The sequence below is a fragment of the Methanococcus maripaludis genome (assembly GCF_013760955.1).
Taxonomy (GTDB): domain Archaea; phylum AGJL01; class Methanococci; order Methanococcales; family Methanococcaceae; genus Methanococcus; species Methanococcus maripaludis_A.
Genome location: NZ_JACDUL010000002.1, coordinates 173,014 through 229,927, shown reverse-complemented (window position 1 = coordinate 229,927; position 56,914 = coordinate 173,014). Strand labels below are relative to the sequence as shown.

Below are 56,914 nucleotides of genomic sequence, written 5' to 3'. Positions count from 1 at the left end.
TTTCACAGTCTAATTTTTGAGTTAATAGCTTTTTTCATAACATATATATCGGGTTTCATCCCAGTCCATATTTCAAATGAAACTGCTCCTTGGTAAACAAGCATTCCAAGACCGTTTATTGTTTTAGCACCATATTTTATAGCTTCTTTTAAAAATACTGGTTCAATGGGATTGTATATCAAATCCATTACAACAGCATCTTTTTTGATATTTTTCAAAGGAATTACTGGATCTACATTCGTGTTTGGATGCATTCCAACAGGGGTTGTGTTTAGAATTATGTCAAAATTTTTTATATCGAGATCTAAATCCCCGTAATTTATTGGCTTTTGTTTTTTTAGTTTTTTGGAAAATTCTTCTGAAAGAATTTTTGCTTTTTCAATATTTCTGTTTATGATTGTCAAATTATTATCCTTTGCAAGTTCGAAACAAACGGCCCTTGAGGCACCTCCTGAACCTATAATTAAAATGTTTTTATCAATCAAAATTCCAGCTTTTTCTTCAAGTGTCCTCTTTGCACCAATTCCGTCAGTGTTATATCCAATAGCTTTCCCGTTTTCAATTTTTACGGTATTCACTGCACCAATTGCTTTTGCATCTTCATCAATTTCGTCTAAATACTTCATAATATTTATTTTATGCGGGATTGTAACGTTAAAACCAGTAATTTGAAGTGCTTTTGCACCAGATACTACATTTTTTAGATTTTCTTCTGAAACATCAAATGCAAGGTACACGTAATTAATACCAAGGTCTTCAATTGCAGTATTGTGCATTATCGGTGAAAATGAATGATCTACTGGATGCCCGATAAGCCCGAGTAATTTTGTTTTCGTGTCCATCATAATAATCACTTTAAACCATATTCTTTTTTCAAAATTTCAATAACCGTATCAAATGCTTTATTTATTCCATTTTCCTGTCTTTTTAATATATTTTCCCCTTTTATTAAATCCCCGTAAACTTCGGATGTAAAATTGTATTCTTTTTTATCCGTTAAAATACATATGGCACCGTTTCCAATTCCTGCAGTACTCGAAATTGCAATATCGCAATTTAATTTATTTTTAAGTGCATTTGCAACTATTTTGGCTACCAAAATATCGTTTTCTTGAGTGTATGCTTTTGAGTATTTAAAAACGTAGTCAGGTTCTGGAAGTTTAACATCTAGAAGTGATTCAATTCCTTTTTTTGAAGGTAAGAACATTGAGGCCATTACAAAAACATTTCCATTTATTATGCTGTAATTCGGATCTTTTTCAACTTCTTTGTATCCGCAGGCCATTTTATGAATTTTAACTCCGATTTTTCCATGTGTGAAACATTCTGCAGTAGCAACTGAAATCATTTTATCCTTTTTACCGAGTGTTATTTATGAATATTTAAAAAAACTAGTATAATAAAGTATTTTTAATAAAATAATTACGCTTAATTGAAATAAGGGGCAATTGTATTTTAAATTTTAATTATTCTGTAATCAAATATCCTCTTTAATTTTTTTAATTTTGTGGTAGGCATGTCCAAAACTAAAAGTTTTAAATTCATAAAAACCAATAGACTACTAACTTTAATTTACAGAAGGTGTTATGGTGGCCAAGTCTAAACTGGTAGCAACGTTTAATGGTAAAGGTATTATTGCAACCCCCTATACATTAAGGGATCCGTTCACAAAATGGAGAAACTTAAAAATAGAGTTGTATGAAGATTCTTTAGAGTTTATTTTTGAAAACAAGAAAATTGAGGCAAGTTTTGATCAGATTGACGATATCGGATTTGAACTTCCAAGAAAAGCACTCGAAATTGCAAAAAACAATTTAGATGATATTTCAATTTATGGTTCTTTTAGATTAAGTCCTCCTGATGAAGATAAATTTAGCATCGGCTATGCACCAGAAGCTTCAATTTATGGTGAACCCACAATAAATGCATTCTTAAAAAAATTATTCCAGCAGTTATTGAATAAAAAAGAAATGAAATTACAGTATGCAAGAATTGTTGGCGGTTCTGTTGATGTAGATGCACAGTGGGAAGATGGATACCTTGTTTTTGCTAAAAAACCTGTTAAAAGAGGAGTATCTGTTATCGAAGAAATGGTTCTCGCAGCTGCGGTAACTTCGGGCGACAAACCGAAAGTTTATGATTTATTTAATAATATTGAATCAATTTCACTTGAAAAAAAGAAAATTGATGATGAAGACAAAGATGTACTTGAAATAAAACAGTTGCGGGGCGGAGAAACAGTAAATTCCTATATACACATCCCTTCAACCAAAATGCTTTATGTTTTAAGGTATATTTCAAAATTAACAAAATATCACAATACGGTTAAAAGTTTACTCCCAAAATCCGAAGACGACCTAGATTCTGAAATTGCTGTCGAAAGCTGGAGTGGGGATAAATTGAAAAACGAGGTTGACCAGTTAACTCCTGAAGAGCAAGAAGTGCTGGCTGCAATATATACTGGAATTACGTCACTTGAACTTCCCGGAATGATGGGTATGGATATTGACGAAGTTGAAAGAATTCTTGAAAAATTGATCGACAGGGGATTTTTAGACCTCATAAGGATTAGGAAAGAAGCAGATTTAACTGAAAAAGGAAGGGCGGTCACAAACTTCATTATTACGAACTTTTAAGTCACAAACTACCTACATAAAAAATTCAAATACTAGTATTCTAAAAATAGATTTAACTTATTTTTATTTATCGAGGTGTACTAATGGCAAGTATAGTAAAAACAATGATTGTGGATGATTCTGCATTCATGAGAAACATTTTAAAGAGGATTTTGACAACCACAAACAAATACGTGGTTATCGGTGAAGCTTCTAACGGTGCAGAAGCAATTAAAATGGCAGAAGAATTACAGCCAGATTTAATCAGTATGGATATTGTAATGCCCGAAACTGATGGTATAACTGCTACAAAAGCAATAAAAGAAAAAACTCCTGAAATCAAAATCGTAATGTGTACGTCAGTAGATCAGGAGCAAAAAATGATCGACGCTGTAAATGCGGGTGCAGATGGTTACATCGTAAAACCATTTCAGGCACCAAAAATCTTAGAGCAGTTTAACAAATTGTTTCCATAATTGGGGGGTTTTACCATGAAGTTTTCCGAAAACGAATGGAAAGAACTTCTTGAAATTATTGTCGACGAAGAAGCGAGTGTGGAAACAATGGTTGTTAAAAATAACTATGATTTAAAAGATGTCGCAGCTTTTGAAAATATTGGAAAAACTGCTGCAGAAAAAGCTGCAAGTTTTGTCCAAGAAATGAGTGGAGACTGTGTCGAAGTCAAAGTTTTTAAAATAGAACTTAATTCTGCACAGGATTTTAAAAATATGGCAGATATCTCTGAAAGCAATGTTTTTACAAAAATCGATTTTAGTGGGGACATCTGTGGAACTGGAGTTTTAATTTTTTCTGAAGAATCTGCAAAAAGTATGGCTGACTCAATGCTCGTTGGAATGGGCATGGAAGGAGATTCTGAAGAAGTGTTCTGCGAAATGAGAGTTTCTGCAATAAATGAAACCTGTAATCTTTTAATTTCCGCATTCGTTGATACAATTGCAAATTTTATGAATACCTCCCTTAACATGACCCCGCCAGAATTTTCTACTGGAAATTTGGGCGATTTTATTGAAGCTGAATTAAAAAATTATGAAATAAACTCTGAAGATACACTATTTACTTTTACCTCAGAACTCTTTTCTAAAGGAATCGGCTCTGGTTTTGAAGTATATATTGTAATGAACCCCGAATCTACCGATAAATTATTTGAAAAATTAAATTAAGAAACTTTACGGTGTTACTGTGGGAGTAATTGAAACGATAAATAAAATAGTTGATATCGGAAAAGATGCGGCAGAAAACACTGCCAATGCATTTACGGGACTCACTGGTGAAGATACGGATATTCATTTTACTGGACTTAGATTTGTACCTGTTGAATACATTCCAGAACAGTTTAGTGATGAAACTTGTAAGGTAGTCCGGATAAATTTTGATGGAATTCTTTCAGGAACTTCTGTTTTGATGGTAAACGAAGAAGATTCAATAAAACTTGAAAAACTTCTGTTACTAGATCTTGTTTGGGATGGTCTCGTTAATAAAACAGAACTGCCCGATTATGCGGAAATTGAAGAATCCGTGTTAAATGAGGTTGCCAATGTAGTTTTGGCTTCATTTTTAAATGTGTTTGCAAATGCACTCAAAAGCGAAATAAACATTACAACTCCGGAGTTTACAAAAGATAGTGGATTTAATATTGTTGAATCCCTGGTTTTAGAAATGGCTGACAAAGGAATTGAAAACGCACTCGTTTTTGACAATAAAATAGACATTGTTGGAAGATTCCCCATAAAAAGCAATATCTTTATATTAATAGATCCTGAAAAGCTTGAAAACCTCGATAAATTATAATTTTTTATATTTTTATAACTTAGGCAAATTTTTATTTTTTTTATTCTTTATGCTGGTGATTTAATGGAAGATATGTATTTTAAAAGAATTAAACGTGACATCGGTACCAAATTGAAAATACAGGTGGACCAGTACAAAGATACTTACATTTTAAGGCGTGTTTCAGTTAGGATGAGACTCTGTAAGTGCAAAGATTTTAAAGAATACTATGAATTCTTAACAAAAAACCCTTCAGAATACGAAAAACTCGAAAATACGCTTACTGTAAATGTAACTGAGTTTTGGAGAGATAGAACAGTTTACAACGAACTTAGAAACGTTTTTGAAAAAATGGTAACTGATAGGAAGGTTCGAACAATACGAATATGGAGTGCAGGATGTTCTTCAGGAGAAGAACCGTACGGTTTGGCAGTTATGATAAAGGAATTAATGGAAAAACATAATCAAAAATTTTTAAGAGTATCAATTACTGCAACTGATCTCGACAAAGAAATTTTGGAACGAGCAAAAGAAGGAAAATACATATTAAAACAATTTAAGAATATGGACGCGGATGTTATCGAGAAATATTTTGATAAATTAAATGATAATGAACTCCAAATTAAAAAAGAAATAAAAAGAATGGTTCAATTTAAAAAACACGATTTAATCAAAGAAGGGCCGATGAACGATATGAACATGGTTCTTTGTAGGAACGTTATAATTTATTTTGATAAAGAGATTCAGGAAAAATTATTTATGAAATTCCACGAAGCATTAATTGATGACGGGTATTTAGTTTTAGGAAAAACAGAAATGCTTCACGGGGATTCAAGAAACGCATTCAAACCTGCAAATCACAGGGAAAGAATTTATCAAAAATTAAAAATAAATTAAAAAATTATTTTTTTAAATTTAGTTATTGTGTTTTAAATTTACTTACATCGTTAGAAATTTTTTCAGATGCTGAGGTTATCTCTTCTATTGCATCATCGATTTCATTCATGATTCTACTCTGTTCTTCAGCTGACGCAGTTAATTCTTCTGCAGTTGCCGCAAATTCTTCAGAAATTGATGCAATATCTTGTGCATTTCTAAGAGCACTTTCTACATTGCTTGCTGATTTTTCAGCATTAATTTTTATCGAATTTATTTTTTCAGAGGTAGTTTCTACACTTTCTCTGATTTTTAAGAAAGCACCGTTAACTTCATCAATTGCAATAACTCCCTTATCAACTTCATCTCTTCCGGAAATTCCAAGGTCTATTGTAGCTTCAACTTTTTTGTTTACGCCGTTAATTGTTCTGTTGATATCTTCAACGGATTTTTTAATTTCTTCTGCGAGTGACTTGATTTCACTTGCAACAACTGCGAACCCTTTTCCCGCATCTCCAGCACGTGCTGCTTCAATTGATGCATTTAAAGCAAGTAATCCAGTCTGTTCTGCAACATCTTTAATTAAAACTGTAACTTCGTTAATTTTTTTGGATTCGTCACCGAGTTCTTGAATTGCTTTTCCAAGGTTTTCAATAACATTTGTGATACCTTGCATTGTTTCAATTGCATTTTCAACTTTTTTAACTCCGATTTCAGAGTTTTCTTCAATTTCAGATGCTGCAACAACAGTATCTTCAGCTGCACTGGTTACTGCAGTTGTAATTTCAGATGTTGCTTCGAGCTGGTCAGATACGTCCTGCAATTTTGCAGACTGGTCTGCTGCTGCGGTTGCAACCTGGCTTGCTGCATCTGCGACCTGTTCTGAAGTTTCCTCAGCTCTTACAAGGTCTTCTTTTGCTTTTAAAAGTTCAGAATTTAAGTATGCGACCTGTTTTTTAAGGTCGTTTACCATTGTAGCAACGTTTACAATTGCATTGTTGGTTGTTACCTGCAATGCATTATGTTTTCGGTTAGTATCAGCTCTTATTGTGAAATCTCCGTTTTCTAAACTTTTAAATATTGTGTGGAGTTCTCCAAAGGTATTTGTAACTTCTTTTTTGTAAATTTTTAAAAAATCTTCGTCTTTTTTTATCTTTTCAAAGTCTGATATTACTGTATTAAACATTTCTTCATCGCAATGATCATAATCTTTTCCAATTATTTTTGAAGAAGATGCTAAAAACTTATCCACTTTGTCGAGACATGTTTTTTTAAGAATTGTATATCCAACCACTGTTGAAATCACTGCCGAAACAATAAACAATACAAATAATATTTTTAAATCAAACATTGATGTCATCATCAAGACGTATGCACTAACGAAAATAATTGCAGACGATAAAATCGCTGTAACAAGTATTGGGATATATGGTTTTTGTGTTTTCATGCTCATCACCGTATCTTTATATGACTTTGAGTTCGGCACCTTTTCTAACCAAAACACTGCCATCTTTAAGTGACAATGTTATAGTTCGGCCTGTGTCACCACCAAGGTCTTCAGATGCTATTCTTAAGCCTACTTTTCGAACTTCTTCTTTCGAAGCTTCGATATTTTTTTTACCTACATCTATCGTATTTGAATTGCATTTAAACATTGCAGCACCACCTGCAAGTTTAGCAGTTAATTTATCTTTTCTAGCGCCTAGTTTAGTAAGTCTATCTATTAATTCTGGAATTGCAGTATTTGCATATTTTCCAGGGGTTCTTTCTGCAGTATTTCTTGATTTGGGGAGCATCACATGGGCAACACCACCAACTTTTTTACCTCGGTCATAAAGTATAATAGCTACACAAGATCCTAATAGGGTTTCAATTGATTCGGGGCTTTTAGCAACCCCGATATCACCCATTTTTACCTTCAAAACCATGATAATCGTCCTAGATGTTGTTCAAGTCTAATATTAACGCTACACGGCCGTCCCCCAATATAGTGGCTCCTGCAAGTCCATTAATGTTTTTGAGTATTCCTGTGAGTGGTTTTACAACGATTTCATCTCTTCCGATAACCTCATCAAGAATGACCCCCACTTTTCCTTTATTTTTCTCAACAACTACCACATACAAGTTTTCAGGTTCGGAAACTTCATATGTGTTCAGTGCATCTTTTAACCATATTACTGGAAGGATGTGGTTTCTGTATATTATTGCTTCCTGACCTTCCAAATTTTTGATCTGATCTTTTTCAACTGAAATTACATCCAAAACACTTGTGAGTGGGAGTGCATAGATCTGTTCTTTTAGCCTTACTAAAAGCGTTTGTATGATTGCCATTGTTAGTGGAAGATGGAGTGTTATTTCAGTTCCTTTTCCAACTTCGGAATGTACTGATACACTGCCTCCAAGAGATTCGATTTTTGATCTTACTACATCCATTCCAACGCCCCTTCCAGAAACATCGGATACAACTTCAGCAGTACTAAATCCTGGTAGGAATATAACATTTATGGCTTCATTGTCAGTTAATTTTTCAGCCTATTCTTTTGAATAGAGTCCTTTTTTAACTACTTTTTTACGCATAGCTTCTGGATCTATTCCTTTACCATCGTCTTTAATGACAATATTTACCCTATCTCTTTCTCTTGTAGCAATTAGTTTTAAAATTCCTTTTTCAGGTTTTCCCAATTTTATTCTCTCGTCTGAGTGTTCTATACCGTGATCAAGAGAATTTCTAATGAGGTGCGTTAATGGTTCTGCAAGTTCGTCGAGAACTGTTCTATCAAGTTCAATTTCGGAACCTTCGATTTCAAAGTCGATTTCTTTACTGAGTGCTTTTGCAGTATCTCTAACAGTTCTTGGAAATCTATTGAATACGAATGCAACAGGGATCATTCTCATGCCCATTACTTCTTCCTGAAGTTCTGTTGCAAGCATGTTGAGTCTTCCAACAGCATTGTGGAGTTCTTTTAAATCGTATTTTGTAGCAATCTGTGTAAAGTTTGCCCTGTTTATTACAACTTCACCAACCAAGTTCATCAGTTTGTCAAGTTTTTCAATATTCACCCTAACAGTCTGTGATTTTTTGGATGCAGAATTATCGGCCTGTTTTTTTGAACCATTACCCTCAGCAGATTTAGCTTTTTCGGGTTGTTCTGAAATTTCAATATCTTGGTGTATCGGTTCGATTGAAAATCCGGTTATTTCGGGAGTTTTTAAAATTATTTCTTTAATGTCATCTTCAGACTCGTCAGTATCGTAATATATTGTAACTGTGTTTCCACCAAGATTCCCTTCCTGAATTTTACTTTCGGAAGGTTCAGTTTCCAAAATATTACCTTTTTCTTTTAAGTCTTTAAGTACCATGTATGCACGAACTGCTTTTAAGAGACATTCTTCATCGATTTTAATGTCGATTTTGTACTGCCCGGGACTACTGTAGCATTTAGCTTGAGTTTTTGGTTTTGCTATATTAGGTACTTCTTTTGACGAAGTATTTTTAAATTTAAGTTCAAGTCCTGCCGATAAAACATATTCCATTTCACAAACTGAATTTGAAATATCTATTTCGTCCAAATCTGTTGAAACCAAAACATCTAGTTCTCCAGAACCGCTTGATAAAAGTTCAGCTTCTGAGGGAATTGATAAAATCACTTCCCCGATTTCTTTTAATTTGGAAAGAACCATTGTTAACCGAACTGCTTTTAATAAACAATCATCCACAACTTTTGCTTTTACGTGGTAAATTTTTTTATTTTCATTTATTTCAGAAATTAATTTATCTGAAACTTCCTCTAAATCAAATACTGTATGATCCAAAATGATTTCTTTATCCTCTACTGATTCGCCAACAGTTTCAGATAATGTGGATGAAATTTTTTCATTTAATTCTGAATAATCGTTTTTCGGATCGGATCCAGTTTCAATTACTTTTGCAATCTGTTCCATTGCCAAAAGTGCTGATTTGAGCACTGCAAGTGAATTTTCGGTTACTGCAACGGTTTCATTTAGCAGCCCTGTTGCGAGTTCATCGATATTTTTTAAAGTATCTTTTAATTCAGTGTATTCGAGGGCATCAAGGATTGTCAAAAGTGCAGAAGCTGATTCGTGCATTTGATTTAAAACACTGTCCAAATTTTCCGGTTTTTCAGCTGAAGCGCTGGAGTTTTCTTTGATAAATACAGTGGTCGATTCATTTGCTAATTTTATGGAACTTGAATTTGATGAAATATTTTTAACGGATTCTTCTTCGACTAATTCTTCAGTAATTTCAATATCCTCTGAAAAATCTTCTTCTGAATATTCACCTGAAAGATACTTATTTTTGACAGATTTTATTATTTCAACGAGGGAATCTACATCAACACTTGTTGTATCTTCACCATCGCCAACTTCTGAAACCATGGTTTCAAGGGCATCAAGACATTTAAAGAGTAAGTCAACTATTTCAGGATTTACTTTAATTCTTCCATCTCTGATGTAGTCTAAAATATCTTCCATATGGTGAGTTAGTGAGGAGATATGTTCAAATCCAAGTGTTCTTGCTGACCCTTTCAATGTGTGTGCAGATCTAAAGATCATATTGATGATTCTTTCAGAGTCTTCAGGGCAGTTTTCAAGTTCGACCATATTTTGATTTAATGATTGCAAATGCTCTTCAGCTTCAGTCATGAATAGTTCCTTATATTGTTCCATGTCGTCCATATTATCGACCCCCGATTTTTTTGGCGAATTTTATGATTTCGTCGGGTATATTTGTTGGATCCATCACCTTATCAACCACATTCATTTCGATTGCAGTTTTAGGCATGCCATAAATCACACAGGTCTCCTGGTTTTGTGCAATTGTGTATCCTCCTTTATTTTTGACCATTTTCATTCCGTTTGCACCATCTCTACCAATGCCCGTTAGAATTACGCCAATTGTATTTTTACCGTAGTATTTTGTAACGTATTCTGCAGTTACGTCTACAGTGGGTTTTGTTCCGTGGATTTTTGGCATATCTTCATCAATTAAAATGTATATATTTCCGCCTCTTTTTTGAAGAATCATTTGTGAGTCTCCTGGTGCGACGTAAGCATGATCGGGTTTTACAAGTTCACCGTGTTCTGCTTCTTTAACTGTAATTGATGAATTATTATTCATTCTTTCAGCAAAAACACGAGTAAATCCCCTTGGCATGTGCTGTACTATAAATATTGGAGGCATATTTTTTGGAATATTTGAAATTATTTCTGAAACTACTGGCGGGCCACCTGTTGAGGAGCCTATCATTATGGCCATGTTGTTTAATTTTTCAGGAGAAAGTCCCGAAATCTTTTCAATCGTTTTTTCAAGTGCATTATTGTCGGATTTTTCTTCTTTTTTGATAGTTTCGAAAATTCTTGATGATTTAATTCTTGCAGTAGATTTTGAAGCGGCTTTTACTTTTTTTATTATATTTTCCCCAATAGTTCTGATGTCAAGTGAAACAGAACCTGAAGGCTTTTCTATAAAATCAACCGCACCATTATCAAGTGCTTTTAACGTAGCTTCTGACCCTTGTTTAGTTATTGCGGAAAGCATGAGTATTGGGGTAGGTTTATGTTCCATGATCTGTTTTGTAGCATCAATTCCATTCATAATTGGCATTTCGACATCCATGGTGATTACATTTGGTTCTAATTTTTTTGCAAGTTCTATTGCTTCTTTTCCATCTCTTGCAGTAGCAACGACTTCGATTTCGTCATCTGCTTTTAGGATGTCTTCTAGAACCTTTCTCATAAATGCCGAATCATCTACAACTAGAACTTTTATTTTACTCATGATTTCACTTGTTTTTGGTAATTATGGGGATTTTTTAATTATTTAGAATTCTTGTGGGTCAATTAAATTTTTAATGTCAAGAATAATGATTAATCTATTTCCAATTTTTGCAATACCTTCAATATATTCTCCGCTTGCATTTTTCTTGATTCCTTCAATGTCTTCAATCTGTTCGGATGAAATTTGCATTACGTCACTTACAGAATCAACTAAAATTCCAATTGGTACACCATCGATTTCTACAACCATTACGAGCTTTTCACTGTCTTCATCAGCAACATCCTCAAAAAGATTTAATTTCTTCCTAAGATCGATGATTGGCATGATTTCGCCACGAATGTTCGTAACTCCGACAATATAGCTTGGAGTATTTGGAATAGATGTAATATCTTGTAATTTTAAAACTTCTCTTACTCCTGTTACTCTTAAACAGTATTCATTGCTTGCTAATTTGAAAACTACTACTTTTGGAACGTCATCCATAAAAAACACCTCATTTTAACCTATCTAATATATTATGAACAAGAATTATGCAGTGATCAGCATGCAATTCTAGGGGTGACAGCGATATTTTTTCTGCACCAATTTCTTCTAAAAATTCTTCGTCTTCATCGCCAATTCCAATATGGTCACCAAGTACGAATAAAAAATCTTCATCATCTTTAAATTCAAAATCTTCTAGTGGCTTTCCGTTTAAATGGAGGTAAAAAATTCGTTTTCCTTCGTTTTTCTTTTCTAAAATAATATCTCTAAATTCACGCTTAGATGAATATATTCCAGAAGTACTTTCTTTCCAGAGTTCAGTCGCATCCTTTTCGAGTGCTTTTTTGATAAAAAGTGCAATACTTCGTTCATCAGGACTGACTCTTTTTAATTCACTTCCAACGAATTTCAGTGTAACTGGCGGATTTGGATCGCCATAGTTGACACTGTAAAAAATAGTATCTCTTCGCATGTCGTGAGAAAGGAAAAATGCGCTGTTTACACAGCGGCATAATAAATCCAATCTTCCAGAACTTCCAGGAAGGTCTTTTAGGTTAATTTCACCATTTGTTACAGCTTTGTTAGCTTTAATTATGAATTCTTTCAAAATTTCACCTAATTAAGGTCTAAAACATCAAAAGTATTGTAAATACCTTCTTTTTTATCAGCAACGAATTGAATTGCACGAATTGCTCCGGAAACAAGGGACTGTCTACTGGTTACCCTATGTGAAAGTTCAAGTCTCTCCCCATCTGTTGTGAATATTACAGTGTGGTCTCCAACTATGTCTCCACCCCTTAAGGCATGGATGCAGATTTCTTCTTTTGTTCTTTCACCAGTAATTCCTTCTCTTCCGTAGATTATGTTGGAATCTCTGTTTAGGTTGTTTTGAATAATTTCAGCAGCCCTTAATGCAGTTCCACTTGGTGCATCTTTTTTGAATTTGTGGTGCATTTCAAGAATTTCGATATCGTAATCTCCAAGTTTTTGCGCGAGAAGTTCAAGTGTTTTAAAGAATATGTTTACTCCAACTGCATAGTTTTGTGAGATGGTTGCTGCAACTTTGTTCTCAGAAATTGCATTTTCCATTTCAGCTCTTTGTTCGGGTGTAAATCCGGTAGTTCCGATAACCAAATTTACTCCAAGTTTAGCTGCTGTTTTTGCAGTATTAACGCATGGGGCAGCTGCTGTAAAATCAACCAATACTTCTGCACCAGATTCTTTTAAAATAGCTTCAAGTTCGTCTGAAGTGCTCAATGATACACCAATTTTTCCAAGGCCCGTTAATTCCCCAATATCTTGGCCTTTTTTAGGGTGGTTTGGAATATCAATTGCTGCAACTACATCTAATCCATCAGTTTCAGTAATTGTTTTTATAATTCCACTTCCCATTCTACCGAGTGCTCCCGTAACTGCTACTTTAACCATACTTCCACCTAAACTTCCGCTTTTTCATTAATGTTGTCCATATAATTGTCAATTTTACATTTTAAATTATCTACAACACCAGAAGCCCGGTCTATATTTTCAGGCGTGAATTCTTTTAAGAGATATTTTATATCTTGTACGCCTTCGTAAATTTCCTGAAGAAGGTTCAAAAGTCCTGAAATTTTGACATTTTGGGCATCTAGTGCATCGATTATTTTTTCAGAATTGTTGTCGATAGTTGATAATACATTATCGATTTCTGAAGTTATTACATCTAATTTAGATGTTTGTTCATTATTTGAAGCTATTAATATATCCAGTTTATTATTTATTGATTCGAGTAAATTATTGTTTCCTTCAGAGCCAGTTTCAATTTTTTTAATCTGAATTGCTGGTTTATCCATTGCAAGTTTGATTTTAGTAAAAATATTGTCCATAGAATTTTTTAAATTATAGGCAAGGGATTCAAAGTCATCATTCTCAATACATATGTTTTCAGATTCCTGAAAATCAGCTTCAACAGTTTCGAATTCTTCATTTTCAGATGAATTTTTTAAATCTTCAATGATATTTTCAGTATCATTTTGGGTTTGATGGTTTTCTTTTAATTTTTCGAATCGCTCAATACTACTATCAAAAACTTCCATGATATCGGCTCCATATAACTTGAAAGATTTTTTGCCGATTATATACTATATTGTTTTTGTGTAGGTAATTATGTGTATATTTAAACAACCATTAAAAAGTTAATAATTTTTCATTTTTTTTCTGTTTTAATGGGTATTCTTGTAATGGAATTGCATTCAAGACATGTAATTACAACATGAGGGTAATTTTTTGCCTTCGTTCTAACCCTTGAATTTTTACCATAAATTAAAAAAGAACCACAATTTTTGCAAATTCTTCTTTTCCATTCTTTTGGATAGGGCATTCTCATTCGCATTGCTATTTTTTTACCCAAAACAACATAATTTTTTGAACGATCAGTTTTTCCGTCTTTTGATTCTTTTTCAGCCAAATTCATCAGTATATCAATTCTTTCTTCAGCAATTTTTTTTGACTTTTCCAAAAATTTCTTTTTTAGTTTCATGTTTTTCCCTTGAAATATTGTAACAAAATCAAATAGAAATCTGATAAAATTATATAAAAAGGAATGTAAGGAATAGATTTCTTACTAAAATTTATATTGTATGAAACCGAATATGATTTGCTAAAGAATTTGTTAAAGATTTTTTATATCTATGGTGAAACAGTGAGTAAAGTTAAGGACATGGGTCTTGCTCCAAGCGGACACCTAAAAATGGAATGGGCTAAAAAACACATGCCTGTTCTTTGTCGTATAAGGGAAGATTTTAAAAAAGATAAGCCTTTTAACGGAATTACAATTGGAATGGCACTTCATTTAGAAGCTAAAACTGCGATTTTAGCAGAAACACTCATGGAAGGCGGCGCAAAAATTGTAATTACTGGCTGTAATCCACTTTCAACACAGGACGACGTTGCAGCAGCATGCGTTGAAAAAGGAATGGAAGTTTACGCATGGCGTGGAGAAACCAACGAGGAATACTATGAAAATTTAAATTTGGTTCTCGATTCAAATCCCGATATCATAATTGATGATGGTGCAGATTTAATATTCTTAATTCATACCCAAAGAACTGAATTAATCGGAAAAATAATGGGCGGTTGTGAAGAAACTACAACTGGAATTATTAGATTAAAAGCAATGGCCGAAGAAGGTGCATTAAAATTCCCTGTTGTAAATGTAAACGATGCTTACACAAAACACATGTTTGACAACAGGTATGGAACGGGCCAAAGTGCAATGGATGGAATTATCAGAACTACAAATTTACTTATTGCTGGAAAAAACGTTGTAGTCGGCGGATACGGTTGGTGTGGAAGAGGTGTAGCTTCAAGAGCTGCAGGCCACGGTGCAAACGTAATCATTACAGAAGTAAATCCAATTCGAGCATTAGAAGCTAAAATGGATGGATTTACGGTATTAAAAATGGAAGAAGCTGCAAAAGTTGGGGACATTTTTGTAACTACGACGGGCTGTAAAGACATTTTAAGAATGGAACACTTTTTATTAATGAAAGATGGTGCTGTTTTATCAAATGCAGGACACTTCGACAATGAAATTAATAAAAATGATCTAAAAGAACTCTCAAAATCTGTAAGGGAAGTTAGATTTAATATTGAAGAATACGACCTTGGAAACAAAAAAATATTCGTGCTCGGAGAGGGAAGACTCGTAAACCTTGCATGTGCTGACGGACACCCTTGCGAAGTAATGGATATGAGTTTTGCAAACCAGGCTTTAAGTGCGAAATTCATCAAGGATAACAATGGAAAACTTGAAAACGAAGTATACGAAATCCCATACGAACAGGATTTAAAAATTGCACTTTTAAAATTACATTCAATGGGCGCAGATATCGATGAACTCTCACCTGAACAGAGAAAGTACTTAAGCGACTGGAAAGAAGGAACTTAAATTTTTAATTTAACTTTTTTAGTGATTATCATGGAAAAACCAGTTATGTGTAAAATAATTGATATATTGGATGAAAGTCCAACAGTGAAAACTTTTTTACTCGATAAAGAGTTTGATTTTAAACCCGGGCAATTTGCAATGGTGTGGATTCCCGGAATTGATGAAAAACCTTTTGGGTTTTCGAGTAAAAATTCCATTAGTGTTGCAAAAGTTGGCAGATTTACTGAAAAAATTCATTCCTTAAAAAAAGGAGACCTTTTGGGAATAAGGGGCCCTTATGGAAATAATTTTGAATGTATTGGAAATAAAATTCTTGCAGTTGCAGGTGGAATTGGAAGTGCTCCGATTATTTCCGCAGTCGAAGAGTTTTCTAAAATGAATGTTGAAGTTACTTCGATTATTGGCGGAAGAACTAAAGACGAACTTTTATTTTTAGATAGATTTGAAAAATGTGGAAGGATTTTTGCATGTACTGATGACTGTAGCTATGGATTTGGTGGATTTACTACTGAAAAAATGTTAGAATTACTTTCAAAAGAAAAATTTGACATGGTAATTACATGCGGCCCTGAAATAATGATGAAAAAAGTTGTAGAAATTGCAGAAAACAACGATATGCCCATTCAAGTTTCACTTGAAAGATATATGAAATGTGGAATTGGAATATGTGGCCAGTGTGCTGTTGACGATGAAGGACTATGCGTTTGTAAAGATGGGCCAGTATTCTGGAACGATAAACTTAAATTTGTAAGTGAATTTGGGAAATACAAAAGAGATGCAAGCGGCGCTATTTTATAACTAAACGACTTATTTATTTAAACTATATATATTAAGAAATACTGATATAATTAAAAATTACTTTTTTTAAAGAATAATAAATGTGAGTAAAATATGTGTTCAATAAGTGGAATAGTTGCAAAGGATGAAGAGGGCTCGGGGAGCCGTAGTCTGCTGGATAATATCCAAAAACATGTTATAAACATGATGAAAATACTAAAGCATCGGGGTCCGGATTATTCTGGAATGATGTTTGATGATGAAGTTCTCTATTTTGAAAATTTTGACGATGTTGTTGAAAACACCGAAACAATTTCGCGAATGGCAATGGGCCACAACAGGCTTGCTATCGTTGGTACCGCAGTTCAACCAATACCAAATGACGATGAATCTATATGGATCATCTGTAATGGTGAAATTTATAACCACATTGAATTAAGGGATGAACTCTCTGTAGAACATGAATTTAAAACAGATACAGATTCTGAAGCAATTATTCACGCTTACGAAGATGAACTTATCGATGTTTTAGATGGAGATTACGCTTACGCAATTTACGATAAGGAAAAAAATATCATTGAACTAAGAAGGGATTTAATTGGTGTAAAACCACTCTATTTCATAGACACGGATGAATATTTTGCATTCGCATCTGAAAAAAAGGCTCTTTACTATTTATTAATGGAAATCAATGGTATGGACTACAAAAATGCTTTTAATTATGATATATGCCGACTTGATCCAAATTCAAGGCTTACTTATGAACTGGATGAAAATTCCTGGTACATTGAAGAAGAATTGGAAAAAATAAATTCAAATTATTTCGAAGAAGAGAATTATGAATTGTGCAAAAATGAACTTGAAACTACAATTTTAGATTCAGTTTTAAAACGAGTAAAAGGGCTTGAAAAAGTTGGAATTATATACTCGGGTGGCGTTGACAGCACCCTTATCTCAAAACTTGCATCCGAATCATGCGAAGTTATACTTTATTCAGTAGGTTCCGAAAATTCTGAAGATTTGGTATATGCAGAACGGGCTGCAAAAGATATGGGGCTTAACTTTAGAAAAAAAATAATTTCAGAAGATGAATTTGAAGATTATGTGGTAAACGTCGCAAGAGCAATAGATGAACTCGATGTAATGAAGTTGAGCGTTGGAATTCCAATATTTGCAGCATCAGAAATGGCAAGAGAAGACGGGATAAAAGTAGTACTTTCCGGCCAAGGTGCAGATGAATTATTTGCAGGATACAATAGATATCAAAGGATATTAAATGAAAAAGGAGAAGATGGCCTTAAAGAATCAATAATTTCAGATGTCTTTGATATTCATAAAATCAATCTTGAAAGGGATGACCACTGTACAATGGCAAATGGTGTTGAATTAAGAGTTCCTTTCTTAGACAAGTTTGTAATCGATGTTGGCTTATCAATTCCAGTTGGATACAAAATTGAAGAACCAAGAAAAAAGATATTGCGAGATATCGCTTCAAAATATGTTCCAGATTATATTGCAGAACGGCCAAAAAAAGCCGCGCAATACGGTAGTGGAAGCGAAAAAATGGTCTATGCCGTTGCAAAAAAACACGGGTACTCTAAAAAAGAAATAAATAAATTTTTCGAAGAATATTTACTTGAAAAAATAAAATTTTAAGTTTTTTTTTATTTACTTTTAATTAAATATCAATTTCTCCTTCAAAGACGGTTGTTGCTGGACCGGTCATGTAGATGTGATTGTCACTCTCATTCCATTCAATTGTTAAATCTCCACCGAGAAGTTTGACTGTTGCTTTTCTACCAACATATCCTTTTAAAACGGAAGCAACTAAAACTGCGCAAGCTCCAGTTCCGCAAGCAAGCGTTTCCCCAGCACCTCTTTCCCAAACTCTCATTTTAATAGTAGAATCATCGATTAATTCAACGAACTCGACATTTGTTTTTCTTGGGAATTTTTCGTGAAATTCAAATAATGGGCCGATTTTTTCAAGAGGGAATTCGCTTACATTTTCAATATATGTTATTGCATGCGGGTTCCCCATTGAAACGCAGGTGAAATTGTAGCAGTAATCTTTTGCAGTTATTTCTTCATCGATTACAGGGTGTTTTTCACTTAAAACAGGAATTGTTTCTGCTTTTAAGATTGGTTCTCCCATATCGACTTTTACCAAAACTACCTTGTCATTTTCGACAGTCATTTCAAGAACCTTTATTCCTGCAAGTGTTTCAATCGTAATTGTTGATTTATCGGTCATTTTTTTATCATAAACGAACTTTCCAACGCAACGAATTGCATTACCACACATTTCAGCTTCTGAACCATCTGAATTAAACATTCTCATTTTAAAGTCAGCTATTTCTGAAGGAAGAATTAATACAAGACCATCTGACCCGATTCCAAAGTGCCTGTCACTCACAAATCTTGAAATTTCGTTTGGATTTTCAATTTTTTGTGAGGTAGCATCTACGTAGATATAATCGTTGCCTAAACCATGCATTTTTGTAAATTTCATTAAAACCACCATACAAAATGGGTAATTATTAAAAAATAGTAAAAGAAGTAATTAAGCTTTAGCATTTATCTTTGTTTCATCAATAACAACAACGTCCCTGATTGCAGTTACTGTTCTGTATGGAACAAAAGAATAGTTTTCTGATGAGGGGGAAATTGGACTTTGTTCTGAAGGTTCAATATTTAATGAAATTATTCTGCCTGTTTTTTCATCAATTACGATATCATCAACAGTACCGATGATACTACCTAAGCTGCCTACAATAGATCTACCATTTAATGATTTGAAGGATAATTTCATTCAACCACCTTATTAATTAGGGTTTCGACCAGTTTTTTATCGGAAAGGGTATTGACATTTACAATAATATCTTTAACAACATGGAGAGTTTCGATCTGTTCCCCATATTTTGGAGTTAATATATTGATACCTAACGGTATGTATCCACCCATATCAAATGAGGGCGTTCCAACATAGTCCTCATGTTTTGTGACTACACAAAAGGACTCTATGCGATTACAAGAATTGTTAACAATTAGATACTCATTTATTATACTATTAATAACTTTCGTCTTAATTGTGGGGATATCACTCGATAAAATTAAAAATGGTTCTTTAAAAAATTCTATACATTCATTTAGGTCATCCACATAATCTGTTCCAGATGTACAAATTATATTTACCTTTTGATTATAATTTTGGTTTGCACAATATTTTTTTTCTAAATATTCTTTTGTTTTTGGAGTATGATTTGATACTGCAACATATATTTTTTTGATTTCTGATTTTAAAAGTGAGTCAATAACATAATCGATCATAGGTTTTCCACAAATGTTTAGAATCGGTTTTTCCACATTTTCTTCCAACCGCGTTCCTTTTCCGCCCGCCATAATTAGTGCATCCATTTTTTCACGCAAACATGATTAGTATGATTTATATAACTCCAAAAACATATTTAAATGTGTCATTATCAATTCGGGGGATAATTATGGAATATGTTTCTAAAAAAGAAATAATGTATAAAGAACCTCTCGTAATTACTGGTTTTCCAGGTATCGGCCTTGTTGGAAGCATTGCTTCGTACCATATTTTAAAAAACTTAAAACTGGAATATATTGGCTATATTGAAGACCCAAAGCTTCCAGAAATAATGATTGTCGAAGAAGGAATTGCATATCCTCCTGTTAGAGTATACGCTCGCGATGATTTGATAGTATTTTTTTCAGACGTAATGATCCCTCCTGAATTAGTATATTCCATGTCAACCATGATTTCTGAACATTTAAAGAAAATAAATCCAAAAATGGTTGTAACACTGGAAGGATTTGCATCGATGAATCCCGAAAAATCATTCTGGGTTTCATCGTCTGAAGACGTTTTAAATTCAATTGTGGATGAAGATACCCCTGCATTACAGCTTGGAATGGTTGGGGGAATTCCGGGAGCGCTTATGAACTGCTGCAATGAAGAGGATATTCGGGCTGCATGTTTAATTACTGAAACGGTTGGGTTAAGGCCTGACCCACGAGGAGCGTCTAAAATAATTGAAAACTTAAATAAAAAATACAATTTAGATGCTGACACTGAAGAACTGATAAAAGAAGCTGAAAATATAGAGGAAAAAATGAAAAGCCTCGCAAAAGAACATGCAAAATTAATGTCAAAGCCAAAAACTGAAAATCCAATGTATATGTAAAATTAAAAAAGTGATATCATGAAAGCACTAGCTTTGACGGGAGTGGGACCTTATGCAATTTCTGAAATTGTAAAAAACCACATAAAAACATTAAATTTGAAGAATATTTGTAATTTATTGGTATTAGAATCTTCAAAGGTTGGAGATTTTTTATTTGTTACAAATGTTTCAAAAGAAGACGTAATTTCTGGAACTGAGGGGTTAATCGTTCAAATAAAGAAGATATCAATTAATAACCAAAGCGGATATTCAAAAAGCTGTGACGAAACAGAATCCGTAGTTGGCAAAGTTCAAGTAGAACTTTTAGGCTATGCATCCTGTTCAAATGTGGTCGAAACCGGATTAATGGATCCTTCAGTTGTAATTTTGAAAGCAAGATCTGTATATGATCTTTAATTATTAATATTTAAGAATGAAATCTGGTGAAAAAAATGCCTGTAATTACAATAGAAGCTGGATCTGTGAGTAAAGAACAGAAAGAAAAATTAATTAAGGAATTTACGAAATCTGCAAGCGAGATAATTGGACTTCCAGAAGAAAAATTTATCGTATTTATAAAAGAAAATACTGATGAAAATGTCGGTGTCGGTGGAATTTCCCTTTTAGAACTTAAATCCAAAAGATAACCGATAAGCATTTATTCTATTTTTACATTAAACTTCTTTGATTTTTAACAAGATTTTTTTGAAGAGGCGATTTTTTTGAAGATACTTGGAATAAGCGGTTCACCAAGAAAAAACGGAAATACAAGCAATCTAGTAAAAGAAGCACTAAAAGCTGCCGAAAAGGAAGGTTTTGAAACAGAATTTATTTCACTCTCAGGTCTTGAGTTAAACCCGTGTATTGCATGTGATATGTGCAAAAAAGAAGAAGGATGTATTATTGTAGATGATATGGAAGAAATTTTGGAAAAAATTGAAGAAGCGGATGGAATAATAGTTGGATCTCCTGTTTACTTTGGAGGAGTTTCTGCACAGACAAAAATGTTAATTGATAGATCAAGACCGCTAAGGGCAGGTTTTAAATTAAAATATAAAGTTGGTGCAGCAATTTCAGTCGGTGCTTCAAGAAACGGCGGTCAGGAAACTACAATAAGGCAGATTCACGACTTTTTCTTGATACAGTCAATGATTGTAGTTGGAGATAGCGAACCTACTGCACACTACGGTGGAACGGGGCAAGGAAAATCACCAGAAGATACAAAAGAAGATAATCCTGGAATCGAAACTTCAAGAAATACTGGAAAAAGAGTAGCTGAAGTTTTGAAAAAAATGAAATTATAACATATTTATAATTTATTTTAACTAATCTGGGGGATTTTATGGATTTAGCAGAAACCAGGGACATAAAAAAGTATTTAATCGAAAATGAACTCCAAATTTATCCTACTCAGGATATTCCTGAAGATTTCCCAAATATTGCTTGGGAAGGGGATAATTGGAAAGATTTTTTGAAAATCGCAATTTTTGAAAAAGCATCCATAATATTTGTTAGGGAAGAAATTTTTAAAGACGCACATATAAAATCAAACATAATCCCGACAACAGATTCTGATGAAAAAATTGTTGAATTTAACAATAAAATAAGGTCTTTTGAAAAGCATATCGGAAAACTGGCAATATTTACAATGTATTGGGTAAAAAACGACATAATTTACTCATTTACCCAAAGTTCAAAATGGGCCGAAGATTTCTTGAGTATTTCGGTAACGCTTGAAAATACGGAAGATAGGGAAATATTAGGAATGTAATCAATTTTAAAATTATTTTTTAAGTCAATTAAGGTGTATGCAAGCCAAATAACATTCCTAAACTGTAACCAAAGTATGCGACAAGCAAAAACCTTGGAATTCTTCCAAGAAGTGTTCCTGCACCAAATGACAGAAGATTCATTTTAAATATGCCTGCAAGCCATGCAAACACCTTGTATGGAATTGGGGTAAAACCTGCAATCGCAACGCCCCAAACTCCAAATTTTTCGAAAAACGCTTTTCCTTTGATAAAATTTTTTTCTTTGAAAATTTTTAGAAATGCATTTGTTCCAAGTTTTTTTCCAAGAAAATAACCTGTGTATCCCCCGGTAAGTGACCCAAAAGAAGCTACAAAGGCGCATGTTACAGAATCTAATCCGAAAGCTGCAGCGCCGATAATAAATATGTCTGGAATTACGGGTTGAATTACCGCTTCAGTAAATGCAATTAAAAATATTCCAAAATATCCGTAGTTAAGTACAATATATTCTGCAAATTGGTAAATATCCATAATACACCTTTATTTTTATCCTTTAACTAGTGAACGCAATATATCTGTCTGAGAAATAACTCCAACTGCATCTGTTTTCTCATCGATTACCAAAAGTCCGGAAACATCCGCATGGAGCATTATCTGTGCAGCATGTTTTACATCTGCATTTTCGTCTATTGTTAATATTTCTTTTGTCGAAACGTCTTTCAATGTAACGTCCATTAATTCAAAAACTCCTTTTTCAAAGAATATATGTGCCAAATCCCTGTAGGTTATTACTCCATCGATATTTTCATCAATTCTTACAAAAACCCGTTTAACGCCCTTATTGTTCATTAATTTAAATGCTTCAAATAAGCTTTTTTCCCCATCAATGGTAAAAATCGTCGGATTCATCAATTCTTTTACTTTCATAACACTCCACTCACTTTTTTTCGATAGATTAATATATTAATTAAAATAAAGAAATGTGTAATTGTGACACATCCGCCTTAATTATGAACTAGCGTAAAATGTCATGTATTTCAAATTCAATGAATCTATTTTTGAATTCACATTATATAATGAAACTCATAGATTATATTCTTTGGTGGTGTAATGAGCAAATTGGTACTTAATATGCCTTGCAGCACATTTACTCTTGAAACAATAATGTGTTGTGTGTTTGGACTGAAAGCATTTGACGTTGCAGTCTATTTTGAAATTTTAAAGTGTAAGCCTGCAAAAATAAATGAAATTGCAGAATCACTGAATAGGGAAAGAAGCACGATTCAAAGGTCTGCACAGAGTTTGATGAATGCAGGTATCATCATTAGAAAACAGATTAATATCAAAGAAGGTGGCTATTACTATAAATACGAAGCCGTTCCTTTTGCAGACGTCAAAGAACGGATTAAAAAAACCATGAGTGAATGGAGTCGGGATGTTTGCAAATGGGTAGATGAAATAGATGAAAAAGATGCCGATGAACTGATAAACAATTTAATTTAAAGTAATTAATAAAATATATGTGAAAATATGAAACTAACTTTTCTTGGAACCGGAGCGGCAATACCCACCAAATATAGGGCCCATCCATCAATTTCCTTAAAATTTGATGGAGAGATATTCTTGTTTGATTGTGGTGAAAATACACAAAGACAGATTATTTTTACAGATGTATCTCCGATGAAAATTAATAATATCTTTATTTCACACTTGCACGGCGACCATATCTTAGGAATCCCCGGACTTATGCAATCAATTGCATTTCAGGGCAGAACAAAGCCATTGAACATATACGGGCCAAAAGAAACTGCAAAAATGATTGAAAATATATTAAATGTGGGCTACCATTCAATCGATTACCCAATAAATGTCTATGAAATATCTGCAAAGTCCCCTGAAAAGATAATTTCAAGTGATAATTACGAAGTATTCAGTTTTCCAGTAGTTCACTCCGTTCCTGCACTTGCATATGTATTCAAACAGGTTAAAAAACCTAGAATGGATTTGGAAAAAGTAAATAAATTGGGAATTGAGATCGGGCCTGATTTAAAAAGGTTAAAAGATGGTTTTAATATTGAACTCAACGGAAAAATAATAACTCCAGATGACGTTACAGTTCCCCCAAAAAAAGGGATTTGCGTAGGATACAGTGGGGATACTATTCCCTTGAATGAATTTGCTGAATTTTTAAAAGAATTAAAATGCACGACGTTAATTCATGAAGCAACTTTTGATAAATCAATGGATAAAAATGCAAAAGAAACATTACATTCGACCGTTAGTGACGCATTAAACATTGCAAAACTTTCTGGCGTGAATACTGTAATATTAACACATATATCGGCAAGATATGACGAAATATCTGCTTATGAAAAAGACATTGTTGAATTTAAAGCAGAACATCCGGATTTACACATACTGATTGCAGAAGATTTAATGGAATATTCATTAAAAGGAAAATAGGTGAGACAAATGACTGAGTATTTTGAGTATGCAGGGGTTGAAAATACAGAAAATACCTTAAAATATGCAGTAGAACGGGCTAAATTAGGAATTTTTGACATTGTTGTAGCTTCTTCATATGGTGAAACTGCAAAAATGTTACTTGATAGTTTAGAAAAAGAAAATTTAAATGTAAATGTGGTTGTTGTAACCTATCATCGGGGCTTTTCTGGGCCCGATATTGTAGCAATGCCTGAAAATATTAAAAAAGACCTCGAAAAACGGGGTGCAAAAGTATTTAGCGGAACTCACGCTTTAAGCGGTGTTGAACGAGGAATTTCAAAAAGACTTGGTGGATATGGGCCAGTAGAAGTTATTGCACAGACATTAAAAACACTCGGACAGGGCGTTAAAGTATGCTATGAGGTAACAGTGATGGCTGCTGATGCAGGGCTTGTTTCAACGAAAAAAGAAATTATTGCAATAGGTGGAAGTAGCAGAGGTGCTGATTCTGCAGTCGTTATTTTGCCGTCAAATATGAATACATTTTTTGATATTGAATTAAGAGAATTGATATGCATGCCAAGAAATAAGAAAAAGCATGAATAGTTGAAAATACATGATATATGAAATGTTTAAAAATATACCTCAAAGGTGGTAAAATCGAAGAGGAAATAAAATTAACTCAAATGGTTACATTACACGGATGAGCTTGTAAACTTCCAGACACCGAACTTGAAAATTTAGTAAAAGGCATAATTTCTGAAGATGATTTAAAAAATACGAAAGTTGGCCTCGGAGACGATGCCGCAGTAGTTATAAAAAATGGAATGGCAATTGTAAAAACAATTGACGTTTTCACACCAATTGTAGATGACCCTTACCTTCAAGGACGAATTGCTGCATGTAATTCTACCAGTGATGTATATGCAATGGGAATTTCCGAAGTTATTGGCGGACTTGTATTTCTTGGAATTCCTCCAGAACTTCCTGTAAGCGTTGCGAAAAAAATGCTTCAGGGTTTTCAGGACTTCTGCCGAGAAAACGATACCACAATTATTGGTGGACATACCATTTTAAACCCCTGGCCTTTGATTGGTGGCGCAATTACTGGTGTAGGAAAAGAAGAAGATATCCTTACAAAAGCAGGATGTAAAAAGGGCGATGTATTAATTCTTACAAAACCGCTTGGAAACCAGAGTGCAATGGCACTATCTAGAGTTACTGAAGAATTTGAAGATTTAATCGATATCCCAAAAGAAGAACAAAAATACATCTTTGAAAAAACCATTGAACTGATGACAACGTCTAATAGAATAGCTCTTTTACATTTAAGAGAACTTGAAAATGAGTTGGGCGAAAAAATTGCAAATGCAATGACTGATGTTACAGGATTTGGTATTTTAGGTCACAGTCAGGAAATGGCTGAACAAAGCAATGTAGAAATTGAAATATCCTGCCTTCCAGTAATTAAGGGAACTCCAGAACTTGCTTCACTGTTTGGACATGGTCTTTGCTGTGGAAAGGGTGCTGAAACTGCCGGCGGTCTTTTAATTTCCACAAAACCAGAATATAAATATAAATTAATTCAGAAATTTGAAGAAAATAACGTTTACGCCTTTGAAGTTGGAAAAATAATAAATAATGGTGTTGGAATATCTAAATTATCCGAAAATGTTAAGATTTTAGAAATATAATGATAATCCGAACCTAAATTTAGGAGGATTATTATTTAATCAGCTACTTTAAATATATATTTGCATTCAGGGCAGATTATTTTCTTTCCCACAGAATTAAATTCTTTTCCGCATTTTGGACATTTTGTTTTATTTGTTTTTAATTTATCGAGATTTATTATTGTGTACTTGCTGATTTCACTTTTAAATTCCATGGTCTTCCTCTTACCAATAATATTTATATCTAGAATTATAATGGTTTATATAAGCTTATGCTAATTTAAAATTTATTTGGGAAAAAATGAGTTTAAAATCTTTAGCATTTAAAAATAGGGGCCAGATATCTCTTGAAGCAGGTGTTATTGTAATCGCCGTTGCAATGGTTGCAGTATTTGCAGCGTATCTTTATGTAAAAAGCACTGTAGAATCCGCAATTCAAATAAACGAAACTACAAATGGTACTATAGGGATATATAACAATGCAGTAAACAAATTAACTGAATCGGTTGGAAATTTAAGTAATAAGTAAATGGTGAAACTTTGAAAGAGCTAACTGGAAGAATTATTTCAAAAGGCGTCGTTGAAGGGGAAGCAATTGTTTCAAAATCGTCCATTTCATTTCTTGGTGGCGTAAATGAGGAAGGAATTGTAACTGATAAGGAAAATGAACTTTTTGGAAAAAGTATCGCAAACAAAATATTTGTATTTCCAACTGGGAAAGGAAGTACTGTTGGTTCTTACGTAATCTACGGGCTTGCTAAAAGAGGGCTTTTAAAAGGAATGGTAAATTTTGAGTCCGAACCAATTGTCGCAACTGGTGCAATTCTTGGAAAAATCCCGCTCGTGGATAAAGTTAATATAGATGAAATTAAAGATGGCGATATAGTAGTAGTTGATGGAAACACGGGAACTGTTAAAATAAAAGAACAGTAAACTAAAATATACTTTCCTACTATTTTGAATTTTTATTCATATTTTAAAATGTGAGATGAGACTATGAGGAAATCGAGAGACGCGAATCCATTTAAAGCAATGCCTACCATTTTATATCCTGATGAATTGTTAGACAAGGCATATAACCGATCTGAAAAGATTGCAGGAGAACTTAGAACAACTACAAGAGGATTAAGTGTCCCAAAATCAAGAATAATCGAAGATAACAAAATTAGAACTACTGCATCAGTTATTTCAGACAATCTTTTGAAAATTGTAGAAAAAACTCCTTCAATAGATAATTTAGACCCATTTTATAGGGAAATTCTTGAAATCATGGTTGGAAGCGACGAATTTAAAAAATCGCTTGCAGCAGTGCAGTGGGCATCTGAAATCGTGAAAAAATTAGGAACCCAGTATTCAAGAAAAGTTAAGAAAGCACCAAGCCCGCAAGCTACATCAATCGTTAGAAAAGAGTTTATCGGAAGGGTTTCATCAGTTTTAAAACAGATTTACCCAAACATGGCGTTTTTAGGTGTTGCAAGAAACAAGCTTAAAAATATTCCAACTGTGAAAAACTTACCTTCAGTTGTTATTGCAGGATACCCAAATGTTGGGAAATCAACACTCCTTAGAACACTTACAGATGCAGAACCAGAAGTAAATTCTTACCCATTTACAACGAAAGGATTGAATATCGGATATACTGAAGAAGGAATTCAGATAATCGATACTCCTGGAGTTTTAGATAGGCCTATTTATGAAAGAAACGATATCGAACTTCACGCGGTAGTTGCAATAAACTATCTTTCAGATATGATTTTATTCGTAATTGACCCAACTGAATTCTGCGGATTTACGATAGAAGAACAGTTCAATTTACTTGAGGAAGTTAGAAAAACATTTAACGCTCCAATTTTAGTTGCGCTAACCAAAATGGATGTTGATGAAATAGAAGGTTTAGATGCACTTGAAGAAGACCTTGGAGAATACGAAGTAATGAAAGTATCTTCACTTAAAAAAGAAGGAATCGTTGACTTAAAAGGTAGACTTTTAGATATTCTTGATGAACAAGGTTTAATGGACCTTTTAGAAGAAGAATAAAATTGATCTATTTTTTTTATTTTATTTTTTTAGGTTTTTGATAGATTGTAGCTTTTAAATCCGCCTACAAGTCGTTTTACTTTAAACCCTAACAGTTTTAATATCGTTGCAATCGACTGGCTTCTCATGCCGCCCCTTGCACAAAAGACTATTAAATTTTTATTTGGATCCAACTTTAAAGATTCTGAAACTATTCTTTTTATTCCATCCTGAATGATAACCCCTGCTTTAGCAATTGCAACTTCTTTTCCTTCGCTTTTATAGAGTTTTCCAATAGTTTCATATTCTTCAGTTAAAAAAAGAGGGATATTTACTGCATCGGGTATGGTTTTTTCAGAAAATTCCCTTGGGGACCTTGCATCAATTATTACTACATTTTCAAAATCTGATTTAAAAAACTGGTCAACTGTGATAACCTCATCCGAAAGCTCGCTTCCGATTGATTCGAGGTATTTTTTGATATTTACTGGTTCAAAATAAAACATTTCGCCAGAAAACTCTAAAACAGTTGGTTTTGAAATGCTTTTAGAATTTTCAGAAATAAACGATGCAATCTGTCCAGTTAATTTTCCTGCGGCAATTTTTCCATCCTTTAAAATTACCTTTTCACCAGTTTTTAATCTGATTACTAAAATAACATCGTTTTTAAATGTAAGTAGCCTTGAAAGAATGTTTTCATCCATATTTTCACTTTAAATTTTAATTCCGTGTTTTTTCAAAATTTCGTCAATATATTTAGATATTTCTTCAGCTGATTTTAAAATATCTTCGTTATTTATTTCTAAATCATGTTTCACTTTCATAATATGCCGTAAATAGTGTTCACTGTATAATCCTTCTTCAATTAAAGTTGCAGCATTGTAATATTCATCTTTTTTTAGTAAATCAACTATTTCGTCCATTAATTCGATTTTTTCAGGTTTTGAAAGTGCGGATTTCAAATCAATAAATTTATCGATTAAAATTTCTTTTTCAATCTCGTTTTTTGGAAGATACCAGTTTAAAAGCCTCTTAATCTGGCATTCATACGGGCAGTTTACGACAATATTATAATTGTAACATTTTAAATCAGAAAACGGTTCAGGAATTGTTACCTTATCTCGCCCACCAATTCTCCGCCCTTCAAATTCAACTATGCAGTATCCAGCATCTTCTGCAATTTTTTTCTGTTTTTCAATACACAAATCAAACTGTTCTTGAGTACTTGAGGATAAATCGTACAAATCCCCTAAAATACTCCCTTTATTGTTTGCACAGCCTTCGATATCCACGACTGAGTATTTTTTCTTTAATTCGTTTAAAATTTCGGTTTTTCCACAACCCGTTTTTCCAAAAAGTCCAATAATCATCATGTTTACACCAGAAATACAGTAGTAAAAACATATTAAAAAACTTAATGGATAGCTATTCAAAAAATGCGATTTTGAAATTGTAAATTTGTTAAAAAAATAGTAATTTTATTTTAAAAAATTTAAAAAATTATGTTGTGTATTCTGAATTTATTCTAACGTAGTCATATCCTAAATCGCATCCAAATGCCGTATTTTCAAAGCTTCCCATTTTTAAATCAACGATTATTTTGATTTTATCTTCCTTCATGATTTCTTCTGCAAGCTTTAATTCAGGAGTTCCGCAGTCCGCAATCTGTTCCCCAGATTTAACCAAAATTGCCTGTTTTTCTAAAGAAATATCGCTTATTATAATATCAAAATTTGACATGTCCATTTCAGCACCGCTGTATCCGACTGCCGCTGCAATTCTACCCCAGTTTGGATCAGCACCAAACACAGCAGTTTTTAAAAGAAGTGACCTTATAATTGACATTGAAGCTTTTTTCGCATCTTCTTTCGTTTCTGCACCATAGACTGTTGCTTCGATTAATTTTTTAGCACCTTCTCCGTCTGAAACAATCATTTTTGCAAGTTCTTTTGAAACATAAGCTAAAGCACTGTCAAATTTATCTTTACAATCAATATATTTTACACCGCTCTGAGCATTCGCCAAAACATATACAGTATCGTTTGTACTCATGTCTCCATCGACAACCGCATTGTTAAAGCTTTCATCAGTTGCTTTTTGAAGGGAATTTGTTAAATCTTCTTTTGATATTTCAATATCCGTTGTAATGAATCCAAGCATTGTCGCATGAAGCATGTTTGGTGCAATCATTCCCGCACCTTTTGCAATTCCGCCGATTCTAACGGATTTACCATTTACTTCAAATTCTACAGCAATGGTTTTTGGGAAAGCATCGGTAGTCATTATTGCAGCTGATGCATTTTTGTTGCTGTTTTCTGAGGACATATTTTCAAATGCCCTTTCGACTTCAGTTGTTATAATATCCATTGGCATTCGTCTACCAATTACTCCAGTTGATGCTGAAAGTACCTGATTTTCAGGAATATTTAATAATTCAGCAGCTTTTTTTACGAGTAATTTTGCATCGTCCATTCCGCCTTTTGTAAAGCAGTTTGCATTTCCACTGTTCGCAACGATTGCCCGAAATACTGAATTATTTACTAAAACGTCCTTTGAAAGAGCAACAGGATGTGCAAAAACTTTATTTGTTGTAAATACCCCTGCTGCAACTGCATCTGTTTCTGAATATATTAATGCGGCACCGTATTTTCTATCCTTGTGCCCGTTTGCCTTAAAACCCTTTGGAGCTACGACGCCTCCATCCACAACCACGAAATTTTCGGCCATGTTTCATCATCTCTTGCGCATTTAATTTAATTCTGAAAATTATTTTATTCTAAGTATAAAAAGATTTATTCAAAATAATATTTAAAACTAAAATTATTAAATTTTAACTATTATTTTTAATTTTTTTAAGTTTACTGAATGTAATTATCCAAATTAATACAAAAACAGCAAATGACGATGAAAGAGTTGCGATTGCACCGCCAACAATACCCAAATTTGGAATCAATGTGTAATTGAATATTGCATTTAATAAAATACCCAAAAATAAAACATATACTGGAATTTTTGCATATCCAATACCCTGAAGTGATGAAGCACATATTGTATATGTACTCATGAATACTGCCGAGACAGAAAGTATCTTTAAAGAAATAATGCTTTCAGGAGTACTTATTCCAAAAAATAAGTTTAGAAGTTCTTTTGAAAATAAAAATATTATCAATAATGCAGGCAAAACTATTGAAATGTTTAAAATTGTTGCTTTTTTGAAATATGAAATATCTTTTGATTTTGAAATTCTTGGAATCAGTACTATTGCTATTGCAGATGCGAACAAGAAAAGGAGCCTTGAAAGTAACGATGCGTATCCGTAAACACCATTATCATAAGCCCCCCGCATCGAAAGTATGAAAATACCATCAAGATCATTTATAAGCCTATAGGATGCAGTCGTAAGTGCGATAGGAATTGAATAATATATAACTTTCTTAACAGAATCACTATTCTTTATCGGTGAAAATATATTTTTTAAAATGTTTGAAAAGGAATATTCGAGTTTTGATTTTGATAATAAATACATTCCAAAAATTCCTCCGATTAAAAAGGAAACTGAAATCGATAGGATTCCGCCAACTACGCCAAATAAATAGCTTAAAATTATTAAAAAAACAACTTTTGAAGTATTTTCTAAAATCCAAGTTTTTGATAAATTTTTTATCTTCAAATTGCCTTGTAATATTCCCCTACTCCAAGAAATAACAACTGAAAAGGGTAATGCAACTGCAACCGCATAAAAGTAAACGTCTGGTAAAGTAGAATAGTTTCCACCAAGTAAATACTTTAAAAATATGGTAAAAATTCCACCAAAAATTGAAAAAACAAACATTACTTTTAAAATATCATATATCCAACTGTTTTCGTTAAAATCGCCACCAGAAATAAATTTTGCCATCGCAGGTGGAATTCCAGAACAAAAAATAATAACTAACGTATCTAAAATCGGCATTAGTCCCTTGATTATACCAAAACCCTCAGTTCCAAGAATAAATGGTATTAAAAAATAAAAAAGATAGGCTGCAAATTTGGAATACATGTTTGAAAATATCATGTATGCGCTGTCTTTTAAAATTCCATCTTTTTTTAGGTTTTTAATCATGAAATCACGAACAAATTAAACTTAATTTTTGATTAACTTTTGAACCATTGCTTTATTTTTTAAAGCGGATTCAAATTTTGGATTTAATTTAACAGCTTTTTCAAAACACTCATAAGCTTTTTGGTAGTTTTTAACTTTGAAATATTCAACACCCTTATTATTCCACCGTATTGGGAGTGTTTCTTTTAATTTAAGGTGAGTTCTTTCAATATTTTTTCTTAAAGTTTCCGAATATGGATTTATTTCAAAAGCTTTTTCAAAATAGTTAAGAGCATTCTCAAAGTTTCCATTTTTATAATATTCAACACCCAATTTTGAAAATTTAGTATAATTTTCGCTTTCCTGCTTTTTTAACTTTTCTTCTATCATTTTTTTATTTTTTATTGCAGGAATATATGAAGAATTCATGTTTAAAACGCTGTTAAAACATTGAAGCGCTTTTTCGTATTCCCTAAGTTTTAAAAAAACCATTCCTTTCCCAAAGACTGCTAAAAAATCGTTTGGATAATATGAAAGTATCTTATCATAACACTCGAGTGCTTCCGAATACTTTTCAGAATTACAGAGCATTGCTCCGTGGCTGTGCCATTTTTGAATACCGTAATTGTTCTTCATGTTCCATCCTTTCAAAAGTTAAAAACAGTCCAAATCTTTTGATATAATGAATAATGAAGTTTGAAAATAAATAGCTATTGTGTAGGTAGAATTGAATTTAAAAAAAGATGTATTTTAAAGAATTATTCAAATTCAATTGTTGCTGGTGGTTTATCGGTTACATCAAGAACCACTCTTGTAACATTTGGAATTTCTGAAGTTATTCTTTTGCTGATTCTTTTTATAAGATCAAATGGAATTTCGGGGGTGTGTGCAGTCATTGCATCAAGTGAGCTTACAAATCTAAGTGCAACAACCCAGTTGTAGTCCCTAATGTCGCCCTTAACACCAGTTGCTTTTGTATCGAGCACTGCTGCAAAGTACTGCCAAAGTTCGTTTTTAAGTTCAGTTTTTTCGATCTCTTCTGAAACAATGAAGTTTGCTTCCTTACAGATTGCTAATTTTTCATCTGTAATTTCACCCAAAATCCTAACTGCAAGTCCGGGTCCTGGGAAAGGCTGCCTGTGTGCAATCTGGTCTGGAAGCCCGAGAGCTTCTGCTAAAAGTCTAACTTCATCCTTATAAAGTTCCCTTAAAGGTTCAACAACATCTAAAACCATTCCACCAGGGAGTGCAATGTTGTGGTGTGTTTTAATCTGGCCTTCACTTTCAATCCAGTCTGGCGCAATTGTTCCCTGAACAAGTACTTCTTCACCTTGTTCTTCTGCAACTTTTTCAAATACTTCGATAAAGAGTCTTCCAATTATCTTTCTTTTTTCTTCTGGATCAATTACTCCTTCGAGTTCTTTTAAAAATATGTCTTTTGCTTCAACAATTTTTAAATTGAGTCCCATCTGTTCTTTAAAAATTTTCCAGATTTCCTCAGACTCGTTTTTTCTCATCAATCCAGTATCAACGTAAACTGCAAGCAATTTATCCCCAATTGCTCTATCTGCAAGAACTGCAGCAACTGAACTGTCAACACCGCCGCTCAATGCAATGATTGTTCTCCTATTATCAATCTGCTTTCTTATTTCTTCAATAGATTCTTCTATAAATGGTTCCGTCTTGAACATTGATTTTCCTCCAAGTAGTTATTTATTTTTCGATCGCAGCTTTTATCAATCCATAAAATAATGGGTGAGGTTTGTTTGGTCGTGATTTAAATTCAGGGTGCGCTTGTGTTGCAATAAAGTACTTGTGATTTTCAAGTTCTATGAATTCTGCAAGTTTTCCGTCAGGCGACATTCCTGAAATTATTAAACCGTTTTTCTTCAAGATTTCATGGTATTCCGGATTTACTTCGTATCGGTGTCTGTGTCTTTCGGATACATTTATTGAACCGTATAATTCACTTGCAAGTGAATGTTCTGTTAAAATTGCAGGGTATGCACCAAGTCTCATGGTTCCCCCTTTTTCAGTAATTTCACGCTGTTCAGGAATGTAATCGATTACAGGGTTTTCAGTTTCTTCGTCAAATTCTGTTGAATTTGCTTTTAAACCACATACATTTCTTGCGAATTCAATTACCGCACACTGCATTCCAAGACAAATTCCCAAAAATGGAATATTTTTCTCTCTTGCATATCTTACGGCATTTACTTTTCCGTCAATTCCTCTATCTCCAAAACCGCCTGGAACTAAAATACCATGTAATTTTTCATCGTCAACCATTTTATCGAGAATTTCCACATAATTCTTGGTTTCAAGTTCTTCTGAGTTGATCCAAGCAATATTTACTTTAGTATCATTTTTAGCACCAGCATGTCCCAATGCTTCCATAATACTCATGTAAGAATCTTTTAATTCAACGTATTTTCCAACAATTCCAATTGTAATTTCATTCATTGGATTAATGATCCTATCAACAATAGCTCTCCATTCGGTTAAGTCAGGTGTAGAATCTTTTAAATTAAGTTTTTCAGTAACTAATTTTCCAATTCCTTCTTTTTCAAGGTTTAATGGAACTTCGTAAATTGTTCTTGCGTCTTTACATTCAATTACTGCTTCTTTTTCAACGTCGCAAAAGAGTGCGAGTTTTTCCCTTATTTTTTCACTTACTGGAATTTCTGATCTACACACCAAAATATCGGGCTGGATTCCGATTCCTTTTAATTCTTTTACGGAGTGCTGTGTTGGTTTTGTCTTTAATTCACCTGCACTTCTGATATATGGTAAAAGTGAAACGTGAATATATAGTACATTTTCCTTTCCAACATCTTTTTTAAACTGCCTAATTGCTTCTAAAAATGGTAAGCTTTCAATATCTCCGACAGTTCCGCCAATTTCGATAATCGTAATATCAGAGTCTTTTCCAAGCGCTTTGATTCTATCTTTTATCTCGTTTGTAATGTGCGGAATTACTTGAACCGTTTTTCCAAGGTAGTCTCCCCTTCTCTCCTTTGAAAGAACGCTCCAGTATATTTTACCTGTTGTAATATTGTTGTCAGCTTTCAATCCAATATCCACAAATCTTTCGTAATTTCCAAGGTCAAGGTCGGTTTCTCCACCATCATCAGTTACAAAAACTTCACCATGTTCAAATGGAGACATCGTACCCGCATCGATTTGCAAATAAGGGTCAATTTTAATCATATTTACGTTCAAACCCCTGGCTTTGAGAAGTCTTCCAAGAGATGATGCGGTTATTCCCTTTCCTAAAGAAGACACCACACCGCCTGTAACAAATATATATTTCATCAGAATCCCTCGATAAATACTAAAAATCAAAATAATAATTTTAGAACTATTATTCAATCAAATATAAATGTTTCCAGATTTTGAAAAATCCAAATGTTAGAATAACTAATAGATTCATGTATGTTTTAAGAGTATATGTAGTTTATCGGAAACTCAGGGGAAGATATATGTTAGAACTTAAGGTAGATTCAGAAATTGTTTTAAAAGAAATAGAATTGTTTGATGCAGAAGATATTTTTAGATTAATAGATTCAGATCGAGAAAATCTTAGAATCTGGCTTTCATTTGTGGATTCGACAAAAGAACTATTTGATACAGAGGATTTTATAAAATCAATACTGTTTCTTCCAGAAGAAATTCGAGATTTTGTTACTGTTATCATTTATAAAGGCCAAAAAATTGGATTAATCGGATTTAAGCTCACAGACTTTGTAAATAAAAAAACAGAAATTGGATACTGGATTTCAAAAGAATTTGAAAACAAAGGAATTGTGACAAAATCAATAATAAAAATGATAGATTATGCATTAGATACATTAGAACTAAACAGAATACAGATAAAGTGTGCAATTGGAAATGAAAAAAGTTCAAAAATTCCAAAAAAGCTAAATTTTAAATTTGAAGGAATTGAAAGAAGTGCTGAACTCTTGAATGGAAAATTTATCGATGCAGAAGTCTACAGTATTTTAAAAGATGAATGGAACTCTAAAAATTAAAAAAAGAAAAAGAAAAAAATTATCAAATTAAATTATTTTTTTATATGGTCGAGTAAAACTCCTTTTTTGTAGCAAAGATATAAAATCCCGGTATCGTACCTTGCATCGTGAAATCCAACGTCACTACAACCATACGCTTCTTTTGTAAACTCAAGTCCTTCGTGAGGGCATTGTTCTAAAAATTCCATTAATTCAACCAATTTTGGTCTTTTATATCTTTTTTGACCTGGAAGTTTACATATTGGAGTAAAATGAAACATTGTACAGAATTTATCTTTTGGAACATATTCCGGACCTAGCCTTTCAAATTCTGTCTTTAAAAATCGAATATCAAAAGAGATATTGTGTCCGATTATTATGGAATCTTCAAGATCATCCCTAACTTCGTCAACGGTGTCTTCGAAAGTCATTCCATTTGATAATTCGTCAAGTATTTCCATAGTTAAGCCGTGAATTTTTGCAGCACTTCTTGACATGCGGTCTACTGAGTAGTATTGATTGAAAACTTTTTTTAGGTTCAAATCTTCGTCAGTTACAAGATATGAAAGCTGTGCAATCTGACCCGGGTGAAGCCCTGTTGTTTCAGTATCTAAAAAAACATACATTTTTAACACGTTTTAATTTTAAATTTTTAATAACTCATTTCAAGATAACTCAACTATATATATCAGGTTATTTAAGCTTTATATCTAATTAAAGAATATTTCCCTGATTTAATTATGCAATGATGAGTGCCGACTTCACTGAGGATTCTTTTCCGATGAAGACAACGGGGACAGCTGAGCATAACTTTTTTAAAAAATTTATATTATAATTTTAAATTAATAGTTAAGAAGAGTCTGTTGACCATATTTCATTCCAAGTTCGCCAAGTATTTTTTTACCGATTTTTTCGCCGAAAAGTTCAAGGATTTTTTCAGGGTTATTGTTTATCTCTATTTTAGACTTAATTCCCGCATTGTAGAGTTTTCTCGATCTTGCACGACCGACATTTTTGACTTTCAATAATTCGATTAACTCTTCTTTTGCACCGTACTCAATTCTTAATTCCATTTCTAAAAGTGCCCTATAAACTTCGCTGCTATCTAAATGGATTAATTTTGCAATCTCCTTTGTTGAATATATCATCCATTTAGCCTGTTCAACTTTATACCTTAATATTCCCGGTTCAACACCATACTTTTCCAAAATTATTTCTTCAGGTATTTCACTTACCCAGTCGCAGAACATTTTTGAATTCTTAAAAGCTTCGATATTTTCTATCGAATAATCTTTCAGTCCCATTTTATCCATTTCAAGAATTAAATCAAGTTCTTCATTTGGCCGAATTCTTAAAAGTGGTCGCATTTCGTTAGTTTTTGAAATTAAATAGAACAGATACTGATCTATTTTAGATCGATCCAGTTGACTGCATTTTTTCTTTAATTCATTCAATTCTTCAATTATAATTTCAGAACTCATCGGGTCAATATAGAGTTCAGAAATTCTTTTTCCAAGCTTTGTTGATCTAAATTCTACTTTAGAATTTGGATTTGTAAGATCAAACGAAGTTTCTTTTGAATCTAAAACTAAATTGTTTGAAGAGTCCAATGATAATTCCAAAACCTTGTTTTCTGTTTTTTTATGAACTGTTGTTTCTAAAAATTTATTTTTTTCTAAAAATTCTACAACTTCGGATACATTTAATAAAACTGCACCAATATTTCCAAACTGGTATGCATAAAATGTATTTTTCATAAAATTGACGAGGCTTTCGCCATCTTTAATTTCTCCTGTCGAAATTAAACCCAAAATATGAATTCTCAAAACTTTCTGGTTTGCAAGCTTTGAATAAATATTTTCTACATTTCCAATAAGTATTTCATAAGCTTTTTCTGCTTCTTTTTCATTTTTAATATAAATTATTCCTTCACCATATGGATCCAGTCCCGGTCGACCTGCTCTTCCAATACATTGTTGAATTTCCATTCTTGGAATATCTACAAGGCCGTTTTGTGAGTATCTTTTTGTATCCCGTACAATTGCTCGCCTGCATGGTAAATTTAATCCTGCTGAAAGCGTTGGAGTACAGCAAATTACTTTTATCAGCCGGTTTCTAAATCCATCTTCAACAATTTTTCTATGTTGGTATGTAAGTCCAGCATGGTGAAATGATACTCCCTTTTTAATACATTCAGAAAGTGCCCTACAGGTTTCAGTTGGTGTATCAAGAATTGATAAAATATCTTCGCTTAATTTATTCAATTCATGCTGTTCAGTTTTCGTTAAATATCTGGTTAAATTGTGTTTTTTAGCTTCACCAACGGCATTTCTTTTTGAATTACAAAAAATTAAACAGGAACCTTTTTCTTCAACACTATCAACTATTAAATCAGTTAAATTATTTTTAGATAATTTTTTAATTTTTTTTGCAGGATTTTTTAAAAATTCGAGTTCATTTTCGAAGTAAATTCCTTTTTTTAGTTCAACTGGCCTCCATTCATCCACAATTAATTTTGCATTTAACCAGTTTGAGAGTTCTTCAGGATTTCCAATTGTTGCAGAAAGTCCAACAATCTGGGCATTTAAATTTTTTAATTTCGTTAAAATTACTTCTAAAGTTCCCCCTCGTTCATTGTCGCCGATTAAATGAATTTCGTCAATTATTGCTAATGATACCGTGTTTATCCATTCAACATTGTGTCTCATCAATGAATCGAGCTTTTCAGAAGTGGTGATTATTATATGAAATTTTGAAAGGTCTTCTTTTGTATCGAAGTCCCCGATAGATAAACCCACCTTTATTCCATACTTTTCGTATTTTTCCCTAAATTCATCAAATTTCTCGTTTGCCAGTGCCTTTAATGGGACGATAAATAGTCCTTTTTTTCCAGTTAAATTTCTATTTTCATCCAAAATATGGTTTAGTAACGCCATTTCTCCAATTAGCGTTTTTCCACTTGCAGTTGGAATACATATCAAAAAATTTTTTAATTTATCAAAAAGTCCTTCATCAATCACTCTTTTTTGAGGAGGCCTTAATTCAGTAATTTTGTTTTCCTTAAGTAGATCTAATACGTGCATTTTTTCAACATTTTGTTAATTCTTTCTTCTTAATTGTAATCCCAGTATAATATAATTTTTGCCCATATGAGTAATAATAATTACAGAATCTTATTACATAGTAATAAAATATCATAAGATATTTATACCCCGATATATCAAATATTATCTGTATTAAATATATTAAAAAGTTAATACTCTAAAACGGGTGAGGCTATGCACATACCAGATGGATTTATCCCATTTTGGGAAAGCGCGATATTTTGGGTAATTTCCCTGATATTTTTAAGCTTGTCCTTAAGATGGGCATCAAAAGAAATGAATGAAAAGACAGTTCCATTATTTACGGCACTTGCAGCAGGTATCTTTGCAATTCAGGCAATGAACATGCCAATACCTTGGGGAACCAGTGGACACATGGTTGGTGCAGCATTGACTGCAATAGTGTTTGATAGCCCTTGGGCTGCTGTATTACTGTTGGCTATGGTTTTAATTGTTCAAGGATTATTCTTTGCAGACGGTGGTTTAATCGTCATGGGTACAAACATCTTTAACATGGGTATTGTTGGCGGATTTGCAGGATACTACATCTTCAAAGCATTGAAAAAGACGAACTTCCACGTTGCGATATTTATTGCCGCATGGGCTGCAACATTTATAGCTTCATTAGTTTGTGCAGCAGAACTTGCAATTGCAGGAACATTCCCTATAGACCTTGGAATTCAATTTATGGGTCTTTACCACGCAGTAATCGGAATTATTGAAGGATTAATCACTGTAATTGTGGTAGGCTACCTCGCATCAGCTCGACCGGATCTTGTAAAGAGCGTAAAAAAGGTGGTTTTAAATGAATAACAACTCGATATTAATTGCGGGATTAATTGTTGCAGTATTACTTGGAATTGCAGCTCCATTTTTAGCTTCCGGAAACCCTGATGGGTTAGAAAGTGCTGCAGAAAAAATTGTTAACTTAGATGTTTTAGATGCAAATTTGGAAGAAGCAGGACTTGAAGAAGAAGGAACAATCGCACCTTCACCTATGCCAGACTATGCAATTCCGGGAATGGAAAAAATTGGTGAAATTGCAGCATTAATAATTGGTATTTTACTCGTTACATTGCTTTCATTTGGTGTTGGTTCACTTCTTAAATCAACTTCAAAAAACTAAAAAACCAATTTTTACTTTTTTACTTTTTTAAAAATTCAAACTTTCGAGCATTTATTTTCTTGCATATTTTTATATAATTTATACCAAAAACATGATTTTAAAATTAAACAGGTGTATTTATGATAAAACATATCGTTATGTGGAAATTGAAAGAAAATGCAGAGGATAAAAAAAAATTTGAGAATGCAAAAATTATTAAAACGAATTTAGAAAGCTTAAAAGAAGTTATTCCTGAAATAAAATATATTGAAGTTGGAATTGATTCGAAAAAATTTGAAAATAACTACGATGTAGTTTTAGTTTCAGAATTTAATAGTTTTGAAGATTTAGAAATTTATCAAAAAAATGAAGAACATTTAAAAGTTGCAGAATTTGTAAAATCAGTTGCGGAATCTCGAATTGCAGTTGATTACGAATTTTAATTAATTTTACTAATATTTGCATTATTTCTCGCATTTTTTAAAAAATAATAGGTTTTTTATACATTAATAACTATTTTAGATTAGTAATACAATCTAATCAGTTTCAAAATAGTATAACATAGTATAATATCAAAAATGTTGGTCGGCTCAAATTTTGCATGGATCATTACGCAGTCTGGAACAAGATGCATTTGTTGAAAGTCCACTCCATAATATGGATGCTAGAATCAAATTAATATTCGTTTTTGCCGTAGTTTTGACTGCAACACTTTTTAATAATGCTTATTTAATGATTTTAATAGAAATTTACATATTATGTATAATGCTCTTTTCAAAAATCCCTATTCTAAATTTGCTCAAAAGAATTATAATGATAATACCATTTGGCGGATTTATAACATTATTCCAACCATTCATACGAGGAGAATCGATAATATTTTATTTAGGAATATTCCCAGTTTATAGTGAAGGATTAGATTTTGGAATTTCATTATTTTTAAAATTTTTAGTGGCTATATCTTCGGTAGTACTACTTTCATCCACTACGCCGATGTATGAAGTGATAAATGCTGGAAAAAAACTTGGGATTCCGAGTATCATGGCCACACTTCTTGGAATGATGATTAGATATCTATTTGTGATGTTTGATGTTTTAGAATCCACAATAAAAGCGCAGAAATCAAGAGCACTTAACCGGAAAAATTTGGGTTATAAAGAGCTTTTGAACACGTTTGGGTCATTAATCGGCCTTGTTTTCTTAAAATCTTATGAACAGGGCGAAAGAACTTATTTAGGAATGCTTTCAAGAGGATATTCAAAAGATTCTAAAATAAAAACGCTTAGTCAAAGAATCGGCGTTAATGACATAGTATTTTTAGCCGTAACTACACTAGTATTATCACTTGGAATACTTTCACTATAGATTATTCTAAAAATAACGTTAATTTTAGACGTATTTTTGAGAGTTATATTATGCCTTTAAATAAAGAACATAATATAGAATCGTAACGTCTACCTGATTAATAATTTAATAATTATGGAGCTTTTTATCAAAAAATAAAAAGTTAGATAAATGTATAATTTTAAAAGTAATATTAAAGAAATTTAAAAGGGCTCACCATGGGAATATTATCCATTTTCGAAACAAAGGAACCAAAAAAATTGCTTGAAAAGGGTATTGACTATTATAATAAAGGTAAATATCAAAAAGCGATAGAATTTTTTAATAAAGCCATTGGTTCAGAACCAAAAAATCCTGATGCATGGTATTTTAAAGGAAATGCCTACAAGATGCTTGAAAAATCAAAACTAGCTCAGGATTCATACGAAAAAGCACTATCCATAAGCCCAACCAATCTCGAAATAATAAAAAACTATGCGATGTTGTTAAATTCCTTGGAATTGTTTAAAGAATCTATTGAAATTTTGGAAAATGTTTCTGAACCAGATTTTAAAGTTACTGAAATTTTAGGTGACGCTTACTTAAAAACAGGTAAGTTTGAAGAAGCACTTGTGGAATTTGATAAAATTCTAGAAAAAAAACCAAAATATAAAGACGTACTTGCAAAAAAAGGAACTGCACTCGTTGGACTTAGAAAATTTAACGAAGCTCTTGATATTTATGAAAAAATCTTAAAAATAAGCCCGTATGATACACAAGTATGGAAAAACATTGGTAATGCATTCTATACAGTTAAAAGATATGAAAAAGCAATTCAATTTTACGACATGTATTTATCGGAACACAAAAATAACTTTCAAGTGACCCTTTCAAAAGGCGATGCTTTGAGAAAACTCGGAAAAACTAACGAAGCACTTGATCTCTATACAAAAGTTCTTGAAAACCATATAAACAGCCATGAACCTTGGTGCAGAGTTGGACTTTTGTATTACGAAAATAAAGATTATGAAACTGCCCTTTATTACTTAGAACTTGCATATGAAAGAAATCCTCTAAATCCATCTATACTTGTAAAAATTGCTCGAACATACATTAAATTAAAAAATTACAATAAAGCTCTCGAATTTATTGAAAAAGCATTGGATAAAGATAACGGATATGCAAAAGCATGGTGCTATAAAGGCCAGATTTTAAACATTTTAGAAAGACATTATGAGGCAGTAGACTGCTTTAAAAAAGCTATTACACTGAATAAAAACGTTTCTGACTTTTGGATACAGCTTTCCAATGTATATAAAACCATTGGAAATGAAGAATATTCAAAAGAAGCATATGCTAATGCAGTAAAACTTGAACCCCAACTTACAAGTCCAAAAAGTACTGAAAGTTCAAGATTATAATTAAATGCTAAATATAACCTAAATCATATCATACAATTATAAATAGAATAGATTTTATACGATTAGCAAAATCGAAATTTGAGCCCGGTGAAAAAGTGGAAGAAGAAAAGTTCTATGTAACACAAGCTTTGTCTGAATCTGATGTTTTTGGAAAGTTAAGAATGTTAATTGCTGAAAATGTTTCAGGACTTTACAATTTAACTGTTAAAAACAGTTTAAACCATAAATTTTACTCGATAAAGTTTATAGTTAAAGCGAAAAGCGAAAATTATGCAAAACTCTGTGAAATACTTCAAAAAAATGAAATCATATTGGTAAACTGTTACGAACTGCTTTTCCCATCATATAAAATAGTTATAACTGGGGATGCAGAGAACTGCTTGACAATGCAGAAAGAACTGCTCGAAATATTGATGGCATACGGTTCTGTTCCAATAAAATCAAAACTTTCATCAGATGAATTTATCAAAGGATCATTAGAAGTAACCGTTACAAACAAGGACCCTTCAAACTGCATTAAATTCTTGGAACTCATGAGAAAAAACAAAGATATGGAATATAAAATCACTCCTGTCGATGAAAGCGAACTTTAAATTTACTTAAAAAAGGGGAATAGGTGATTTAATGGTCCTCGGGTTTCTTCGTTCAAAATCTAACAAATTAAAAAAGCTTCTGGAAGACGATATGCTAAACGACGCTCAAAAAATGTTGGATGAGGACGATTCATTAACTTCGGATTTATTTATGTATTTTAAATCAAATAGTGAGACTTTAAAAGCGAATGCTATTTATTTGCTCACAAAAAATTATCTAAAAAATAATAAGGATATTTCTGAATTGTTTTCCCCTTTAAAAGCATTTTTATCACAAAAAAGCGAAGTTTTAGTTTTGAATTCATTAATTTCACTTAAATTGATAACAGATGTTTATCCAGAGGTTTATGAAAATTTTAATTCAGAAGTAAGCCACATAAACAAGACTTTTGTTAATTTAGACATTAGAAATTATACTGGAAACTTGATCAAGAAATACGGGAAATTTAAGGAATACAATCTTTCAGAGAATCAAAAAAAGCTTCAAAAACATGTTAAGCAGTTGATGAAGTCGTCAAAACAGGAATCTCTCTTTGGAAGATTGATGGAAATTGGATCGTCATTATTCTTTGTGTTACCTGAGAAGCTAGAAATTACTGAGGAAATGCTTGAAGAATCCATTTCAAAAGAAGATTTACAATTTAACGTGTTTACTATTGAAACCCTTAAATCAGGTAAGATAAAAGAGTTAGATCCGCTAAATATCGTATACCAGCTCTCGAAATTACCCACTCTTACCAAAGGGCAGGTTGATGATACGATGCCCCAAACACTTGATTTGATGGGCTGTTCTAAAAACATGATCGTAAGAAGTATGGTTTTAAATACTGTCTATGAAATATCACAGACGTACCCTGATGTATTATATAATCACCTTTCGGGCCTTGAACTCTATGCAGAACAGTATGGTGGAAATGATCCAGTATTTAAAGCAATTCTTAAAGAAATAGCTAAATTGTATAATTTGGACAAATCTCCTCTTTCAAAATTACTTTAAAACCAATAATACTTTTTTAATTTAAAAATAAAAAAAATAAATTAATATTTATAAGGGAAACTTTTTATCAGTTCTTTCATTTCTTCGTTGTTGATATATTCTTTATTTCCGATTTTAAGAACTTTTTCTGAAGTAACCCTTCCAAAAGGAGTTAACGGGCACCTATTTTTAACTGCAACATCCAATACATTTGAAACTTCATCTTCAGGAACACTTACTAGGTAAGTTCCAAGATACCTTGTGGCCCTTGGGTGAGGCAGACCTGTTATTTCAACACCATACTGGGCTTTCAAAAGCATCTCCAAAATGTTACAGAGCCAACCGCCTCTTGAAGCATCTTTACAGGCGTGAACTTCGATATTGTTTTTTAAAATTTCCAAAAATGTATCAAATTTATTCTTTGCTTTTTGAATTCTTTCCCCAATGTCTCCTTCCACCGGGTGTCCGAGCATTAACATTACATCCCCATCTTTTGAACCCGAATCGCGAATAAATTTATCTGAAATAAGTTCTCCAAAAACAACAACACTCATACAGGATTTCAATGATTCGATTGTTTGAGTATTTCCGCCAATTATTGGAATGTCAAGTCCAATTGATTGTTTTTTTAAACCATCGACTGCAATTTTAATTTCTTCTTCATTTGCAGCCTGTATTGCATCCATTGCATAAAGTGGTTTTGCGCCCATTGCAACAATATCACATGTAGTATGGATAAGCGCAGTTTTTGAGCCCAATATCAATGGATATGGCCCTTCCATATTATAAACAGATTTTCCAACTACTACCCCATCATCCCCTGCACGAATTCCACTCAAAAGACCAGGAACCTTTGAATCCATGTTCCAGAGTTCTTTTCTTGGGTAGTTATTCTCCATCATGTGATCTATTGCATATTTAATTTCATACTCGATATTTTCCATGTTCTCACGTTAAATTATATAAATCATGTAAATTAATATTTTAAAATGGTTTAAAAAGCATTTCTACTATTTCCAAAGATAAATTTATTCAAAATATGGGTTGTTTTTATATAAATATTCCTTTTAAAATATAGATTTAAATATAAATTATCCAGATTATTTAAGATAAAAATGGTAAAACGGGTGCCCCATGGTAAACTTTAGTAAAAATGAAATTGAAGTTATAAAAAACGTATTAAAACGAGCAGAATCGATTTCAAGAGATGTTGACCCGAAACTTTTTATTTATTCTGAAGATATGTACCTTGGAAGAAACGATTCTTGCAGGGCAGCACTCTATGCCTTGGAAAACGAAGAATTTTTAGAAGATTTTGGAGAAGAAGAAATTGAAGAGATCTTTTGGGATGAATTACAGCTATATGTTGATTATCTATACACTGAAAAGTCTGAAATTCAATCTGAAAATGAGTCCTTAGGATCAAAACACATCGATGAAAAAATTGTGGAAATTAAAAAACTTATGAAAAAAATAAGGCCGTTTGATGAATAAAAATCGAATTATTTATCTTTTAAAAATTAAACTTTGCAAAGTATTTTTATATGTTTGAATCATATGGTATCTCTGCGTTAAATCGAAAATTATGTGCGAGTTTTTTGGTGGTTTTATGAGAAACACTCCCAAAATTTGTGTTATTAATGGAGATGGCATTGGAAACGAAGTGATTCCAGAAACAGTGCGCGTCTTGAGTGAAATTGGGGATTTTGAATTTATAGAAACACATGCAGGCTACGAATGTTTTAAAAGATGTGGCGATGCAATACCTGAAAAGACCATAGAAATTGCAAAAGAATCTGATTCTATTCTTTTTGGATCTGTTACCACCCCGAAACCAACTGAATTAAAAAATAAACCATATAGGAGTCCAATATTAACTTTAAGAAAAGAACTCGACCTTTATGCAAACATAAGACCGACGTTCAACTTCAAAGACCTTGATTTTGTGATAATTCGTGAAAATACCGAAGGTCTTTATGTAAAAAAAGAATATTACGACGAAAAAAATGAAGTTGCGATTGCTGAACGAGTTATTTCCAAATTCGGAAGCTCAAGAATTGTAAAATATGCTTTTGATTATGCACTTCAAAACAATAGGAAAAAGGTATCCTGTATCCATAAAGCAAATGTTTTGAGAATTACCGATGGCTTATTTTTGGAAGTCTTTGAAGAAATCTCGAAAAAATATGAAAAATTAGGAATAGCATCTGATGATTACCTAATTGATGCAACAGCCATGTATTTAATTAGAAATCCGCAAATGTTTGATGTTATGGTTACAACCAATTTATTTGGGGATATTTTATCTGACGAAGCTGCTGGACTTATCGGTGGACTTGGAATGTCTCCTTCGGCAAACATCGGCGATAAAAACGGATTATTCGAACCAGTCCATGGTTCTGCACCAGATATTGCGGGAAAGGGAATTTCAAACCCTATTGCATCAATTTTGAGTGCTGCAATGATGCTTGATCATTTGAATATGAATAAAGAAGCAGAATGCATAAGAAATGCAGTTAAAAAAGCTGTTGAATGTAAATATCTAACTCCTGATCTTGGGGGAAACTTAAAAACTTCTGAAGTTACAGATAAAATCATTGAATCAATAAAATCTCAAATGGTTCAATGATCAATACTAAAAATTTAAAAACTATTAGGTAAAACATTATTTGTAAATTGATTCGGTGATTTCATGAGATTTAAACTCGATGGGAGAATAATATTCAGCAAGGATGTCGAAGAAGAAACACAAAAAGATATCGTCGAAGTTTTGGAAAACAGAGATATTTTCTTAAAAGGTGTTCCAGAAGGCAAAGAAAATGAGGCTTCAAAAATTGAAGGTTATGAATTTGATGGAAAGGATTTAAAACTTAAAATGACTTCAGGAACGTACACGAGAGCACATGAAGGTATTGTAAGATTGAAAAAACCAATAATGGAAAAAGTTGGAAGAAAACACCAGATTGGAATTCGAGATGTTGCAATTGATAGATACGTTGTAACACTTACTGCAGAACCTTCAAAAGTTAGCGAATTAAAAGGATTAAAAGTTCCAGAATGTGAAGTTGAATTAGAAAGCGAAAAAATCAACATTGTCTTTGAAAATTTGGGCGATGGGGAATTAAAAAGAAATATAATCGATAGAGCAATTAAATTCGTTAAAAATGAACTTGATAAGCAAGATCAGGATTTAACTTTTGAAGTTTGTAAAATTGCTCCCGGAACAATTGTTTCAGACTACAAAGCAAAGCGAGAAATTACATTTGATACAGACCCGACAGAATTGGCAGAACCAAACGGATGGGTAAAGAGATTCCCTGGAAGAGGACAGTGGTTTTATACTGCGCCAATGGCAAAATTGTTCAGGGCGTTTGAAAGCTTAATTATCGAAGAATGTATCGATAAAATAGGTTTTGATGAGTGTTTATTCCCTAAATTAATTCCACTAGATGTAATGTACAAAATGAGATATTTGGAAGGTCTTCCTGAGGGAATGTACTACGTATGTCCTCCAAAAAGGGAACCTGAAATGTTTCAGGATTTTGTAAACGAAATGATGATTAAAAAAGAAATTCCAATTGAAAAATTAAAAACTTTGTTAAGAGATCCTGCATATGTTTTAGCACCTGCACAGTGTGAACCGTTCTACAGTTTCTTCGATCATGAATTGGTTGACGTTGACCACCCTTCGAAATTTTTCGACAAAAGTGGTTGGACTTACAGGTGGGAAGGCGGTGGAGCCAAAGGTCTTGACAGAGTAAATGAGTTCTTGAGGGGAGAATGTGTATGGATGGGCACTCCAGAATTTGTGGAAACCGTTCGAGATGATACATTAAAATACGCAGAAAATCTGGCAGAAAAATTAGATTTAGAGTACTGGACCGAAGTTGGTGACGATCCATTCTATTTAGAAGGTAGGAAGAAAGAAGATAGGGGAATTGAATTCCCAGACGTTCCAAAATACGAAATGAGACTTTGGTTACCACACATTAAAGAAGAAAGAAAAGGTGTTGCAGTAACTTCAGCAAATATCCATGGAACTCACTTTATAGAAGGATTTGGAATTAAAGACTATAAAGAAAGAAAAGTTTGGACTGGATGTACAGGATATGGATTAACAAGATGGGTAATTGGATTTTTAGCACAATACGGCTACAATTACGACGATTGGCCAGAATTAATCCAGAAAAAAGTTGGAAAATTGCCAGAAATTCCTAAATTAATAACCTGGCCATAATTTCACTTATCTATTAAATCCTTTTTTATCCGATATTATGGATTTTTTAGGCTATTAACGTAAGAAAAATGGTTTTTTTAAGGAGCAATATTTTATATAATAATGTACACAGTACAATATGTCACTGGGGGGTGTACATTATGGATTTGAATTATGTGATTAATACAGTCCTTGGCTGTTATGACACCATATTTATATCTTTAGCAGTCATCGGGATCTCCGTATGGAGTACTTTTTGGTTTTGGGCCGCTACCTCTGAAGTATAAGTTAACTTACCTTTTTGGGCCCTTCTTTTTTAATTTTTGTATAACTTTGTAATACGGTTCGTGAGGCACATGTAAAAACTTCTCACGAATATGCTTTACAGAGTTTGAGATTCCAATTATATGTATGTTTATCGGCTTTTTTCGGTGTTCATTGCTTAAACTAAGCGAACTTCTTAAATTATCGACTTCATCTCTTGAAATTCTAAGTATTCCGTAAGGGTGGTTGTAATCGATTAACCAGGGATTTGCTTTGGAACATCCTAAAACTCCGGAATAATTCATTAAAGCATTCCTAACAATTGCAATCACGTCTTTTTGAAATAGTTCATCTTCAAAAATAATTTCAAGTGCAACGTATCGTTTTTTTTCTCTCAATGTTGGAGGTAGTGTTTTTAACATCGTGTATTTCCCCTATATATACTAAAATAAAAATAATAAACGCAATATTTATAATAATTAGGCCAGTTATAAAAACTTGGTGATTATTGTGTTGAAAAATCATGCTTTAAGAATATTGGAAGAATCACTCAATTACGATGTCGGTTTTGGAGATCTTACAACTGAATTAATGATACCAAAAAACCAGGAATCAGAAGCAGTTTTTGTTGCTAAAGAAGAATCCGTAATCTGCGGAATTGATTTTGTAGTTGAATTTATGGAAAAAAATGGATTAACTTGCACTCAATTAATAAATGATGGTGACCGGGTTATTGGACCTTTTTTAAAAGTTAGGGGGAACACAAAAACGATACTAACTCTTGAAAGGACCGTTTTAAATTTTTTGATGCACCTTTCCGGAATTTCAAATAAAACCCACAGGATAATAAAAGACGTAAGAGAAATTAATAAAACTGTAAAAATTGCGGCAACGAGAAAAACGCACCCCCTCCTTTCGATGATTGAAAAATATGCAGTATTTATTGGTGGTGGCGATACACACAGGTTCAGGCTTGATGACATGGTTATGATTAAAGATAATCACATTCAGGCTGTTGGAATAAAAGAATGCTTCAAAAGAGCTGAAAAATTAAGCTTTTCAAAAAAAATTGAAATAGAAGTCGATACAATTGAACAGTTGAAAGAAGTTATTGAGCATAAACCAGATATTATACTTCTTGACAATTTTGAATTTAAAAATATAGAAATTGCACTCGATATTATTTTGGGATTTGAACAGAAAACGGGATTTAGACCAAAAATTGAACTTAGCGGCGGAATAAATGAAAATAACGTCAAAGATTATGCAAAATACAATGTAGATGTTATTTCAATGGGTTCGTTGATTCATTCAGCAGTATCTGTCGATATCGGACTTGATTTACTGTAAATTAATTCAATTTGGGGATTTAAATGATAACAAAAAGTGAAGCACTTGATTTTTTAAAATCAGATTCGATAAATTCCATTTTAAAAAAATTAACAAAAATTAATGCACAAACTTCTTCCAAACACATTACTTTTTCAAAAAACGCGTTTATTCCAGTATGCAACTGGTGCAGGAACGTTTGTGGTTACTGTACATTTAGAAATGAAAACTTTAAATTATTAAAAATGAATGAAATGAATGAAATATTAACTAAAGCTGATACTTTTGGATGCAGAGAAGCGCTTTTTACTTTTGGAGAAAATGTTGATGAAAATGAGAAAGTAAAAGAAGAATTAAAAAAAATGGGCTACTCTGGAATTTTGGAATATTTATACGAAATAAGTGCATGGTGCCTTGACAATACGGATCTTTTACCACATACTAATTGTGGAATTTTATCTTACGATGAGCTAAAATACCTAAGGGAAGTAAATGCTTCGATGGGATTGATGCTTGAAAATTCGAGTGCGAGATTATGCGGTACTATCGCACATGAAAAGAGCCCAGGAAAAGACCCTAAATTAAGAATTGAAATGATTGAAAATGCTGGAAAATTAAAAATTCCATTTACTACGGGAATCCTAATTGGAATTGGAGAAACTCTTGAAGAACGTATTGATTCCATATTTGAAATTAAAAGAATTCATGAAAACTATGGGCATATCCAGGAAGTAATCGTTCAGAATTTTAGGGTAAAACCCGGAATTCCGATGGAAAATTACAAAGAACCAAGTCCAGTTGAAATGTTTAAAATGATAATTCTCTCAAAATTAATTTTAGAAGATATTTCAATTCAAGTTCCACCCAATTTAAATCGGGAAACCGGACAGCTGTTTTTAATGGCTGGAATTGACGACTGGGGTGGAGTGTCCCCCCTAACGAAAGACTTTGTAAACCCCGAAGCCCCGTGGCCAGATATTGATGAATTAAACATTTTTTCAAAAGAACTCGGATTTAATTTAAAAGAAAGACTTCCAGTTTATGAAAAATATATTACAAAAGAATGGCTGGATAAAAAAATTTTAGAAAAAATTGAAAAATAATTTATTTTTTTAAATCATTGCAATTAAAGCGTTTGCTGCGTCTGTTGTAGCACTTCTATCGCCACCTGCAACAACCAATACATCATTTCCATTTGCAGCGCCCGCAGCTAATGCCAAAGTTGCAGGTGATTCATTGTCTATTGCAATTAAACCAGCATTTGATAATTCTTTGGTTATGGAATTTATAACTGGCCCGCCAATTAATATTAATGGATTTTCTGAAGTTTCCATTGAAGTTTCAGTATCTAATTTAACTATTGGGGCTATTGTTAGGGATTCATCATCTCCAGTAGAAATCTCTTCTGCAAGAATTTTCACATTTAAAACATTTGTTTTTTGAGTTTGGATTAAGCTAACTTCTTTTTCTTCGTTCATTTCAAAGAATACATTTAACTTGGTTGCACTGCTTCCCTCATCATCAAACAGGAAATCTGCATAATCTGCAACTTTAACACTATCGTCGGATCCTAAACCTGTTAAATCATCACCAACATACTTTAAAGCAAGCCCCACATTTTTTTGACCTTTTACAAAGTCATCAGTATACTGAAAAGTACCGCCTGTGTATAACACTGAGTAAATTTCATAATCCGGAATCACTTCTGAACCTAAAGGCATTCCTTTTACATTATTTACGATCACAACATCAGCATAAGCCGCATTTGAGTCTATACTTTCGTAAACTTTTTGAAATCTTATTCCAATGCCGTTTGCCATTAGGTTTGTTGGTGCTTCGTTATATGTGGATGCCACAACTGCACCATCTTTTAATATTTTTGCACTGACTTTGTAATCGGTACCATCCGTTATAATTGAGTCGATTTTTATTTCACAACCATTTACTGAATAAGATTCCCCTTCTTTTAATGCACCCCTATAAACTTCCTTTCCGAGAACAACTTTATCGGCATCACAACTCATACCCATTAATGTCCATTCTTCACCTAAATATGCAATGTTACGTCCCGGACACATTCCTTTTAAGCCTGCTGGAACTCCAGTATTTTCATCAAATAATAATGTCATATATGACATCTCATCAGAATTTACTTTCCAATCTGCAACATCTGTTTTAAGCCTTAAAAACATAAATTCTGCAGAAACATCGTTATCGGATCCTGTAACCCAGCTTGAAGGGTCCGTATCAGATACTTCCATTAAATTACCAAGATCTTCCAATGAAACATACCCCGTGGCGTCTAAGTTTGTTGAACTGTGGAAATCAACATTTGATATACTAGAAACATAATCATCGTCTACGGAAACTGCGAAAAGGGAATCCGTAACTCCTGAACCAACTAAATTAAAGTTATCTGATTTAGATTTTGAACCAATTGATAAAGTTGCAGAAGCTTCTTCACCAGTTTGTTCTAAAAAGGATAATGATCCAAGTTTTGCTGCGATATTTGCAGCGGATACAACATCTGAAGCTACTGAATTTGAGCCAACAATTATATCAACATTTGAATTATCGGTTGAAACGAGATCTGAAACAAAAGAATCTACATCCCCAACTTTTTCTACTGCAAAAGCGCTTGAAGAAAGTGCTGAACCGAGCATCAAGCCACCTAACCCGATGCTAACTATTTTTTTAATACTAATTGCCATCTACTCACCTGTATGTAATAGTTTTTTAAAAATAGTCATAATTAATATGTCTATCCTAATTTAATGTAATATTTATGAATAATATTTAAATGTTATGATTTTTTTAATAAAGTTTTGATAATAAATCATATAATTTAAATATGGAAAAAATGTAAAGTAGGATTACAAAAAAATAGGGTGAAACTATCGAAGTAGATTGGGCAGAATATTACCGAAAAAATCATGGGAAAACCCAATTTAAGTCAGAAAAAGAATCGAAAAATTTTTGGGATACTTTTTCAAAAAATTACGCTAAAAATGTGCTAAATAATAAAAATGGATGGGTTGGACACAATATTGACTATCTTAAAAACGAGTTTAATATCGATAAAAACACATCAATTTTAGAGATTGGACCTGGACCTGGAACTTACACAATACCGCTTGCAAAAGAAGTCAAAGAAATTACTGTTGTAGAACAGTCTACTGGTATGATAGATATTTTGAAAAATAGAATGAAAGAAGAATGTATTGACAACATTAACATAATAAATAAAAGATGGGATAATTTTGAATTAAATAGGGAATTTAACCCCGATATTGTATTTTCGTCCTATTCACTCGGCGTAGATGACATGGAAGAGTCACTTAAAAAAATGAATAATTATGCTGAAAAATACTGTTGCATTTTAACGTTTGGAACTCGCCAAGCTTGGAGGGAGATATATAATAAAATTAGGGAATCCATTTTTGAACAAAAACCTGAAAGAAAAGAATTTGGCATGACATATATTTTAATTTACAATATTTTACACCAACTTGGAATATATGCTGATGTTAAATTAAGTGAAAAATCATTTTCCCAAACATTTAACAATTTAGATGATGCAGCTGAACATTATTTGGATAGATTCAAAGCTCGCGGAGAACTTACATTAAATGATGAACAGTATTCAAAAATAAAAGAGATATTGTCAGAAGAGTTAACTAAAGCAGAAGATTCTTGGACATTTACAAAAACGTCAAAAGAAGCAATGATTACTTGGAAAAAAGAACAAAATATCTAAAATATTTAAATTATTTACCATTTTGGATTTTTAACTTTTTTAAATGTTTTACAAGTTTTTTAAGCTCTAAAACTTCTTTAATATTTCCTTCAGACCTGAAGATTTTAATCATTGATTTAACTTGAGATATTGCATCATCATATCTTTTTAAGGTTGCATACATTGCCCCTAAATTATAAATTGCGCCCCAATACTCAGGATCTAGTTCAATTGCTTTTTTATAGTGCATTTCTGCTTCTTCGTATTTTTCAGCTTTTGCTAAAAGCGTTGCAAGGTTATTATGCGCCCTTATGTTTAAAACATTCAATTCTATTGCTTTTTTAAATTCAACTTCTGCTTCATCGAATCTTTCGAGATATTCCAAAAGGCATCCGTAATTATTATGTGCTTCCGAATAATTAGGATTTAGGATTATTGCTTTTTTATATTCTACTTCGGCAGCGTTAAAATCTCCTGATTCATAAAGTGCGTTTGCAAAAGTTAAAACTTCAGCAAATCCTGTATCGGTTATATCTCCAAGGATTAATTCTTGTGTTTCCTCTTCGATTTCATTTTTATCCAATAGTTCTTCAAAAGACTCTAATTCACCAGAGGTATCTGCGTCAATTATTTTTTCGATATCTTCAGATTCATCAACAACTTCCAAAATTTCAATGTCTTCAATTATTTCTTCAGAAATTTCTACGACAACTTCGTCAATTTCTGATTCAATTTCTTCTTCTAAAATTATTTCTGTTTCATCAGATATTTCTTCAGTTTCAGGAATATCTTCTTCGATTTCCTCAAAATTTTCTTCAATACCAAATTCTTCAATTTCGGCATCTGAAATAAGTTCATCGTCCACGTCATCAGATTCAATTTCAATGTCTTCTTGTGGTTCTTCTTCAAAAATTACTTCTTTTTCGTTATTTAATTCTTCAATTTCCACCATTTCATCTTCAATATTCGTTTCTAACTCAGTTTCTATATTTTCCTCAACTGGCGTTTCAACTTCTTTTTCAAGTTCTGGTTCAGGCCCCGCCCCAATTTCTCCTTCTAAAATAAGGTCTTCAAGCTCTTCTGGTTCAAGTTCTGTGCACTTTTGAGTTTCTTCGGGTTCTTCAACAGCATTTGAAAAAATATCTGGTACGATTTCATCAATTTTTGCATCCTTGTATATGGCAGGCCTTTTATCTTCAATTTCAGATAATCTCAGGTTTGAAAGTGAATTAAAGTTATTTAGTGCATCTACGAAATCAGGTATTATTTTCACGGCTTTTTTGTAGCATCTTATAGCTTCGTCGTATTTTCCAAAATTAAAGTAAATATTTCCCATATTAAATGAAATTATTGATTCTATAAAATCTGGACCCCTAATTTCCATTTTTTTAAGTTTTTCAACTTCTTCACTTACTTTTTTTGAAAGACTGTAGTTATCCGTAAATTCAGATTGGTGGACTGAAATCTGTTGTTTTAAACTCGGATCGTTTAATTTTAAAGAAATTATCTGTTTATCGGAATTAAATGCATTTTTTGCTTCACTTAACAGCTGTTCGTTAGAATAAATCGAACTAAACATAAAAATAACATATTTACTCGTTTTCAGTGCCGAATTAATCTTCGAAAGAGTATTTTCATGCGCATCAAGGTTTATTAAAAAACATTCTCTTTCAAAACCCCTTTCAAGAGTTTTTTTAATCTGTTTTGAATATTCGATTCCGCATGCATCATAGAAAACTACTGCATTGTTATAATCTGCCATAAAAATCCCTCGATAATTACAATTAAAATAAAATTAAACTTTAAATAATTTAAAACTTTCTCTAAATTTTTAAAAAAAAGAAAAAAGAACTAATAAGTAAAAGTTTCGATTTCTTTAAATAATGCACCGACTCTTGCACCGAGTTCCTTTGCAAGTTCAACTTCATCAGTAGTGCAGATTACAAATCCTTCATTTGATTTTACTCGCTTTATTGTGCCCTGTTCGTCCACAAGTTCACATCTTAAATTTAAAATCCCATCTTCAGTATCATAAACTGCAAAAGCTCCAAAAGGTGCCTGACATCCGCCACCATATTCTTTTAAGGCCCATCTTTCAGCAGTAGCTTCAATATATGTTTTTTTATCACATATTTTTTCCAAAATTTCGTTGATTTTGATGTCTGCTTTTCTTGAAGCAACTCCAATTACTCCTTGAGCTGGTGCAGGAAGCATATCGAGCTTTGTATAATTAAATTCGGATAAATCAATACCCTGCCTGATAAGGCCTGCTTTTGCCATTATAATTGTATCGTATTCCCTATTTCTTAATTTATCAATTCTTGTTGCGACATTCCCCCTTAAAAGTTTAGGTGTTAAATTGGGGTGTGTAAATTGTAAAAATGAAGTTCGTCTAATGCTCGAAGTTCCAACATCTA

66 protein-coding genes (1 of these 66 cut by a window edge) are annotated in these 56,914 nt (G+C 32.7%); 34 read left to right on the top strand and 32 right to left on the bottom strand.

Annotated elements, in window-relative coordinates:
- Window positions 1–2: 2 nt before the first annotated feature.
- Window positions 3–845, bottom strand: a complete 843-nt coding sequence (gene aroE, locus HNP90_RS04075) for a shikimate dehydrogenase (RefSeq protein ID WP_011976590.1) — start codon at window positions 843–845, stop codon at window positions 3–5.
- Window positions 846–850: 5 nt separating this feature from the next.
- A complete protein-coding gene (locus HNP90_RS04070; protein ID WP_011976589.1) occupies window positions 851–1,348 on the bottom strand; it encodes a UPF0254 family protein in 498 nt (165 codons plus the stop codon).
- Between the two features lie 241 nt (window positions 1,349–1,589).
- On the opposite strand from HNP90_RS04070, the gene HNP90_RS04065 reads away from it, so the two are divergent.
- The 5 genes from HNP90_RS04065 (at window position 1,590) to HNP90_RS04045 (ending at window position 5,300) form a co-directional block, all read left to right on the top strand.
- Window positions 1,590–2,636: a CheF family chemotaxis protein gene (locus HNP90_RS04065; protein WP_011976588.1), complete on the top strand. Its 1,047-nt coding sequence runs from the start codon at window positions 1,590–1,592 to the stop codon at window positions 2,634–2,636.
- Between the two features lie 83 nt (window positions 2,637–2,719).
- Window positions 2,720–3,091 carry a response regulator gene (locus HNP90_RS04060; protein ID WP_011976587.1) on the top strand — a complete coding sequence of 124 codons (372 nt, stop codon included), beginning with the start codon at window positions 2,720–2,722 and terminating at the stop codon, window positions 3,089–3,091.
- A gap of 15 nt (window positions 3,092–3,106) precedes the next feature.
- The gene (locus tag HNP90_RS04055) at window positions 3,107–3,796 is read left to right on the top strand and encodes a chemotaxis protein CheC (protein ID WP_011976586.1); all 690 of its coding nucleotides are present in this window, start codon (window positions 3,107–3,109) and stop codon (window positions 3,794–3,796) included.
- A gap of 19 nt (window positions 3,797–3,815) precedes the next feature.
- On the top strand, window positions 3,816–4,424 hold the full coding sequence (locus HNP90_RS04050; protein ID WP_011976585.1) for a chemotaxis protein CheC: 609 nt from the start codon (window positions 3,816–3,818) through the stop codon (window positions 4,422–4,424).
- A 63-nt stretch (window positions 4,425–4,487) separates the two neighbouring features.
- A complete protein-coding gene (locus HNP90_RS04045; RefSeq protein WP_011976584.1) occupies window positions 4,488–5,300 on the top strand; it encodes a CheR family methyltransferase in 813 nt (270 codons plus the stop codon).
- A gap of 22 nt (window positions 5,301–5,322) precedes the next feature.
- On the opposite strand, the gene HNP90_RS04040 is transcribed toward HNP90_RS04045, so the two are convergent.
- The 10 genes from HNP90_RS04040 to HNP90_RS04000 form a co-directional block, all read right to left on the bottom strand.
- Window positions 5,323–6,726 (bottom strand): methyl-accepting chemotaxis protein, encoded by a 1,404-nt coding sequence (locus tag HNP90_RS04040; RefSeq protein WP_011976583.1) that lies wholly within the window; start codon window positions 6,724–6,726, stop codon window positions 5,323–5,325.
- Between the two features lie 16 nt (window positions 6,727–6,742).
- Complete coding sequence (locus HNP90_RS04035; protein ID WP_011976582.1) at window positions 6,743–7,207, bottom strand: chemotaxis protein CheD; 465 nt, start codon at window positions 7,205–7,207, stop codon at window positions 6,743–6,745.
- A gap of 10 nt (window positions 7,208–7,217) precedes the next feature.
- Window positions 7,218–7,784, bottom strand: coding sequence for a chemotaxis protein CheA (locus HNP90_RS09490; RefSeq protein ID WP_394353575.1), 567 nt, complete (start codon window positions 7,782–7,784; stop codon window positions 7,218–7,220).
- Between the two features lie 27 nt (window positions 7,785–7,811).
- Entirely contained in the window at window positions 7,812–9,977 is a 2,166-nt protein-coding gene (locus HNP90_RS04030; RefSeq protein ID WP_394353573.1) for an Hpt domain-containing protein, read from the bottom strand.
- Window position 9,978: 1 nt separating this feature from the next.
- On the bottom strand, window positions 9,979–11,079 hold the full coding sequence (locus HNP90_RS04025; protein ID WP_011976580.1) for a protein-glutamate methylesterase/protein-glutamine glutaminase: 1,101 nt from the start codon (window positions 11,077–11,079) through the stop codon (window positions 9,979–9,981).
- A 42-nt stretch (window positions 11,080–11,121) separates the two neighbouring features.
- Entirely contained in the window at window positions 11,122–11,562 is a 441-nt protein-coding gene (locus HNP90_RS04020) for a chemotaxis protein CheW (protein ID WP_011976579.1), read from the bottom strand.
- Window positions 11,563–11,572: 10 nt separating this feature from the next.
- Window positions 11,573–12,169: a tRNA (pseudouridine(54)-N(1))-methyltransferase TrmY gene (gene trmY / locus HNP90_RS04015; protein WP_011976578.1), complete on the bottom strand. Its 597-nt coding sequence runs from the start codon at window positions 12,167–12,169 to the stop codon at window positions 11,573–11,575.
- Between the two features lie 8 nt (window positions 12,170–12,177).
- On the bottom strand, window positions 12,178–12,990 hold the full coding sequence (dapB, locus tag HNP90_RS04010) for a 4-hydroxy-tetrahydrodipicolinate reductase (RefSeq protein ID WP_011976577.1): 813 nt from the start codon (window positions 12,988–12,990) through the stop codon (window positions 12,178–12,180).
- Window positions 12,991–12,998: 8 nt separating this feature from the next.
- Window positions 12,999–13,637 carry a hypothetical protein gene (locus HNP90_RS04005; RefSeq protein WP_011976576.1) on the bottom strand — a complete coding sequence of 213 codons (639 nt, stop codon included), beginning with the start codon at window positions 13,635–13,637 and terminating at the stop codon, window positions 12,999–13,001.
- A 110-nt stretch (window positions 13,638–13,747) separates the two neighbouring features.
- A complete protein-coding gene (locus HNP90_RS04000) occupies window positions 13,748–14,080 on the bottom strand; it encodes a ribonuclease P protein component 4 (protein WP_011976575.1) in 333 nt (110 codons plus the stop codon).
- 162 nt (window positions 14,081–14,242) lie between these two features.
- On the opposite strand from HNP90_RS04000, the gene HNP90_RS03995 reads away from it, so the two are divergent.
- The 3 genes from HNP90_RS03995 to asnB all read left to right on the top strand — a co-directional run bounded on the left by HNP90_RS03995 (window position 14,243) and on the right by asnB (window position 17,923).
- Complete coding sequence (locus tag HNP90_RS03995) at window positions 14,243–15,490, top strand: adenosylhomocysteinase (RefSeq protein WP_011976574.1); 1,248 nt, start codon at window positions 14,243–14,245, stop codon at window positions 15,488–15,490.
- 30 nt (window positions 15,491–15,520) lie between these two features.
- Window positions 15,521–16,288, top strand: coding sequence for a dihydroorotate dehydrogenase electron transfer subunit (locus tag HNP90_RS03990; RefSeq protein ID WP_011976573.1), 768 nt, complete (start codon window positions 15,521–15,523; stop codon window positions 16,286–16,288).
- A gap of 93 nt (window positions 16,289–16,381) precedes the next feature.
- A complete protein-coding gene (gene asnB, locus HNP90_RS03985; RefSeq protein ID WP_011976572.1) occupies window positions 16,382–17,923 on the top strand; it encodes an asparagine synthase (glutamine-hydrolyzing) in 1,542 nt (513 codons plus the stop codon).
- Between the two features lie 22 nt (window positions 17,924–17,945).
- Here the strand turns inward: asnB and dapF are convergent, their stop codons facing one another.
- Genes dapF through cobY form a run of 3 tightly spaced genes read right to left on the bottom strand, consistent with a single transcriptional unit; the run spans window position 17,946 to window position 19,684 of the window.
- The gene (gene dapF, locus HNP90_RS03980; RefSeq protein ID WP_011976571.1) at window positions 17,946–18,779 is read right to left on the bottom strand and encodes a diaminopimelate epimerase; all 834 of its coding nucleotides are present in this window, start codon (window positions 18,777–18,779) and stop codon (window positions 17,946–17,948) included.
- A 51-nt stretch (window positions 18,780–18,830) separates the two neighbouring features.
- Window positions 18,831–19,079 (bottom strand): PRC-barrel domain-containing protein, encoded by a 249-nt coding sequence (locus HNP90_RS03975; protein ID WP_011976570.1) that lies wholly within the window; start codon window positions 19,077–19,079, stop codon window positions 18,831–18,833.
- Window positions 19,076–19,684 (bottom strand): adenosylcobinamide-phosphate guanylyltransferase, encoded by a 609-nt coding sequence (gene cobY, locus HNP90_RS03970; protein WP_011976569.1) that lies wholly within the window; start codon window positions 19,682–19,684, stop codon window positions 19,076–19,078. The genes HNP90_RS03975 and cobY overlap by 4 nt, the downstream gene beginning before the upstream one ends.
- A gap of 83 nt (window positions 19,685–19,767) precedes the next feature.
- Here cobY and HNP90_RS03965 point away from each other — a divergent pair, with 83 nt between their 5' ends.
- The 5 genes from HNP90_RS03965 (at window position 19,768) to HNP90_RS03945 (ending at window position 22,225) form a co-directional block, all read left to right on the top strand.
- Window positions 19,768–20,475, top strand: a complete 708-nt coding sequence (locus HNP90_RS03965; protein WP_011976568.1) for a proteasome assembly chaperone family protein — start codon at window positions 19,768–19,770, stop codon at window positions 20,473–20,475.
- An 18-nt stretch (window positions 20,476–20,493) separates the two neighbouring features.
- Window positions 20,494–20,871, top strand: a complete 378-nt coding sequence (locus HNP90_RS03960) for a DUF473 domain-containing protein (protein ID WP_011976567.1) — start codon at window positions 20,494–20,496, stop codon at window positions 20,869–20,871.
- A 35-nt stretch (window positions 20,872–20,906) separates the two neighbouring features.
- Complete coding sequence (gene dmpI / locus HNP90_RS03955) at window positions 20,907–21,101, top strand: 4-oxalocrotonate tautomerase DmpI (protein ID WP_011976566.1); 195 nt, start codon at window positions 20,907–20,909, stop codon at window positions 21,099–21,101.
- A gap of 75 nt (window positions 21,102–21,176) precedes the next feature.
- Window positions 21,177–21,758 carry a flavodoxin family protein gene (locus tag HNP90_RS03950; protein WP_011976565.1) on the top strand — a complete coding sequence of 194 codons (582 nt, stop codon included), beginning with the start codon at window positions 21,177–21,179 and terminating at the stop codon, window positions 21,756–21,758.
- A 38-nt stretch (window positions 21,759–21,796) separates the two neighbouring features.
- Window positions 21,797–22,225: a hypothetical protein gene (locus HNP90_RS03945; protein ID WP_011976564.1), complete on the top strand. Its 429-nt coding sequence runs from the start codon at window positions 21,797–21,799 to the stop codon at window positions 22,223–22,225.
- A 28-nt stretch (window positions 22,226–22,253) separates the two neighbouring features.
- On the opposite strand, the gene HNP90_RS03940 is transcribed toward HNP90_RS03945, so the two are convergent.
- Together HNP90_RS03940 and HNP90_RS03935 are read right to left on the bottom strand one after the other, a co-directional pair.
- A complete protein-coding gene (locus HNP90_RS03940; protein WP_011976563.1) occupies window positions 22,254–22,736 on the bottom strand; it encodes a YqaA family protein in 483 nt (160 codons plus the stop codon).
- Window positions 22,737–22,751: 15 nt separating this feature from the next.
- Complete coding sequence (locus tag HNP90_RS03935; RefSeq protein WP_011976562.1) at window positions 22,752–23,132, bottom strand: CBS domain-containing protein; 381 nt, start codon at window positions 23,130–23,132, stop codon at window positions 22,752–22,754.
- 183 nt (window positions 23,133–23,315) lie between these two features.
- On the opposite strand from HNP90_RS03935, the gene HNP90_RS03930 reads away from it, so the two are divergent.
- The 4 genes from HNP90_RS03930 to selD are packed head-to-tail and all read left to right on the top strand — an operon-like array spanning window position 23,316 to window position 26,344.
- Window positions 23,316–23,708 (top strand): helix-turn-helix domain-containing protein, encoded by a 393-nt coding sequence (locus tag HNP90_RS03930; protein ID WP_011976561.1) that lies wholly within the window; start codon window positions 23,316–23,318, stop codon window positions 23,706–23,708.
- A 27-nt stretch (window positions 23,709–23,735) separates the two neighbouring features.
- Window positions 23,736–24,668: a ribonuclease Z gene (gene rnz, locus HNP90_RS03925; RefSeq protein ID WP_011976560.1), complete on the top strand. Its 933-nt coding sequence runs from the start codon at window positions 23,736–23,738 to the stop codon at window positions 24,666–24,668.
- A gap of 9 nt (window positions 24,669–24,677) precedes the next feature.
- On the top strand, window positions 24,678–25,256 hold the full coding sequence (locus HNP90_RS03920) for a pyruvate kinase alpha/beta domain-containing protein (protein ID WP_011976559.1): 579 nt from the start codon (window positions 24,678–24,680) through the stop codon (window positions 25,254–25,256).
- Window positions 25,257–25,273: 17 nt separating this feature from the next.
- The gene (gene selD / locus HNP90_RS03915) at window positions 25,274–26,344 is read left to right on the top strand and encodes a selenide, water dikinase SelD (protein WP_011976558.1); all 1,071 of its coding nucleotides are present in this window, start codon (window positions 25,274–25,276) and stop codon (window positions 26,342–26,344) included.
- A gap of 35 nt (window positions 26,345–26,379) precedes the next feature.
- Here selD and HNP90_RS03910 read toward each other — a convergent pair whose 3' ends face one another.
- Window positions 26,380–26,538: a hypothetical protein gene (locus HNP90_RS03910; protein ID WP_181486637.1), complete on the bottom strand. Its 159-nt coding sequence runs from the start codon at window positions 26,536–26,538 to the stop codon at window positions 26,380–26,382.
- Window positions 26,539–26,624: 86 nt separating this feature from the next.
- On the opposite strand from HNP90_RS03910, the gene HNP90_RS03905 reads away from it, so the two are divergent.
- From HNP90_RS03905 to HNP90_RS03895, 3 genes are all read left to right on the top strand, one after another.
- Entirely contained in the window at window positions 26,625–26,852 is a 228-nt protein-coding gene (locus HNP90_RS03905) for a class III signal peptide-containing protein (RefSeq protein ID WP_011976557.1), read from the top strand.
- 11 nt (window positions 26,853–26,863) lie between these two features.
- Window positions 26,864–27,256 carry a DUF126 domain-containing protein gene (locus tag HNP90_RS03900; protein WP_011976556.1) on the top strand — a complete coding sequence of 131 codons (393 nt, stop codon included), beginning with the start codon at window positions 26,864–26,866 and terminating at the stop codon, window positions 27,254–27,256.
- Between the two features lie 63 nt (window positions 27,257–27,319).
- Window positions 27,320–28,360 (top strand): NOG1 family protein, encoded by a 1,041-nt coding sequence (locus HNP90_RS03895; protein ID WP_011976555.1) that lies wholly within the window; start codon window positions 27,320–27,322, stop codon window positions 28,358–28,360.
- A gap of 29 nt (window positions 28,361–28,389) precedes the next feature.
- Here the strand turns inward: HNP90_RS03895 and HNP90_RS03890 are convergent, their stop codons facing one another.
- From HNP90_RS03890 to pyrG, 7 genes are all read right to left on the bottom strand, one after another.
- Complete coding sequence (locus HNP90_RS03890; RefSeq protein ID WP_011976554.1) at window positions 28,390–29,043, bottom strand: selenouridine synthase SelU-like subunit; 654 nt, start codon at window positions 29,041–29,043, stop codon at window positions 28,390–28,392.
- Between the two features lie 9 nt (window positions 29,044–29,052).
- Window positions 29,053–29,712, bottom strand: a complete 660-nt coding sequence (locus tag HNP90_RS03885) for a selenouridine synthase SelU-like subunit (protein ID WP_011976553.1) — start codon at window positions 29,710–29,712, stop codon at window positions 29,053–29,055.
- 127 nt (window positions 29,713–29,839) lie between these two features.
- Window positions 29,840–31,066 (bottom strand): bifunctional ornithine acetyltransferase/N-acetylglutamate synthase, encoded by a 1,227-nt coding sequence (argJ, locus tag HNP90_RS03880; RefSeq protein WP_011976552.1) that lies wholly within the window; start codon window positions 31,064–31,066, stop codon window positions 29,840–29,842.
- Between the two features lie 103 nt (window positions 31,067–31,169).
- A complete protein-coding gene (locus HNP90_RS03875; RefSeq protein ID WP_011976551.1) occupies window positions 31,170–32,441 on the bottom strand; it encodes a flippase in 1,272 nt (423 codons plus the stop codon).
- Between the two features lie 21 nt (window positions 32,442–32,462).
- Window positions 32,463–33,056 carry a tetratricopeptide repeat protein gene (locus HNP90_RS03870; RefSeq protein WP_011976550.1) on the bottom strand — a complete coding sequence of 198 codons (594 nt, stop codon included), beginning with the start codon at window positions 33,054–33,056 and terminating at the stop codon, window positions 32,463–32,465.
- Window positions 33,057–33,178: 122 nt separating this feature from the next.
- Window positions 33,179–34,111: a glutamine-hydrolyzing GMP synthase gene (gene guaA, locus HNP90_RS03865; protein ID WP_011976549.1), complete on the bottom strand. Its 933-nt coding sequence runs from the start codon at window positions 34,109–34,111 to the stop codon at window positions 33,179–33,181.
- A 22-nt stretch (window positions 34,112–34,133) separates the two neighbouring features.
- On the bottom strand, window positions 34,134–35,735 hold the full coding sequence (pyrG, locus tag HNP90_RS03860) for a glutamine hydrolyzing CTP synthase (protein WP_011976548.1): 1,602 nt from the start codon (window positions 35,733–35,735) through the stop codon (window positions 34,134–34,136).
- 167 nt (window positions 35,736–35,902) lie between these two features.
- On the opposite strand from pyrG, the gene HNP90_RS03855 reads away from it, so the two are divergent.
- Window positions 35,903–36,451: a GNAT family N-acetyltransferase gene (locus HNP90_RS03855; RefSeq protein WP_011976547.1), complete on the top strand. Its 549-nt coding sequence runs from the start codon at window positions 35,903–35,905 to the stop codon at window positions 36,449–36,451.
- 32 nt (window positions 36,452–36,483) lie between these two features.
- On the opposite strand, the gene HNP90_RS03850 is transcribed toward HNP90_RS03855, so the two are convergent.
- The gene (locus tag HNP90_RS03850) at window positions 36,484–37,056 is read right to left on the bottom strand and encodes a 3'-5' exonuclease (RefSeq protein ID WP_011976546.1); all 573 of its coding nucleotides are present in this window, start codon (window positions 37,054–37,056) and stop codon (window positions 36,484–36,486) included.
- Between the two features lie 216 nt (window positions 37,057–37,272).
- Window positions 37,273–39,513, bottom strand: a complete 2,241-nt coding sequence (locus HNP90_RS03845; protein ID WP_011976545.1) for a DEAD/DEAH box helicase — start codon at window positions 39,511–39,513, stop codon at window positions 37,273–37,275.
- A 195-nt stretch (window positions 39,514–39,708) separates the two neighbouring features.
- On the opposite strand from HNP90_RS03845, the gene cbiM reads away from it, so the two are divergent.
- The 7 genes from cbiM (at window position 39,709) to HNP90_RS03810 (ending at window position 44,973) form a co-directional block, all read left to right on the top strand.
- Window positions 39,709–40,347, top strand: a complete 639-nt coding sequence (gene cbiM, locus HNP90_RS03840; RefSeq protein ID WP_011976544.1) for a cobalt transporter CbiM — start codon at window positions 39,709–39,711, stop codon at window positions 40,345–40,347.
- Window positions 40,340–40,660 carry a PDGLE domain-containing protein gene (locus tag HNP90_RS03835; protein WP_011976543.1) on the top strand — a complete coding sequence of 107 codons (321 nt, stop codon included), beginning with the start codon at window positions 40,340–40,342 and terminating at the stop codon, window positions 40,658–40,660. The genes cbiM and HNP90_RS03835 overlap by 8 nt, the downstream gene beginning before the upstream one ends.
- A gap of 119 nt (window positions 40,661–40,779) precedes the next feature.
- Window positions 40,780–41,082, top strand: coding sequence for a Dabb family protein (locus HNP90_RS03830; RefSeq protein ID WP_011976542.1), 303 nt, complete (start codon window positions 40,780–40,782; stop codon window positions 41,080–41,082).
- Window positions 41,083–41,236: 154 nt separating this feature from the next.
- Window positions 41,237–42,004 carry a cobalt ECF transporter T component CbiQ gene (cbiQ, locus tag HNP90_RS03825; protein ID WP_011976541.1) on the top strand — a complete coding sequence of 256 codons (768 nt, stop codon included), beginning with the start codon at window positions 41,237–41,239 and terminating at the stop codon, window positions 42,002–42,004.
- A gap of 197 nt (window positions 42,005–42,201) precedes the next feature.
- Complete coding sequence (locus tag HNP90_RS03820; protein WP_011976540.1) at window positions 42,202–43,383, top strand: tetratricopeptide repeat protein; 1,182 nt, start codon at window positions 42,202–42,204, stop codon at window positions 43,381–43,383.
- Between the two features lie 95 nt (window positions 43,384–43,478).
- Window positions 43,479–43,976, top strand: coding sequence for a hypothetical protein (locus tag HNP90_RS03815; protein WP_011976539.1), 498 nt, complete (start codon window positions 43,479–43,481; stop codon window positions 43,974–43,976).
- A gap of 31 nt (window positions 43,977–44,007) precedes the next feature.
- Entirely contained in the window at window positions 44,008–44,973 is a 966-nt protein-coding gene (locus HNP90_RS03810; protein WP_011976538.1) for a hypothetical protein, read from the top strand.
- Window positions 44,974–45,014: 41 nt separating this feature from the next.
- Here the strand turns inward: HNP90_RS03810 and HNP90_RS03805 are convergent, their stop codons facing one another.
- Window positions 45,015–45,896, bottom strand: a complete 882-nt coding sequence (locus HNP90_RS03805; protein WP_011976537.1) for an AIR synthase related protein — start codon at window positions 45,894–45,896, stop codon at window positions 45,015–45,017.
- Window positions 45,897–46,086: 190 nt separating this feature from the next.
- Between HNP90_RS03805 and HNP90_RS03800 the strand changes: the two genes are divergently transcribed.
- The 3 genes from HNP90_RS03800 (at window position 46,087) to serS (ending at window position 49,189) form a co-directional block, all read left to right on the top strand.
- Window positions 46,087–46,446, top strand: a complete 360-nt coding sequence (locus HNP90_RS03800; RefSeq protein ID WP_011976536.1) for a hypothetical protein — start codon at window positions 46,087–46,089, stop codon at window positions 46,444–46,446.
- A gap of 115 nt (window positions 46,447–46,561) precedes the next feature.
- Window positions 46,562–47,581 (top strand): homoisocitrate dehydrogenase, encoded by a 1,020-nt coding sequence (gene aksF / locus HNP90_RS03795; protein WP_011976535.1) that lies wholly within the window; start codon window positions 46,562–46,564, stop codon window positions 47,579–47,581.
- A 63-nt stretch (window positions 47,582–47,644) separates the two neighbouring features.
- On the top strand, window positions 47,645–49,189 hold the full coding sequence (gene serS, locus HNP90_RS03790) for a serine--tRNA ligase (RefSeq protein WP_011976534.1): 1,545 nt from the start codon (window positions 47,645–47,647) through the stop codon (window positions 49,187–49,189).
- A gap of 272 nt (window positions 49,190–49,461) precedes the next feature.
- Here serS and HNP90_RS03785 read toward each other — a convergent pair whose 3' ends face one another.
- Window positions 49,462–49,854: an Rpp14/Pop5 family protein gene (locus tag HNP90_RS03785; RefSeq protein WP_011976533.1), complete on the bottom strand. Its 393-nt coding sequence runs from the start codon at window positions 49,852–49,854 to the stop codon at window positions 49,462–49,464.
- 88 nt (window positions 49,855–49,942) lie between these two features.
- Here HNP90_RS03785 and nadC point away from each other — a divergent pair, with 88 nt between their 5' ends.
- A complete protein-coding gene (nadC, locus tag HNP90_RS03780; protein WP_011976532.1) occupies window positions 49,943–50,782 on the top strand; it encodes a carboxylating nicotinate-nucleotide diphosphorylase in 840 nt (279 codons plus the stop codon).
- Window positions 50,783–50,805: 23 nt separating this feature from the next.
- Window positions 50,806–51,864 (top strand): 7,8-didemethyl-8-hydroxy-5-deazariboflavin synthase subunit CofG, encoded by a 1,059-nt coding sequence (gene cofG / locus HNP90_RS03775; RefSeq protein ID WP_011976531.1) that lies wholly within the window; start codon window positions 50,806–50,808, stop codon window positions 51,862–51,864.
- Window positions 51,865–51,873: 9 nt separating this feature from the next.
- On the opposite strand, the gene HNP90_RS03770 is transcribed toward cofG, so the two are convergent.
- Window positions 51,874–53,472, bottom strand: a complete 1,599-nt coding sequence (locus HNP90_RS03770; RefSeq protein WP_011976530.1) for an S-layer protein — start codon at window positions 53,470–53,472, stop codon at window positions 51,874–51,876.
- A gap of 299 nt (window positions 53,473–53,771) precedes the next feature.
- Between HNP90_RS03770 and HNP90_RS03765 the strand changes: the two genes are divergently transcribed.
- Window positions 53,772–54,518, top strand: coding sequence for a class I SAM-dependent methyltransferase (locus tag HNP90_RS03765; RefSeq protein ID WP_309500987.1), 747 nt, complete (start codon window positions 53,772–53,774; stop codon window positions 54,516–54,518).
- A 10-nt stretch (window positions 54,519–54,528) separates the two neighbouring features.
- Here HNP90_RS03765 and HNP90_RS03760 read toward each other — a convergent pair whose 3' ends face one another.
- Together HNP90_RS03760 and hemC are read right to left on the bottom strand one after the other, a co-directional pair.
- The gene (locus HNP90_RS03760; protein WP_011976528.1) at window positions 54,529–56,259 is read right to left on the bottom strand and encodes a tetratricopeptide repeat protein; all 1,731 of its coding nucleotides are present in this window, start codon (window positions 56,257–56,259) and stop codon (window positions 54,529–54,531) included.
- An 89-nt stretch (window positions 56,260–56,348) separates the two neighbouring features.
- On the bottom strand, window positions 56,349–56,914 hold the 3' portion of the coding sequence (gene hemC / locus HNP90_RS03755) for a hydroxymethylbilane synthase (protein ID WP_011976527.1). 349 nt of this gene lie beyond the right edge of the window; the window shows 566 of its 915 coding nt (coding positions 350–915); its start codon lies off the right edge, out of view; the stop codon is at window positions 56,349–56,351.

Bases quoted from the DNA above. Each gene is read 5' to 3' on its own strand.
- pyrG (WP_011976548.1), bottom strand. From the start codon at position 35,735: ATGAAATATATATTTGTTACAGGCGGTGTGGTGTCTTCTTTAGGAAAG.
- HNP90_RS03885 (WP_011976553.1), bottom strand. From the start codon at position 29,712: ATGATGATTATTGGACTTTTTGGAAAAACGGGTTGTGGAAAAACCGAA.
- HNP90_RS03920 (WP_011976559.1), top strand. From the start codon at position 24,678: ATGACTGAGTATTTTGAGTATGCAGGGGTTGAAAATACAGAAAATACC.
- HNP90_RS03835 (WP_011976543.1), top strand. From the start codon at position 40,340: ATGAATAACAACTCGATATTAATTGCGGGATTAATTGTTGCAGTATTA.
- HNP90_RS03930 (WP_011976561.1), top strand. From the start codon at position 23,316: ATGAGCAAATTGGTACTTAATATGCCTTGCAGCACATTTACTCTTGAA.
- HNP90_RS03845 (WP_011976545.1), bottom strand. From the start codon at position 39,513: ATGCACGTATTAGATCTACTTAAGGAAAACAAAATTACTGAATTAAGG.
- guaA (WP_011976549.1), bottom strand. From the start codon at position 34,111: ATGTTCAAGACGGAACCATTTATAGAAGAATCTATTGAAGAAATAAGA.
- argJ (WP_011976552.1), bottom strand. From the start codon at position 31,066: ATGGCCGAAAATTTCGTGGTTGTGGATGGAGGCGTCGTAGCTCCAAAG.
- HNP90_RS04070 (WP_011976589.1), bottom strand. From the start codon at position 1,348: ATGATTTCAGTTGCTACTGCAGAATGTTTCACACATGGAAAAATCGGA.
- dapF (WP_011976571.1), bottom strand. From the start codon at position 18,779: ATGAAATTTACAAAAATGCATGGTTTAGGCAACGATTATATCTACGTA.
- HNP90_RS03890 (WP_011976554.1), bottom strand. From the start codon at position 29,043: ATGGATGAAAACATTCTTTCAAGGCTACTTACATTTAAAAACGATGTT.
- HNP90_RS03820 (WP_011976540.1), top strand. From the start codon at position 42,202: ATGGGAATATTATCCATTTTCGAAACAAAGGAACCAAAAAAATTGCTT.
- cbiM (WP_011976544.1), top strand. From the start codon at position 39,709: ATGCACATACCAGATGGATTTATCCCATTTTGGGAAAGCGCGATATTT.
- cofG (WP_011976531.1), top strand. From the start codon at position 50,806: ATGATAACAAAAAGTGAAGCACTTGATTTTTTAAAATCAGATTCGATA.
- aksF (WP_011976535.1), top strand. From the start codon at position 46,562: ATGAGAAACACTCCCAAAATTTGTGTTATTAATGGAGATGGCATTGGA.
- HNP90_RS03945 (WP_011976564.1), top strand. From the start codon at position 21,797: ATGGATTTAGCAGAAACCAGGGACATAAAAAAGTATTTAATCGAAAAT.
- HNP90_RS03935 (WP_011976562.1), bottom strand. From the start codon at position 23,132: ATGAAAGTAAAAGAATTGATGAATCCGACGATTTTTACCATTGATGGG.
- cobY (WP_011976569.1), bottom strand. From the start codon at position 19,684: ATGGATGCACTAATTATGGCGGGCGGAAAAGGAACGCGGTTGGAAGAA.
- HNP90_RS03760 (WP_011976528.1), bottom strand. From the start codon at position 56,259: ATGGCAGATTATAACAATGCAGTAGTTTTCTATGATGCATGCGGAATC.
- HNP90_RS03965 (WP_011976568.1), top strand. From the start codon at position 19,768: ATGGAATATGTTTCTAAAAAAGAAATAATGTATAAAGAACCTCTCGTA.
- HNP90_RS03975 (WP_011976570.1), bottom strand. From the start codon at position 19,079: ATGAAATTATCCTTCAAATCATTAAATGGTAGATCTATTGTAGGCAGC.
- HNP90_RS03770 (WP_011976530.1), bottom strand. From the start codon at position 53,472: ATGGCAATTAGTATTAAAAAAATAGTTAGCATCGGGTTAGGTGGCTTG.
- HNP90_RS03870 (WP_011976550.1), bottom strand. From the start codon at position 33,056: ATGAAGAACAATTACGGTATTCAAAAATGGCACAGCCACGGAGCAATG.
- HNP90_RS03850 (WP_011976546.1), bottom strand. From the start codon at position 37,056: ATGTATGTTTTTTTAGATACTGAAACAACAGGGCTTCACCCGGGTCAG.
- aroE (WP_011976590.1), bottom strand. From the start codon at position 845: ATGATGGACACGAAAACAAAATTACTCGGGCTTATCGGGCATCCAGTA.
- HNP90_RS04005 (WP_011976576.1), bottom strand. From the start codon at position 13,637: ATGGAAGTTTTTGATAGTAGTATTGAGCGATTCGAAAAATTAAAAGAA.
- HNP90_RS04000 (WP_011976575.1), bottom strand. From the start codon at position 14,080: ATGAAACTAAAAAAGAAATTTTTGGAAAAGTCAAAAAAAATTGCTGAA.
- HNP90_RS03855 (WP_011976547.1), top strand. From the start codon at position 35,903: ATGTTAGAACTTAAGGTAGATTCAGAAATTGTTTTAAAAGAAATAGAA.
- HNP90_RS03830 (WP_011976542.1), top strand. From the start codon at position 40,780: ATGATAAAACATATCGTTATGTGGAAATTGAAAGAAAATGCAGAGGAT.
- HNP90_RS04060 (WP_011976587.1), top strand. From the start codon at position 2,720: ATGGCAAGTATAGTAAAAACAATGATTGTGGATGATTCTGCATTCATG.
- HNP90_RS04055 (WP_011976586.1), top strand. From the start codon at position 3,107: ATGAAGTTTTCCGAAAACGAATGGAAAGAACTTCTTGAAATTATTGTC.
- serS (WP_011976534.1), top strand. From the start codon at position 47,645: ATGAGATTTAAACTCGATGGGAGAATAATATTCAGCAAGGATGTCGAA.
- HNP90_RS03800 (WP_011976536.1), top strand. From the start codon at position 46,087: ATGGTAAACTTTAGTAAAAATGAAATTGAAGTTATAAAAAACGTATTA.
- asnB (WP_011976572.1), top strand. From the start codon at position 16,382: ATGTGTTCAATAAGTGGAATAGTTGCAAAGGATGAAGAGGGCTCGGGG.
- HNP90_RS03960 (WP_011976567.1), top strand. From the start codon at position 20,494: ATGAAAGCACTAGCTTTGACGGGAGTGGGACCTTATGCAATTTCTGAA.
- dapB (WP_011976577.1), bottom strand. From the start codon at position 12,990: ATGGTTAAAGTAGCAGTTACGGGAGCACTCGGTAGAATGGGAAGTGGA.
- HNP90_RS04020 (WP_011976579.1), bottom strand. From the start codon at position 11,562: ATGGATGACGTTCCAAAAGTAGTAGTTTTCAAATTAGCAAGCAATGAA.
- HNP90_RS04040 (WP_011976583.1), bottom strand. From the start codon at position 6,726: ATGAAAACACAAAAACCATATATCCCAATACTTGTTACAGCGATTTTA.
- HNP90_RS03990 (WP_011976573.1), top strand. From the start codon at position 15,521: ATGGAAAAACCAGTTATGTGTAAAATAATTGATATATTGGATGAAAGT.
- HNP90_RS04025 (WP_011976580.1), bottom strand. From the start codon at position 11,079: ATGAGTAAAATAAAAGTTCTAGTTGTAGATGATTCGGCATTTATGAGA.
- HNP90_RS03895 (WP_011976555.1), top strand. From the start codon at position 27,320: ATGAGGAAATCGAGAGACGCGAATCCATTTAAAGCAATGCCTACCATT.
- HNP90_RS03785 (WP_011976533.1), bottom strand. From the start codon at position 49,854: ATGTTAAAAACACTACCTCCAACATTGAGAGAAAAAAAACGATACGTT.
- HNP90_RS03905 (WP_011976557.1), top strand. From the start codon at position 26,625: ATGAGTTTAAAATCTTTAGCATTTAAAAATAGGGGCCAGATATCTCTT.
- rnz (WP_011976560.1), top strand. From the start codon at position 23,736: ATGAAACTAACTTTTCTTGGAACCGGAGCGGCAATACCCACCAAATAT.
- HNP90_RS04030 (WP_394353573.1), bottom strand. From the start codon at position 9,977: ATGGACGACATGGAACAATATAAGGAACTATTCATGACTGAAGCTGAA.
- HNP90_RS03940 (WP_011976563.1), bottom strand. From the start codon at position 22,736: ATGGATATTTACCAATTTGCAGAATATATTGTACTTAACTACGGATAT.
- HNP90_RS04045 (WP_011976584.1), top strand. From the start codon at position 4,488: ATGGAAGATATGTATTTTAAAAGAATTAAACGTGACATCGGTACCAAA.
- HNP90_RS03805 (WP_011976537.1), bottom strand. From the start codon at position 45,896: ATGGAAAATATCGAGTATGAAATTAAATATGCAATAGATCACATGATG.
- dmpI (WP_011976566.1), top strand. From the start codon at position 20,907: ATGCCTGTAATTACAATAGAAGCTGGATCTGTGAGTAAAGAACAGAAA.
- HNP90_RS04035 (WP_011976582.1), bottom strand. From the start codon at position 7,207: ATGGTTTTGAAGGTAAAAATGGGTGATATCGGGGTTGCTAAAAGCCCC.
- HNP90_RS03810 (WP_011976538.1), top strand. From the start codon at position 44,008: ATGGTCCTCGGGTTTCTTCGTTCAAAATCTAACAAATTAAAAAAGCTT.
- HNP90_RS03910 (WP_181486637.1), bottom strand. From the start codon at position 26,538: ATGGAATTTAAAAGTGAAATCAGCAAGTACACAATAATAAATCTCGAT.
- HNP90_RS03875 (WP_011976551.1), bottom strand. From the start codon at position 32,441: ATGATTAAAAACCTAAAAAAAGATGGAATTTTAAAAGACAGCGCATAC.